The following is a 43717-nucleotide window of genomic DNA, read 5'->3' as shown; positions in this document are numbered from 1 at the left end:
AGCGAGATTATTGATTTTACACTATCTAGGTTTCCAGACTTGAAGCAGGTTGAAACCATGCTTAAGAAAGCTTTTCCAGCCAATCATTATGAGGGAACTATTCTTCGTAGTGACCAAGGCTGGCAATATCAACACCAATCTTATCATCATTTCTTGGCTTCTAAAGGCATTCGCCCTTCGATGTCTCGCAAAGGCAATAGCCTTGACAATGGTATGATGGAATCTTTCTTTGGCATTTTAAAATCTGAGATGTTTTATGGTTTTGAGAAATCCTATCAATCACTGGACGAACTCGAACAAGCCATTACCGAATACATTTTTTATTACAACAAACGAATCAAAACAAAATTAAAAGGACTTAGTCCCGTACCATACAGAACTAAATCCTTTCAATAATTTCTTGTCCAACTTTTGGGGTGCAGTACATAACAAGGGGCTTTTTCTTGGAAGCAATCTTGTGATAGGATACTAATGTTGCAATATTAGTTTGTCATCTCACATTGAAACATTTTATTGTTTGTTGGAAAAAAGTTTTAAACAAAAGAAACTAGTTAAGTGCTACCGTTATCTATTGACTGTCTTAGCTTGCTTAAATATGTGGTAGCTTTTTCTAGAGTCATTGGTTTATCCGCTAGTAAGGTTTTGACCAAAGCAGCAACTTCATGTTCACTGGCACCTGCTAGAAGTGCAAGTGATTTAGCATGTAGTTTCATGTGTCCTGCTTGAATACCTGATGATGTCAAGGCTTTTAGTGCGGCAAAATTTTGTGCTAAACCTACTGCCACAATCACTTGTGCTAAGGTTTTTGCATCAGGAGAGTTGAGAAAGTCACGGGCAATAGCGACTGTGGGATTGAGTCCGATAGAACCGCCTTTACTTGCAATAGGCATGGGTAGGGTCAGTTCACCAAAAAGCAACTGTTGGCTTTGATCAAAGCGCCATTGACTTAAACCTTGATAGGAACCATTTCTTGCAGCGTAAGCATGAGCACCAGCCTCAATAGCACGCCAGTCATTACCAGTAGCCATGACTACGGCATCAATGCCGTTAAAAATTCCTTTGTTATGAGTGGTTGCTCGGTAAGGATCCACCTGAGCTAATTGACTAGCCAGTTCCATTTTTTTGGCTAATTGCTGTGCTTTCTCCTTATCACGGCTTAAAAAGCAACTGTCAATCTGACATTTGGCAGTAACCAGAGATTCCGTTGCATAATTGGAGAGGATAGCCATTAGGCTATGCCCCTTAGATAATGCTTCAAGATCAGGAACTAGAGCTTCCATCATGGTATTAACCATGTTGGCTCCCATCGCTTCTTGGGTATCAACTGTTAAATAGAAGATAAGGAAGTATCCCTTTTGTTCAAGTCTAATCTGTCTTGCGCCGCCACCTCTTTTGACGATGGAAGGATAAGCTTGGTTGGCAGTTGCAAGGAGTTCTTCTGTTTTAGCCAGAATAGTTGTCTTAGCTTTGTCAATCTTATCAATGCCATATAAAGCAATCTGTCCAATCATTTGGCGGTTATGAATGTAGGTTTTAAAGCCTCCAGACCGTCGAATGATTTTAGCGGCAAAAGATGCAGCTGCGACAACAGAAGGTTCTTCAGTTACAAAGGGTACATGATACGTTGAGCCATTAATTAAAAAATCAGGTGCAATGCTAAAAGGTAAGGCAAATCGCCCCAAGACATTTTCCGTCATTTGATTGGCTGTTTGAATCGGCAATAAGTGATCTGCTGTTAAGTGTTTTAGGTTTTCGGGACTAAGCAGCTGAAATCGTTCAATGATTGGCAGTCGCTCGTCAAAGGATCTCTTTGAGAATCCACTCCAGTTGATATTAGTTTTTGTCATTGATCTGATAAAGTCTTTGGTTTTCCTTGATTTCGGTTAGGGCAAATTTACTTGTTAAGTAGTCCTTAAAGTTAGCATTGCCTTTCTTGTCTAATTGAATTTCCTCATAGAATAACTCTTCGTATTCAGTAACAGAAATACGTTTTCGCTGATTGAGCAGGGTCTGTCGATTTAGCATTAGCATTTTTTCATAACCTTTTACCAACTGGCCTGAGAAAATCTCACTAACGGCTCCAGAGCCATAACTGAAAAACCCAATTTTATCGCCAGCTTTTAACGTACTGCTATTTTCAAGCAAGGATAACAATCCTAAATAAAGTGAACCCGTGTAAATATTACCAATCTGTTTACCGTAAATGATTGAAGCTTGAAAGGCTTCTAGTAATATTTCTTTGCGGTTAGTTGATAAAGAGTCATCCATAAGCATGTTGAGTCCTTTTAAGGCTAGTTTTGGAAAAGGAATATGGAAGCAAAAGGCGGCAAAGTCAGCCAAATGAGCAGCTTCTTTTTCCTGATAGGCTTTCCAAGTAGTTTCCAAAGAATCAAGGTATTGCTTGGTTGAGTAGATCCCGTTGACAAAAGGTGTTGAACTGTAATTTGGACGCCAAAAATCCATAATATCACGTGTTTGAGCGATATTGTCATCATTTAATTGAAGAATACGAGGGTTTGTAGTGACTAGCATTGCCATGCTACCAGCTCCTTGAGTGGCTTCACCAGCGGAATCAATACCATATTTGGCAATATCACTAGTAATAACAAGAACTCGTGAGTTTGGTTTTGATGCAACATGTAATTTGGCATAGTCCAAAGCAGCTGTCGCACTATAACAAGCTTCTTTAACTTCAAATGAGCGTGCAAAAGGTTGAATTTCCATCAAATGATGCACATAAATAGCAGCAGCCTTTGATTGGTCGACACTTGACTCGGTTGCTAAAATAACCATGTCAATACGAGCTTTATCCTCAGCTGTCAAGATTTGGTCAGCAGCAGCAGCAGCTAAAGTAATAATATCTTCTGTGATTGGGGTAACACTAAATGATTCAAGCATTAATCCCTGACTAAATTTTGCTGGATCTGTTTTGCGTGCCAGAGCAAGATCCTCTAGTTTCAAGACATATTGACTGGTTGCAAAACCAATCTTATCAATTCCGATGTTCATAGTTATCCTTCTTTTTATTAGAGTCCTATCCATTTTATCATATTTTATCAAAAAATTAGGGCAATAAAACTGATAGTTTTACCTTTCAAATCAAAATTAAAGACAGTCCATTTTTCTAACTAATTTTTCTTCTGGTGTTTTTTAGAAAAATTAGTTAGAATAGATGAAGTTCGGTTACAGAAAGGGATTTGAGATGACAAAAGCAGACCAAATTTTTAAAGCTAATATTCAAAAAATTATGGATGAAGGAGTGTTTAGCGAACAGGCTCGTCCCAAGTATAAAGATGGCAGTACAGCTAATTCTAAATACATCACAGGAGTTTTTACAGAATATAATTTAGCTGAGGGAGAATTTCCCATCACTACCTTACGTCCAATTCCAATCAAGTCGGCTATTAAAGAAGTGTTTTGGATTTACCAGGATCAATCTAACAGCCTTGATGTATTAGAAGATAAGTATCATGTTCATTATTGGAATGAATGGGAAGTCGGTCAGACCCGTACGATTGGTCAACGCTATGGTGCGGTGGTTAGAAAGCACCATATTATCTCAAAAATTCTCAAACAACTCGAGGAAAACCCTTGGAATCGCCGTAATGTAATCTCTTTATGGGACTATGAGGCTTTTGAAGAATCCGAAGGACTTTTACCTTGTGCTTTTCAAACCATGTTTGATGTCAGACGGGTTGATGGTAAACTTTATTTGGATGCCACTTTAATACAACGATCAAATGATATGTTGGTTGCTCATCATATTAATGCCATGCAATATGTTGCTCTACAGATGATGGTTGCCAAACATTTTGGTTGGCAAGTCGGTAAATTCTTTTACTTTGTCAATAACTTGCATATTTATGACAATCAATTTCCGCAGGCACAGGAATTGTTAAAGCGACAACCGACTAATTGTCAGCCCAAACTGGTGCTAAATGTTCCAGATGGTACCGATTTCTTTGCTATCAAGCCAGAGGACTTTGAGTTGCAGGATTATGAACCTGTTGCTCCCCAACTGCGTTTTGATTTAGCTATTTAACAGGATTTTCTAGAGTTTTTTATAAGCATTTTAGGAAGAAATTTGATAAAATAGATAAGGTTTAGTTGAAGGAAAAAAGTAATGACAAAGGAAATAATTGCCATTTGGGCAGAAGATGAACTGGGGCTTATTGGTGTTGCCGGGAAATTGCCATGGCATCTGCCAAAAGAGCTACAACATTTTAAAGAAACAACCTTAAATCAGGCAATTCTGATGGGGCGGGTGACCTTTGATGGCATGAATCATCGGCAGTTACCTAATCGCCAAACCCTTGTCATGACAAGAGATGTGACCTATCAAGTAGATGGGGCTTTGGTGATGTCCAGTGTTAAAGAGGTACTTGATTGGTACCATACCCAAGAAAAAACACTCTATATTATTGGTGGCAGTAAGGTTTTAGAAGCTTTTGATGGCTTCTTTGATCGTGTTATTAAAACAGTTGTTCATCACCAGTTTGAAGGTGATACCTATCGACCGACTTTGGATTTGAGTCGTTTTATCAAAGAAAGTCAAACTTTCTATCCTAGGGATGAGAAAAATCCTTATGATTTTACGGTTACTGTTTTAAAGTGTCAATGATCTGAGGAGATGGTAGGCTATGCAACGTAGTATTTTTGGAGTATTTACGGCTTTTTTGTGTGTGATTTGTATCTTATGTGCTATTCCAGCTTTTAGGAAAAATCGCTATGGTTTGGCAATCCTTTTCTTATTAAATGCCTTTACTAATCTGGTTAATAGCATCCATGCCTTTTACGGCACATTATTTTAAGGCATCTTTATCTAATGTCGAAAAATTGCAAAAGAAAAAGCATGTAATTGGCTTAGGAGTAAGTGATTTAAAAGCTATGGGATTCAAAGTGTATTAGGATTGGATTCCGACTAATAAATTGAATGAATAAGAGAAAGTAAGAGAGAATTAAAGGAAGATGGCAGGAAATCGTAGTAAGGATATTAAGGTTTATTGTTCATTTTGTGGCAAGAGCCAAGATGAAGTCAAAAAAATTATCGCAGGAAATAATGTTTTTATTTGTAATGAGTGTGTTGCCTTATCGCAAGAAATTATCAAAGAAGAATTGGCAGAAGAAGTTCTTGCGGATTTAACAGAAGTGCCAAAACCAAAAGAACTCCTTGATATTTTAAACCAGTATGTGGTTGGTCAGGATCGGGCAAAACGTGCCTTGGCAGTTGCTGTTTACAACCATTACAAGCGTGTTTCTTTTACAGAAAGTCGTGACGAAGAAGATGTGGATTTGCAAAAATCAAACATCCTGATGATTGGTCCAACAGGTTCTGGAAAAACTTTCTTAGCACAAACGCTAGCTAAAAGTTTAAATGTTCCTTTTGCAATTGCAGATGCAACCTCGCTAACAGAGGCAGGTTATGTGGGTGAAGATGTTGAGAACATCTTGCTCAAACTCATCCAAGCAGCTGACTATAATGTTGAGCGTGCAGAGCGTGGCATTATTTACGTGGATGAAATTGATAAAATTGCGAAAAAAGGCGAAAATGTTTCCATTACACGTGATGTTTCAGGTGAAGGAGTCCAACAAGCCCTCTTAAAAATTATTGAGGGAACTGTTGCCAGTGTTCCGCCTCAAGGTGGTCGTAAGCATCCCAATCAAGAAATGATTCAAATTGACACTAAAAATATTTTGTTCATTGTTGGCGGAGCCTTTGATGGTATTGAAGATATTGTGAAGCAACGTCTAGGTGAAAAAATTATTGGTTTTGGTCAAAATAGCCGTAAAATTGATGAGAATGCATCTTATATGCAAGAAATTATTTCAGAGGATATCCAAAAATTTGGTCTTATCCCTGAATTTATTGGGCGTTTGCCAGTTGTTGCAGCTCTTGAACAGCTTAGCACGGATGACTTGGTTCAGATTTTAACAGAGCCAAGAAATGCTCTTATCAAACAATATCAAGCACTTTTATCTTACGATGGTGTTGAGCTAGAATTTGAAAAAGGAGCTCTTGAAGCGATTGCTAGTAAGGCTATTGAGCACAAAACAGGGGCACGTGGACTTCGTTCTATTATTGAAGAAACCATGTTAGATATTATGTTTGAAGTCCCAAGTCAAGAAGACATTACCAAGGTACGTATCACAAAAGCAGCTGTTGAAGGTAAGTCAAAACCTATTCTAGAAACAGCTTAAGGAGGTTTTATGGCTGAAGAACAAGTTCTAAACACACATAATGCCTCAATTTTACTTAGCGCTGCCAATAAATCACACTACCCACAAGATGATTTGCCAGAAGTTGCTTTGGCAGGGCGTTCCAATGTTGGTAAGTCTAGCTTTATTAACACTATTCTTGGTCGAAAAAATTTGGCAAGAACATCAAGCAAGCCAGGAAAAACACAGTTGTTAAATTTTTTCAATATTGATGATAAGCTACGTTTTGTGGACGTTCCTGGTTATGGTTATGCCAAGGTATCCAAAAGTGAGCGAGCTAAATGGGGTAAAATGATTGAAGAATACTTAATAACTAGAGATAATTTACGTGCAGTTGTCAGCTTAGTTGATTTACGCCATGAACCTTCAAAAGAAGATGTTCAGATGTATGAGTTTTTGAAGTATTATGAAATTCCCGTTATTATTGTTGCGACTAAGGCAGATAAAATTCCTCGTGGGAAATGGAATAAGCAGGAGTCAATGCTTAAGAAGCAGTTGAATTTTGATCAAACCGATTCTTTTATTATTTTTTCAGCCGTTGATCGTATTGGGATTGACGAATCATGGGATACTATTTTAGAACATTTGTAAAAGACAGACCAAAACAGCATTCTCGGTGGAGAGTGCTTTTTGAGTATAACGGGGTGATGTAAATTTTCTAGAGCAGTTGCTAACGGATTTGACCATAGTGGTATTCTCAAAATATAAATAATAAGCAGTTGGGAAAGTAACAATAGAATGCTTCTAAGCCTAAGAAAGATGAGAATGCTATTCTTCATTAAGACTTTAGGTGAACCCGCTGTATGCCAAGCAGCTTGGTATTGTGGGAGGAGCTAGAGATTAACTCTTTGATTGGACAGTGACAAGTTAGGGATATTTAGCATAGCAAAAAACTTCTGAAGAAAAAGTCTTCAGAAGTTTTTGAGTGGTGTGACTTATTTAACAGATCCTCCTGTGATGCCTTCCACATAGTATTTTTGCATAAACATGAAGAGTAGAGTAATTGGAATGGCAATTAAAACAGACCCAGCTGTAAAGGACATAAACCAGTTGTTGATGGTATCAGGCTGGAGCATTGAAAAGAGTCCAATAGCAACGGTGTATTTGCTTGTGGCATCTCCTAAAATAACTTGGGCAAAGATAAAGTCAATCCAAGGACCCATGAAAGCTAGGAGAGCAGTATAAACAATAATTGGTTTTGAGAGTGGTAAGGTAATCTTAAAGAAGATGTCCATACGGGTTGCACCATCAATCATGGCAGATTCATCAAGTGAGTAAGGGATCGTATCAAAGAATCCTTTGGCGATGTAGAATCCAAGAGCAGCACCTGCTGAATAAACGAGAACAAGAGCTGTGAGAGTTTGAGTAAGCCCGAGGGCTTTCAAGATATAATAAACCGCAATCATGCTCATGAAACCGGGGAACATGTTTAAGATAAGAGCTAGCTTCAAAAAACGGTTACGGAATTTGAATTTAATACGGCTAAGTGAATAAGCCATTGCTACAGTGATAAAGGTTGAAATGATACAAGTAAAGGTTGCAACCAAAAAAGTATTCATAAACCATTTACCAAATGGGAAAGTATCATTAGTGAAGAGCTTGATGTAGTGTTCAAGGGTGAAGGTTTTAGGGAGGAAATAATTGACATAAGCTGTTCCTTCACCACGGAAACTTGTTAGAATTACCCAAGCAATTGGAAAAAGCCAAATGATTGATAGAATAATAAGGGTGGCATAAACCAAACCAAGCTGAGTTCGACGTTTGTTTTTCATTATTTAGCCGCTCCTTCCTTGTATGATGCAGTTCTAGTGTAAGCAAGTAAGCTAAAGATAGCTGAAACTGTAAAGATTAAGATACCGATAACAGAGGCTAAATTGTAATCAGCAGCGGTTACGGTTAGTTTATAGAGCCATGTTACCAGCAAATCAGTTGTCCCTGCCTGATAGTATTCTGAATTTGTTGGACCACCGCCAGTAAGGAGATAAATGACATTGAAGTTATTGATGTTTCCAATAAATTGCTGAATCAAGGTTGGTGTCATAATTAAGAGAATTTGAGGGAAAGTGATGGATTTGAAAACTTGAAATTTGCTTGCGCCATCAATTTCAGCCGCTTCAATTTGCTCACTTGGTAAATTCATGATAATACCAGTAGCGATTAACATGGTAAAAGGGATACCAATCCACATATTAACAAAAATAATAGAGAATTTTGCCCAAAGAGGGTCAGATAAAAAAGGTAGTGGGTCTTGAATTAACCCAATTTTACTAAGGAGAGCATTGAGCGGACCTTCATCATTAAGCAAATTTCTCATAATCAATAAAGAGATAAATTGAGGGACTGCGATGGTGATTACAAAAATAGTCCGCCACATTTTTTTCAATTTTAAACCTTTAGTATTAATTAACAGGGCTAAGATAATTCCAAAGAAGAAGTTGGTAACAGTTGCGAAAACAGCCCAGATGAGTGTCCATGAGAAAACAGGGAAGAAAGTTCCTGCCATACGTCCACTTAGGATGTTGCTGAAGTTGATAAGTCCCACCCAATCAAAAAGAGATTTTGGGGGAAGGTGATTATGATCAAAATTGGTAAAGGCCAAGCAGATCATATAAGTCAATGGGAGAATGGTAAAAAGCAGAACACCGATAAGTGGAATTGCCATCAAGGCCATATGGAAACGACCATTAGCAAGAGTGGCAAAATCTTCTTTAAAGGTAGGAATTTTCAAAGCATTTTGTTTCAGAAAGTGGAGATTACGGGCACTTTTGAGATTACACCAATAAATATAAGCGAAAACTAAACAGAAAATAAGTGATGCTAACCCAAAAATGAGCATTAACATCGAATTATCACCATTAACAGCAACTTGGATCTTAATGCCATCAACAGTTTTATTTGCCATTCCTTGTGTTTGTGTACCGAGTGTAAAAAGTCCACCGATAGCAGGAATGACTTGAGAGAAAAAAGCAATTAAGAATACAATTTCACTGATTAAAAATAGGGAGCCTTTGATAAATTGCTTGTTGGCAAGATTAGCAAATCCCATGATAATGGCAGAGAGTTTAATATCCCAACTTCCTTTTTTTAAGGCTTCTGTCACAGATACTTGTGGTATCAAGCTTGACTGAGTCATATATATTCTCCTTTATTTTAGGATACAAGAGTCGGTAAATCATGTTACATCTCTTGTTAAAAATCAAGTGGCTAAGTGTTACGTAAACCTTTAAGTAAGGCGTTAAAAATTTAAGTAGCACTAAGCTACTTACTTAACATCAAAAACAAGTAGGAGCGGGACTAAACCCCAACAAATCTTAATGGCGTTCAGTTCCACTCCCAAAAGATGAGCAGACAGGATAGCTTTTAAAAGTTACTCATCTCTACGCTTGTTTTAATATGGTATTCGTGAAATGAGATTATTTGGTTGCAGCAATATCTTTATCAAATTGTTGCAATTTAGCAAGATAGTCGCTTTCTTTGATTTTACCGTTGAAAGCATCGCTAAGAATTGCAGCACTTTCAGTCCAGAATGTACCCATTTGGCTAAGTTTTGGCATTACGACCGTATAGTCTGAAGAAGAGCCCATTGTGATAACTGTTTTTGCAAGTTCGTTTGATTGTACTGTTTCTGATGATTGAACGTCTTTATTTGCCGGAACAATGTTACGAGTTTTGAATTGATTTGCTTGGCTTTCAGCGTTTGTCAAGTATGAAGCAAGTTTGTAGCTAGCTGCGATACGTTTTGTATCACCTTTAGCTGGTGCTTGGTTAACAGCATAAAGTTTAACACCTAAGAATGCTTTTTGTTGAACAGTCTCACCACCGATGGTTACTTTTGGATAGACAGCAACCCCAAGATTTTCTTTACCAATCGCTTTTTGAGCAGCTTCGTAATCCCATGGTCCGGATTCAAATGAAGCAACTGAACCATCACCAAATTTAGACATCACGTTATTAGCATCTAAGCTAACAAACCCTTTGTTTGAAGCTTGGTCTGCAATCCATTTAAGAACAGCAACTCCTTTTTCATTACCCCAGTTTGTGCCTTTAACATCTTCGCCGTTTTTACCAAAGAGTGTGTTACCAACTGACATAAATAATGGACCAGTAGCATAAGCGTTAGCTTGTTTGAAAGTTCCACCAAAAGTTGCTTTTGATGTGATAGTATCATAAGAAGCAACATCTTCAGCAGCTAATTTCGTTTTGTTGTAGAAAAGAACTTGTGACTCAATTCCAAATGGGAATGCATAGGTTTTTCCTTTGTACTGAGCACCTAGAACTGCCTGATCAGTAGCTGTTCCAGCAATTTCTTTAGTGTATTTTTCTGGAACTTCTTGAATAGTACCAGATTCTACAAGTTGACCAAGCTGGTCATGAGGAAGTGAGAAAACATCGGCAGCCGTTGAAGCATCTTTTTTGATTTTCTCTTGTGCTTTTGGATCTTCTGACTCGATGACTTTAACCTTATAGCCAGAATCTTTTTCAAATTTCGCAACGACATCTGCATATGACTTTTTAGCTCCAGTTGGAACCCAAAGTTTAATGGTTTTTGAGTCAGAGCCTGAGGTTGATTCCATTTTATCTTTTGAACCAGATCCACATCCTACCAGTAGAGCACTTGCAAGTGTCAAACTTGCTCCGCCGACAATAACTTTTTGCCATGATTTCATAGCGATTTCCTCCTAAGATATATTTCTTACACTTAATATTATGCAACCGCTTGCAGAAAAAGTCAAGCCTTTTTTTAAAAAAACTTTATTTTTTTTATCAGGAATCTCATCTATTTTTATAAGCAGAAACAAGAAGTTGATTTTTTGGAAGATAATTGTATAATGGAAACAAAATACAAGTGAAAAATTCCAAGGTAGTAATAATCCAAGGAGAATAAAAGGAGAATAAGGTGATGAGGTTAATATGGTAACAATTAAAGATGTGGCCCAAAAAGCCGGTGTGAATCCTTCGACAGTTAGCAGGGTTTTAAAAGATAACCGATCAATTTCCCAAAAGACAAAAGAAAAGGTTAGAAAGGCAATGGCAGATTTGGGATATGTGCCTAATGTTGCTGCACAGATGCTCGCTAGCGGCTTAACACATAATATTGGACTTGTTTTTCCGCCAATTATGACAAATGATAGGCTTAGTGAGCCTTTCTTTATGGAAATTTTATCAACCATTACCAATGAGGCTAAGCACTATCATTTTACGGTTTCAATTGCAACTGGCATGTCTCTTGATGACTTGCTAGAACAAGTTAAATTAATGCATCTTCAAAAGAGGGTCGATGGTTTTATTATTCTTTATTCTGACCAAGAGGATCCTGTCAGAAATTATTTAATGAGCAACGGAATTCCTTTTGTTATTGTGGGGGCACCTGAGGGAGATGCTAATAAGATCACTTATATTGACAATGATAACCAATTAATGGCTAAGACAGCGGTGAGCCATCTCTACCAAAAGGGGCACCGTCAGATTTTATTTATCACAGATGATTTGGTATCAGAAGTTGCTTCAGAACGTTATATCGGCTATTTAAAGGGGTGTTTTAAGTTGGCATTGGAAACACAACCGATGCTGTTATTTGATCGCAAAGATCCTGTCAGTGTTGAGGCATTAATTGACAGGATTCGTGACTTTAAGGCTACCGCTCTTGTTATTATTGGGGATGTTTTATCTGTCCGGATGATTCAGTTATTATCTTTCTATGGTATTAAAGTTCCTGATGATATTTCAATCATTACCTTTAATAATTCGAGTTATTCTAAGTTGATTCATCCTTATTTGACGACTTTTGACATTAATGTTGATCATCTTGGGAAAACGTCCTTTAAGCAGCTTTTAGCCATTATCAATTCGACTGAACAAGGTCTTAGTCAGAAAATTTTTGTCCCTTTTACTTTGAAAAAACGTGAAAGTGTTCGGGACATTACTTAGTATTACGTTAGCAGAAGTAGCATTTCTACAAAGAGAGGCTACTTTTTTTCAGAAATAGTTGACTTGTGCAATCGGTTGCGTTATAATTTCATCATAAAATAGATTTCACAAGGAGAAGAAATGATGGCTAAACGTGCAAGCGGTATTTTAATGCATATTAGTTCCCTTCCCGGAAAATTCGGAATCGGGACATTTGGTAAAGAAGCTTTTGAATTTGTTAATTTTCTAAAGGAAACCAAGCAAACTTATTGGCAAATTTTACCTCTCACAACAACAAGTTATGGTGATTCACCTTATCAATCGTTTTCTGCTGTTGCGGGAAATACGCATTTTATTGATTTTGAATTGCTGACAAAAGATGGATATCTCTCAGAAAATGATTATCGTAATGTGAATTTTGGGGCAGATGTGACTTCAGTTGATTACGCTTTGTTATATAAACAGCGGCGCCCTATTTTAGAAAAAGCGGTGGTAAATTTCCTTCAAAGTCAAGAGGGAGTTGAGCGCCTAGCAGCTTTTGAAGCGACAGCTTCATGGTTGCAAGACTTCGCTGAGTTTATGGCAATGAAAGAACATTTTGGCAATAAAGCCTTACAAGAATGGGATGATCAGGCTGTTATTGAACGTGATGAAAAAACACTAGAGTCTTACCGTTCACAGTTAGTAGATGTCATTAATTATCATAAAGTTACCCAATATTTCTTCTTTAACCAGTGGCTAGCGCTTAAACATTACGCTAATCAAAATGGTATCCAAATCATTGGTGACATGCCAATTTATGTTTCAGCTGATAGTGTCGAAGTTTGGACAATGCCAAGTCTCTTTAAGGTTGATAATGCTAAACGACCTAAGGTTATTGCAGGCTGCCCACCAGACGGCTTTAGTGAAGATGGTCAGCTGTGGGGAAATCCGATCTATAATTGGGATTATCATAAAGCAACTGACTTTGAATGGTGGATTTATCGCATACAAGAAAGTTTTAAAATTTATGACAAACTCCGCATTGACCACTTCAAAGGTTTTTCGGATTATTGGGAGATTCCTAGTGGTGATGCTACTGCTAAAAATGGGCAATGGCAACCAGCACCAGGGTTTGATCTTTTCAGAACGGTTGCTGAAAAATTAGGTTCACTTCCTGTTATTGCAGAAAATCTTGGCTATATTGATGACAAAGCAAGAGCCCTCTTAGCTCAGACGGCTTTTCCGGGAATGAAAATTCTTGAGTTTGGTTTTTATGATATTGAAGGGCGAAGCATTGATAATCCTCATGCATGTACTTACAATGATGTTGCCTACACAGGAACACATGATAACGAAGTTGTTAATGGTTGGTATGAAAACCTGACTGAGGAGCAGCAAGCTTATGTTAATGCCTATACGCACCGTCATGATGGTGAAAAAATGACTCATGCGATGTTAAGAACCTTATTTGCAACGGTTAGCCATATTGCGATCGCATGCATGCAAGATGTTTTAGATAAACCCGCAAATAGTCGCATGAATATGCCTAATACTGTTGGGGGTAACTGGCAATGGCGGATGCGTCCGGATGATATTACTGACGAGCATAAAGCCTACTTAACACGCTTGACAGAACTATATGGTCGTGCCAATCTAACCTAACATAGAGAATGAAAGAAAAGAGGAAGATATGAAACGTTTTACAGACTATGCTGAAACTCGCTTAGGAAAATCTCTCGCAGAAGCAAGTAATGAAGAAATCTATTTGTCATTGCTTAATTTTGTCAAGAAAGCAGCGGAGCAAAAATCAAAAAATACTGCTAAACGTAAAGTTTACTATATTTCAGCTGAGTTTTTGATTGGTAAATTACTCTCAAATAACCTTATTAATTTAGGCATCTATAAAGACATTAAAGAAGAACTGGCTGCTGTCGGAAAATCCATTGCAGAAGTTGAAGATGTCGAATTAGAACCCTCACTTGGTAATGGTGGGCTTGGTCGATTAGCATCATGCTTCATTGATTCTATGTCATCACTTGGCATTAATGGTGAAGGTGTTGGTCTTAATTACCACTGTGGTTTGTTCAAGCAAGTTTTCAAACACAACGAGCAAGAAGCAGAACCAAACTTTTGGATTGGAGCTGAGTCGTGGTTGGTTCCAACAGACATTTCATACGATGTTCCTTTTAAAAACTTTACCTTGAAATCTCGCCTTGATCGTATTGATGTTTTAGGTTACAAACATGATACTAAAAACTACCTTAACTTGTTTGATATTGAGGGGGTTGATTATGGTTTGATTAAAGAGGGCATTTCCTTTGACAAAACGGAAATTGCTAAAAACCTCACCTTGTTCCTTTACCCAGATGATTCTGATAAAAATGGGGAATTGCTTCGTATCTATCAACAATATTTTATGGTTTCAAACGCAGCGCAATTATTGCTTGATGAGGCTATCGAACGTGGATCAAACCTTCATGACCTTGCTGATTATGCTTATGTGCAAATCAATGACACTCATCCATCAATGGTTATTCCTGAATTGATTCGTCTCTTGACTGAAAAACACGGTTTTGACTTTGATGAAGCAGTATCTGTTGTGAAAAATATGGTTGGTTACACAAACCATACCATTCTTGCAGAAGCCCTTGAAAAATGGCCGTTGGGTTACCTTAACGAAGTTGTGCCGCATTTGGTAACCATTATCGAAAAACTTGATGCCCTTGTGCGTGCGGAAGTGTCTAATCCTGCTGTTCAAATCATTGATGAAATAGGTCGCGTCCACATGGCGCATATGGACATTCATTTTGCCACGAGTGTTAATGGGGTAGCTGCTCTTCATACTGATATTTTGAAAAATAGTGAGTTGAAAGCTTTCTATGACCTTTACCCAGAGAAATTCAATAACAAAACAAATGGTATCACTTTCCGTCGTTGGTTAGAATTTGCTAATCAAGATTTAGCTGATTATATCAAGGAATTAATTGGCGATGATTATTTGACAGATGCCACTAAATTAGAAAAATTGATGGCATTTGCGGATGACAAAGCTGTCCATGCTAAATTAGCAGACATCAAATTCCATAATAAATTAACACTCAAACGTTACCTTAAAGACAATAAAGGGATTGAGCTTGATGAGGATTCAATCATTGATACACAAATTAAACGTTTCCACGAGTATAAACGCCAACAAATGAATGCTCTTTATGTGATTCACAAGTATTTGGAAATTAAAAAAGGTAACCTTCCAAAACGTAAAATCACTGTTATCTTTGGTGGTAAAGCTGCACCTGCTTACATCATTGCCCAAGATATTATTCATTTGATTCTTTGTTTGTCGGAATTAATCAACAATGATCCAGAGGTCAGCCCATATCTGAACGTGCATCTTGTGGAAAACTATAATGTAACAGTTGCTGAGCACTTGATTCCAGCAACAGATATTTCTGAGCAAATTTCTCTTGCTTCAAAGGAAGCTTCTGGAACTGGTAATATGAAATTCATGCTTAATGGTGCTTTGACACTTGGCACTATGGACGGCGCTAATGTTGAGATCGCAGAACTTGCTGGTATGGAAAATATTTATACTTTTGGTAAAGATTCAGACACGATTATTGACCTTTATGCTTCAGCATCTTATGTATCAAAAGACTACTATGATAATCATCCAGCCATTAAAGCAGCAGTGAACTTCATTATTAGTTCGGAATTACTAGAACTTGGAAATGAAGAACGCCTTGACCGTCTTTATAAAGAATTGATTTCAAAAGATTGGTTTATGACCTTGATTGACCTTGAAGAATACATCGAGGTTAAAGAGAAAATGTTGGCGGATTATGAAAATCAAGAACTTTGGATGACAAAAGTTGTCCATAATATTGCCAAAGCAGGTTTCTTCTCGTCTGACCGTACGATTGAACAATATAACCAAGATATTTGGCATTCAAATTAAGAACAAATAAAAAAGCGACAGTTGCCGCTTTTTTCTGTGATAATTTTATACGTTGTTTCCAAAATATGACCCACTTCTTCATAAAGTTTTCTAATCTGAGGTCTTTTTCAGGTATATTAAAACCGATGTAATGAAATTGTGACTAAATAGTTGTAAATAGGTAGAAAAGCTGATTCATGATGTTAAGCTTATTGAGTAGTACTTGAATCTCTTCGATAGATTCTGGTGGCTTTGCTTCTTTCCTAGAGTAGCACTTACCAGTGAGAGTAGATAGGTTCTGTATTCTAAACCAAGTCCGTAAGTCATTGTAGTTTGTCAAGCTTTTATTTTGCTTGACATCTTCTTGGCTTAGAAAGAAACTAGTTTTTGCTCAGCCTCTTTGATTAGCCCTGAGCCTAGCAGCGAATCGTAGAAAAATAAGTTATGACATTAGCTAACCAAATGACTCAAATGGTTAAGTTTATTGTGAAAAAACAGACAAGCAAATGGTTTGCTTAGACCTTCTTTTGCCAGTTATAATGGGGAGTAATTGAATGATTGAAGGAGAATACATGTCAGATAAAATCCGAGTTTTACTCTATTATAAATATGTTCCCATTGAAAATGCCAAAACCTATGCGGTTGAACATCTCGCTTTTTGCCAATTAATTGGTCTTAAAGGTCGTATTTTAATTGCGGATGAAGGAATCAATGGGACGGTTTCGGGAGATTATGAAACCACCCAAAAATATATGGACTGGGTGCATAGCGATGAGCGTTTTGCTGATCTTTGGTTCAAAATCGATGAAGAAGATGAACAGGCTTTCAGAAAAATGTTTGTGCGCTACAAAAAAGAAATCGTTCATCTTGGTTTAGAGGATAATAATTTTGATAGTGATATTAATCCATTGGAAACCACCGGCGCTTATTTATCACCCAAAGAATTTAAAGAGGCTTTGCTGGATGAAGATACGGTCGTCTTAGATACACGTAACGATTACGAATACGATTTGGGGCATTTCCGCGGAGCAATTCGCCCAGATATTCGTAACTTTCGTGAGCTCCCACAATGGGTCCGTGACAACAAGGACAAATTTATGGAGAAACGTGTCGTTGTTTACTGTACAGGCGGTGTTCGTTGTGAGAAATTTTCAGGTTGGATGGTTCGCGAAGGGTTTAAAAATGTTGGTCAGCTTCATGGCGGTATTGCCACTTATGGTAAGGATCCAGAGGTCCAGGGCGAACTCTGGGATGGTGCAATGTATGTTTTTGATGAACGTATTTCTGTGCCGATTAACCATGTGAATCCTACGATTATCGGACGTGATCATTTTGATGGTACCCCTTGCGAACACTATGTGAATTGTGCCAATCCATTTTGTAATAAACAGATTTTTATTTCAAAAGCCAATGAAGTGAAGTATGTCCGTGGTTGTTCACCAGAATGTCGTGCCCATGAGCGCAATCGTTATGTTGTGGAAAACGGCTTGAGTCGTCACGAATGGTCAACTCGTCTGGAGGCTATTGGTGAAACCCTTCCCGCATTAGCAGGCACCTAAAAATGTAAAGACAAATCAGGAAACTGGTTTGTTTTTGCTATACCAATAAGGTTAATGACATGAAAGAAGTGAAGAGTGGGAACAGTCGTTGAAACCATTTTAGACTACGTATGAAGAGCAAAAAATTGTAACATTTTGATTAGTTAGTTTCAAAATCTTTTTCAAATTGAGAAAATGGTAATAAAAAAATCGTTAATTCTATAGAAAGCTTCAAATACTGGCATGATTAAAAAGGGAAATCTAGTCAGACGGTTTATGATACTCTTTCTGGGAAGTTGCCCGTAGCATAGAAAAGGCAACCAACAAACAGAGGCTAATACAGATGTACTAGCCTCTTTAACATATTCATATGGTTAATTATTAGCGTGTAACACGACGACGAGCTGCTTTTTTACGATTTTCTTCAACGAAAGCTGCTTTTTCTTCTTCAGGCTCAATGATTGTTTTCTTAACAGCAAAGATAGCACCAGCAACGGTTGCGACAGTTGCAAACACACCAGTCACCAGACCTTTAGCAAATTGATATTTTTTAGTCATGACAATTCTCCATTTCTAGGGACCTTAGTTGTCCTTGAATCTTATGTTATAATATATGGTAACGAAAAATGATATAATTTTCAAGCGAAAGGCGTTTTTTATATGCTTTTCCAAATAGAAAGAAAAAAATGACAAAAATAAAACTAGTTGTAATTGTGGGCCCGACAGCTGTTGGAAAAACGGCACTAGGAATTGATCTAGCACAAGCGTTTAATGGGGAGATTATCTCTGGTGATAGCCAGCAGGTTTATCGTCATTTGGACATCGGAACAGCCAAGGCAAGTATGGCGGAGCAAGCAGCGGCTGTTCATCACTTGATTGATATTCGTGAAGTGACAGAGTCTTATTCGGCATATGATTTTGTTCAAGATGCCAAACTTGCCATTGCAGAGGTAGTTAGTCGAGGGAAGTTACCGATTATTGTTGGAGGGACTGGCTTGTATCTTCAAAGTCTATTAGAGGGGTATCATCTAGGAGGAAAGGTTGATCAAGAAGCTGTTAAAGCTTATCGTCACATTCTGGAACAATTTTCCGATGACCTCCTTTATCAACTGTTGCTGGAAAAAGGGATTGCGATTGAGCAAATAAATCGTAGGCGGGCCATTCGAGCACTTGAATTGGACAGGTTTGCAGGTGATTTAAAAAATGACGAAACCGCTTATGACTCGCTGTTGATTGGCTTGAATGATGACCGCCAGCTTATCTATGACCGTGTAAATCAGCGTGTTGATAAAATGCTTGAATCAGGTTTGTTAGAAGAAGCAAAATGGTTATATGAGCATTATCCGACTGTCCAAGCGAGTCGTGGCATAGGTTACAAAGAATTATTCCCCTATTTTGCAGGAGAGATGAGTTTGGAAGAGGCTAGCCAGCATTTGAAACAAAATACCAGGCGATTTGCGAAGCGCCAATTAACTTGGTTTCGTAACCGGATGATGGTTACTTTTAACACGATAACAGCCCCTAACTACCCTCAAGTGGTACATGATAAGGTCAAAGCTTTTCTTGAGCAGAAGGAGAAGTGTTAGTCACACAAGATGCAGGATGAAAATCCCATGATGTTTCAGAATAAGTGATGATCATCTGAGATAGAGATAGTAGACACTTGAGATGACAAAACCAAAGTTTTCTAATGGCATTTAGTCTGAATGTTAGAATTGATTTAGGAGAAACTATAAATTGGTTTTTGTTCGTTGAATAGCTGCATGTGTTTGCCGTGAATTATTAACTTGAAGTTAGTAGAATCATCTTAGAATGTGTTATAATAAAGATTACGAAATTTGGAGGATTAGCAGCATTTATGATTGATACAAAAACCCAACAAGAGAGGGTTATCTTATTAGGGGTTGCTCTTCAGACAATGGAGCAATTTGACATGTCTATGACCGAACTTGCTAATCTTGCCAAAACAGCCGGGGCAAATGTTGTGGGGAGCTTTACCCAAAAGCGTGAGCGTTATGACAGTAAAACATTTGTTGGATCAGGGAAATTGGATGAAATTAAAGCCATCGTAGACGCTGATGAGATTAATACGGTTATTGTCAATAATCGGCTGACCGCTAGACAAAATGCTAACTTAGAAGTCGCATTAGGGATTAAAGTGATTGATCGCATGCAGTTAATTTTAGATATTTTTGCGATGCGTGCCAGGAGTCATGAAGGGAAATTACAGGTTCACCTAGCCCAACTTAAATATATGTTACCTCGATTAATGGGACAGGGGATCATGCTGAGTCGTCAAGCAGGTGGAATTGGTAGTCGTGGACCTGGTGAAAGCCAATTAGAATTAAACCGGCGTTCTATTCGCAATCAAATTGCAGACATTGAAAGTCAGTTGACTCAAGTGGAGAAAAATCGTCAAATCATTAGAGATCGTCGTGTTAATTCAGATGCTTTCAAGATTGGTCTGATTGGCTACACCAATGCAGGAAAGTCAACCATTATGAATCTGTTGACAGAAGATAGCCATTATGAAGCTAATGAATTGTTTGCAACTTTGGATGCTACGACCAAACAGATTTATCTCCAAAACCGGTTTCAGGCAACCTTAACAGATACTGTAGGCTTTATCCAAGATTTACCAACAGAATTAGTGGCTGCTTTTAAGTCAACTTTGGAAGAAAGTCGACATGTTGATTTGCTTCTGCACGTGATTGATGCCAGTGATCCTAATCATAGTGAGCAAGAAAAGGTTGTTTTGGACCTGCTCAAAGAGTTAGATATGCTTGATATTCCCCGTTTAGCAATCTATAACAAAATGGATATGGCAGAGCATCTAACAGCAACCACTTTTCCAAATGTTAGGATTTCAGCACGTTTAAAAGAGAGTAAAGACCTTTTGAGACGTTTGATTATTGATCAGATTCGTGACCTTTTTGTGCCTTTTACCATTAAAGTTCATCAAAACAAGGCTTATAAACTTTATGAGTTGAATCGTGTTGCCTTTTTAGATCATTACATCTTTGACCAAGAAACAGAAGAGGTTTCGGGTTATATTTCCAAAAAACAGCAATGGAGACTTGATGACTTTTATGAGTGATTATATTGATTTAGCTAAAACCTATGGCGGATTTACAAGTCTAGATACCAACTATTTAAAACAACAATTAGCAGGCTTGACAGACCAACAACAATTAGCTTTTATTACTCCGCCACCCAGTGTAATTAATGCTTATTTTGCTGAAATATATCAGAAACAGTCGCCACAAGCTGCGACAGATTACTATTTTAAGCTCTCTAAAGCCTTGGGTTTTTTTACTGTTCAGCCGTCATTTGAGGAAGTTAAGCCCTTTGTGCGTCTCAATTTATCTGGAAAGGCGTATGGTTTTTCTTATCAAAATGACCAAGAAGTCGCTCTTGTTTTTTCAGAAAAAGAAGAACCTAATGACCCAAAACTCTTTTTTGAATTAACGCAAATTTTTCCACATTACATGGTTTATGAAGAAAGTGGATATACAAAAATGAAAGCTTGTCACTTTGAACAGGAGCAGCTTCAAGACCTAACACCAGAAGAGGTCTTGTTGTCCAAAATCTATCGTCTAAAAAATGATGTGATTTTGCTTAAAGGGTTTAACTGCGACGAATTAGTGATGTTAAGTCAAGCTTTTTCAGGACAAAAGTACTATGATTTTGCACAACGAGAATTTATGATTTACATTACCCAATAGAAAGAATAGACTGTATGGAATTACAATTTTTAGGGACAGGGGCTGGTCAGCCGGCCAAACAACGAAATGTATCAAGTTTAGTGTTAAAACTATTAGACGAAATCAACGAAGTTTGGATGTTTGATTGTGGCGAAGGTACCCAAAGACAAATTTTAGAAACAACCATTAAACCTCGTAAAATAAAAAAGATTTTTATTACCCATTTACACGGTGACCATATTTTTGGCTTGCCTGGCTTTTTGGCTAGTCGGGCATTCCAAGCCAGTGAGGAACAAACAGACCTTGATATTTATGGACCTGTTGGGATTAAATCCTATGTTCTAACCAGCTTAAAAATTTCTGGTTCTCGCCTGCCTTATAAGATTCATTTTCACGAATTTGATGAAAAATCGTTAGGTAAAATCATGGAAACAGACAAATTTTTAGTCTATGCTGAACGCTTGGCACATACCATCTTTTGTATGGGTTACCGAGTGGTTCAAAAAGATCTTGAAGGTACTTTGGATGCTGAAGCCTTGAAAGCAGTAGGGGTTCCTTTTGGTCCACTGTTTGGAAAAATTAAAAATGGGCAAAACATTACGCTTGAGGATGGCACCATTATTTATGCTAAAGATTTTATTTCAGCCCCTAAAAAAGGAAAAATTATTACCATTATTGGTGATACACGAAAAACATCTGCTAGTGTCAAGCTGGCTCAAGATGCGGATGTGTTAATCCATGAATCAACCTATGGTAAAGGTGATGAGCGCATTGCTCGCAACCATGGGCATTCAACCAACATGCAAGCCGCACAAATTGCTCATGATGCTGGCGCAAAGCGTCTTTTACTTAACCATGTTTCTGCACGTTTTTTAGGGCGTGATTGCCGCCAAATGGAAAAAGATGCCGCTACTATTTTTGAAAATGTTAAGGTCGTACGAGACTTAGAGGAAGTGATCATTTAATGGCACAAAGAATAATTGTTATCACAGGAGCTTCGGGGGGTCTTGCACAAGCAATTGTTAAGCAATTACCCAAGGAAGATAACCTGGTTCTATTAGGACGTAACAAAGAGCGTCTAGAACACTGTTACCGTCATATTGACAACAAAGTGTGTTTTGAACTGGATATTACAAATCCAATTGCGATTGAAGAAATGGTCAACCAGATTTATCAGAGTTATGGGCGAATAGATGTTTTGATTAATAACGCTGGCTATGGGGCTTTCAAGACTTTTGATGACTTTTCAGCTACAGAAATAGCGGACATGTTTCAAGTCAATAGCCTAGCTAGCATTCATTTTGCTCGCTTAGTTGGACAAAAAATGGCAGAGCAAGGGCAAGGACACCTCATTACCATTGCCTCGATGGCAGGTTTGATAGCATCTGTTAAATCAAGTGTTTATTCTGCAAGCAAGTTTGCCCTTATCGGTTTTTCTAATGCTCTTCGCTTGGAGTTGGCGGATAAGGGTGTTTATGTCACCACCGTGAATCCAGGTCCCATTGCCACCAAGTTTTTTGAGCAGGCAGATCCGTTTGGAAATTATTTGGCAAGTGTTGCTAAATTTACGCTACAGGCCGATCAGGTTGCCAGACGCATTGCTTCAATCATTGGAAAAAATAAACGAGAACTGAACTTGCCAGTTAGCTTAGCAGCAATCCATAAGTTTTATGTTCTTTTTCCAAAATTATCTGATTATCTCGCAAGAAAGGTATTTAATTATAAATGATTAAATCCAAATATAACTGGAACATAGAGGAAAAAAAAACAAATGATGGCTTCTTTAAGTTAGCAAAAACCAAAGGTCTTACAAAGTTAGCAGCCCAAATTATTTATGACCGTGGGATTGTCACGGAAAAAGCTTTGGACGACTTTTTGACAGCTGATTTATCCCAATTACATGATCCTTATTTGCTCCATGACATGGAAAAAGCTGTGCTAAGGATTCGCGAAGCCATTGAAACCGGAGAACAAATCCTTATTTATGGTGATTATGATGCAGATGGAATGACTTCTGCAGCTATTATCAAAGAAACTCTTGATATGCTGGGAGCAGAGCCTTTGGTTTATCTCCCTAATCGTTTTACTGATGGTTATGGCCCTAACCAGAGTGTTTACAAATACTTTATTGAACAAGAAGCGGTGTCCTTGATTATCACAGTTGATAATGGTGTGTCAGGGCATGAAGCCATTAGTTATGCGCAAGCACAAGGTGTTGATGTTGTGGTGACTGACCACCATAGCCTTCCTAAAGAATTGCCAAAGGCTTATGCGATTATTCACCCAGAGCACCCTGATGCGGATTACCCATTCAAACAGTTAGCAGGGTGCGGTGTTGCTTTTAAATTGGCAACAGCACTTTTGGAAACGATTCCCATGGAATGTTTAGATTTAGTAGCCATTGGAACTATCGCTGATATGGTCAGTTTAACAGATGAAAATCGTGTCTTGGTAAAAAATGGACTCAGGATATTAAAACACACTGAACGTGTTGGCTTGCAAGAATTGATGACTTTATCCAACATTGATACAGAACACTTTAATGAAGAGATGGTTGGTTTTCAAATTGCTCCTCAGTTAAATGCTTTAGGACGTTTAGATGATCCTAATCCTGCTATTGAGTTATTAACAGGTTTTGATGATCAAGAAGCCCAAAGCATTGCTTTAATGATTAAGGAAAAAAATGATGAGCGCAAAGGCTTGGTTCAAGACATCTTTAATCAAGCCATGGTCATGGTTGATCCCAACAAGCCAGTTCAAGTTTTGGCGCAGGCAGGCTGGCATCCGGGTGTTTTAGGTATTGTGGCTGGTCGAATTATGGAAGAAATTGGGCAAACTGTTGTGGTTTTAGCTATTGATAATGGCTTTGCAAAAGGGTCTGCTAGAAGTTTAGAAGCCGTTAATATTTTTGAGGCTTTAAATGGACAACGTGACTTATTTACTGCCTTTGGAGGACATGCTAGTGCAGCAGGAATGACCTTACCAGTTGACAACTTAGAAGCCTTGTCAGATCTGCTCTGTCAGTTTGTATTAGAACGTGGGCTTGATCAGACTGCTAAAAATACGCTTCAGATTGATGAGAAGTTAAATTTTGAGGAGTTAAGTCTTGAAACTTTAAAAAGTTTGGAAAAACTAGCTCCATATGGTATGGACCACCCTAAACCTATTTTTTACTTAGATGACATCAATGTTCGGCAAGCGAGAACAATGGGGCAAGAACAGGAGCACCTCAAATTTAAAGTGAAAAAGGGGATTGCTGAGATTGATGTGCTAGCCTTTGGACGTGGTGCTCAGCTACAAGAATTTCAACAGGCAAGTGGCTTAGAATTAGCAGTAACCTTATCAGTTAATCGTTGGAACGGCAATACTAGTATTCAATTAATGTTAGTAGATGCCCGAGTTGAAGGGGTACAGTTGTTTGATATCCGATCAAAAACAGCCAAACTGCCTATTGGTATTCCAAGCATTGAGGAAGAACCTGAAGCAAATGTTATTCTTGTCAATGAGATTCCTGAAAATTTTAAAGATTGGCAGAGTTTGTTTATTAATAAGGAATTTGAAGCCATTTACTTTAAAAATAACATCAAAAACCCTTACTACCTAACTGGTTTTGGGAGTAGAGAACAATTTGCCAAACTCTACAAAACCATTTATCAGTTTCCTGAATTGGACTTACGTCACAAATTAACTGATCTTAGCCATTACTTAAAGATTGAGAAGATTCTATTGGTTAAATTGATCCAAATTTTTGATGAATTAGGCTTTGTCACCATTCATGATGGGCTAATGACGGTTAATCCAAATGTACAAAAACGAGATATTTCTGAAAGTCAAATTTATCAAGACTTAAAAGCCTTAGTCAAATTCCAAGAAATGATGGCTTTAGCAAATCCTCAGGAAATCTATGCTTATTTAACCAATCAGAAAGAACAATCAGAAACGTAGAAAAGGCTTAGAGTAAAACGAACAGGTCATTGTTTGATGGTTTTATCAAAAGTCCTATTTTACGACAAAACCATTTTGTGATATAATGAAGCGTATTTTATTTTTTGGCAGATTGCCATTAGAAAGAATTGATTATGGATTTAACAAATTACATTGCATCTATTGAAAATTACCCTAAAGACGGTATTATTTTTCGTGATATTTCACCTTTAATGGCTGACGGTAAAGCTTACAGCTATGCCATTCGAGAAATTGCGCAGTACGCTTGCGACAAAGGGATTGATATGATTGTTGGTCCTGAAGCGCGAGGTTTCATCATTGGTTGTCCTGTCGCTGTTGAACTTGGTATTGGTTTTGCCCCAGTTCGCAAACCAGGCAAATTACCAAGAGATGTAGTATCCGCAGATTATGAAAAAGAGTATGGTCTTGATACTTTAACAATGCATGCTGATGCGATCAAACCGGGGCAACGTGTTCTGATTGTTGATGACTTATTAGCAACAGGTGGAACAGTAAAGGCTACTATTGACATGGTTGAAAAACTTGGTGGTATTATTGCAGGTTGTGCCTTCCTCATTGAATTGGATGGTTTAAACGGGCGTAAGGCTATCGGCAACTACGATTGTAAAGTTCTTATGCAATTTCCTAGCTAAGTCATTGGCTGTCAAAAAGTGCTGATAGAAGAATTGAGTACATTCAGCTTGATAGAGGGATTATGAGTTTTTTAGAACATTATAAGTCAGGTAACTTGGTTCTTCCAAGTGCCTTGCTTTTTCATTACAAAGATATTTTTAAGAGCACAGATGATTTTTTAGTCTGGCAATTTTTCTATCTTCAAAATACAACAAAACGAGACGATTTGGCACCAAGTCAAATTGCGAATGCTCTTGGAAAGTCAGTGGCAGATATTAACAAGATCATCTCTTCTTTGACTAGCCAAGATCTCTTGGATATGAAAACCATTGAATTAGCTGGTGAGATTGAGATTATTTTTGATGCTAGTCCGGTCCTAGTCAAATTAGATCATCTACTGGCAAGTCAGGTTCAAGAAGAACTTGATACGGCTACAGAACAAAATGTATTTAAGGGATTAGTTGGCGAATTTGAGCGAGAATTAGGTCGATTTTTGAGTCCATTTGAACTTGAAGATTTAGAGAAAACACTTCGTGAGGATAAGACTGATCCTGAATTGATTCGAGAAGCTTTAAAAGAAGCTGTTTTCAATGGCAAAACGAATTGGAAGTATATCCAGGCTATTTTAAGAAATTGGCGTAAGGAGGGGATTGTCAACCGTCGACAAGTAGAAGAGCATAAGCGAGTAAGAGAAACTAGCAGTTCTTCTAATGTAACAGTATCGGATGATTTTCTGGCTGCGATGGATCTTTGGAGTGACTAATGAGAATAGGAAAAGAACGTTTGCGTCAGGTTCTGGCATTGATTGCTGATATGTTTCCTGAAGCAAAAGGTGAACTGGACTGGCAAACCCCTTTTCAACTCTTAATTGCAGTGATTTTATCTGCTCAAACAACAGATAAGGCTGTCAATAAAGTAACACCTGCTTTGTGGGAAAGATACCCTAAAATTGAGGATTTAGCATCAGCCAATCTAACAGATGTCGAAAATTATTTACGTACTATAGGGCTTTATAAAAATAAGGCTAAGAATATTATCAAAACGGCTCAGGCTATTTTAGTCGATTTTAAAGGTCAAGTTCCTAAAACCCATAAAGAATTAGAGTCCTTATCAGGTGTGGGCCATAAAACCGCTAATGTGGTCTTGGCAGAGGTGTACGGTGTTCCTACGATTGCCGTTGATACCCATGTGACAAGAGTTTCCAAGCGTTTAAATATTTCAGCACCGGATGCTGATGTGACCGAAATTGAGCAAGATTTAATGAAGAAAATCCCTAAAAAAGACTGGATTATTACCCATCATCGTTTCATTTTTTTCGGTCGCTACCATTGTTTGGCTAAGAATCCCAAGTGTGCCATTTGTCCTGTTCAGAGTTATTGCAAATACTATAGAGATACTCAGAAAAAATCGAAAACCTAAATTTGGTTTTCTTTTTTTGTTACAATTTTGTTATAATAAAAGCATTACGATTTAGAAAGACATCATAATGGAAAGTCATTTATCAAACCGCTTAGCTCAAGTTGCTGCTTATGTTCCTAGAGGGGCAAAACTCTTGGATGTGGGAAGTGATCATGCTTATTTACCTATTTTTTTAATAACTCAGAGAATCATTTCAGCAGCCGTTGCTGGAGAAGTGGTTAGAGGTCCGTATGAATCAGCTCTTAAAAATATCAGTCAGTCAGGTTTGTCAAAACACATTGATGTGCGCCTAGCTAACGGTCTTGCAGCCATCGCACCGACAGATCAGATAACAGCAATTACTATTTGTGGTATGGGTGGGCGTTTGATTACCGAGATTTTAGAAGCTGGTAAGGATAGACTGCAGGGTGTGAGACGTTTAATTTTGCAGCCCAATAACCGTGAAGACGACCTACGGGCTTGGCTATCGGCTAATACTTTTCAGATTGTTTCAGAAGCTATTGTAGCAGAAAATGATAAATACTATGAGATTATTGTAGCAGAGCCGGGTTTTCAAGACTTATCAGCTAATGAGTTACGTTTTGGACCATTCTTATCTCAGGAACAATCAGCTATTTTTGTCACTAAGTGGCAACGTGAAATGGATAAATTATGCTATGCCTTGTCTTGTGTACCTGAAGCCAATCAAAAAGATCGCATAGCTATTTCTCAAAAAATTAAGCAAATAAAGGAGGTTATCCCCCATGAAAGTTAAAACCCTAATTGCTGCCTATGAAGCTTTTTGTCCTTCAGAACTATCTATGGATGGGGATGTTTGTGGTCTTCAGGTTGGTAGTCTGGATAAAGAAATTCAAAAAGTTATGGTAACCCTAGATATCCGTGAAAATACAATTGCAGAAGCGGTGGCGGCTGGTGTTGATTTAATTATTACTAAGCATGCGCCTATTTATAAAAAAGGGATCATGGATTTGGTATCATCACCCCAGCGTGATATTCTTCTTAATTTGGTTAAGCATGATATTGCGGTTTATGTTAGTCACACGAATATTGATATTGTTCAAGGAGGTTTAAATGACTGGTTTTGTGATCTTCTTGGTATCAAAGAAACCGAGATTTTATCTGAAACGTGTGATGGCTTTGGGTGTGGTCGTATTGGAATCATTGAGGAGCAGTCCATTGAAGATTTGGCATTAAAAATAAAAGCCATTTTCGGACTAGATGCGGTCCGTTTAGTTCGTTACGGGAACGATAACCCTGTGGTTTCAAAGATCGCTATTTGTGGTGGCAGCGGTACTGACTATTACCAAGCAGCTTTGCAAAAAGGGGCAGAGGTTTATATTACAGGTGATATTTGCTATCATACGGCACAAGAAATGTTGACGGAAGGGTTGTTGGGGATTGATCCAGGTCACCATATTGAAGTGCTTTTTACTGAAAAAATAAGGGAAAAATTACAAGCATGGAAGAAAGAGCAAGGGTGGGATGTCACCATTATAAAGAGTGATGTCTCAACCAATCCTTTTAGCCATTTGTAGGAGATTGAGGGATTAACATGGATTGGCTCTTATCACAGAACCTAGTGTTATTAGCGTTTTTAGCTGGATTATTTACGTGGGGATGTACGATGATTGGTGCGGCTATTGTTTTCTTTTTTAAAACGATTAGCCGTAAGTTATTGGATATTATGATGGGCTTTGCAGCAGGTGTGATGATTGCAGCCTCTTTTTGGTCTCTGTTAGAACCTTCTATTGCTTATGCTAAGGCTAATGGTCGTATTTGGTCATGGTTTCCAGCAGCAGTTGGATTTTTACTTGGTGGTCTCTTTATTAGGGCTATTGATGCCATGGTTCCTCATTTGCATTTGGATAAGGATGTGTCTGATGTGGAAGGATTGCAACCACCCAAAAAATTATCGAAAACAACTCTTTTGTTTTTGGCCATTACCATTCACAATATTCCAGAAGGATTGGCAGTTGGTGTTACTTTTGGTGCCTTAGCTTATGGTAAAGTATCCACTTCGGCACTTCTGGGTGCCTTAGGGCTTGCTATTGGAATCGGTTTACAAAATATTCCAGAAGGTGCTGCGCTATCTATCCCTATTCGAGCAGATGGTAGTTCCCGTTTAAGGGCATTTTGTTGGGGAGCTATGTCTGCTATTGTGGAGCCAGTTGGAGCTGTGCTTGGAGCAGCATTGGTTTTATTGATGCTACCAATATTACCCTATGCCTTATCTTTTGCAGCTGGGGCAATGATTTTTGTGGTGGTGGAAGAATTAATTCCAGAGTCACAGACGAATGGAAACACAGATGTGGCTACTCTAGGCTTGATGTTAGGGTTTGTCATTATGATGATTATGGATGTTGCTCTAGGATAGGACAATAAAAATGAAAATTGCTATTATTGGGGCTGGGATTGTAGGATCAACTGCTGCTTATTATTTACGGAAATACAATCAAGAAGAGGTTATTATTTTTGATTACGGTCAAGGACAAGCCACAAAAGCAGCTGCTGGAATAATTAGTCCTTGGTTTTCAAAACGACGGAACAAGACTTGGTATCGTATGGCACGGCTAGGAGCTGACTTTTATCAGCAATTAGTCAGTGATTTACAAGTAGATGGTTTTACGGCAGATTTTTACCAACAAAATGGTATTTATTTGTTGAAAAAGAATGAAGATAAGCTAGAAAGTCTTTACCAACTTGCGCTAGCAAGAAAAAGTGAGTCGCCTCTAATGGGTCATTTAGAGATAAAAAACATCAAGGAGGTGCAAAGAAACTTTCCGGAACTGGCTGGTTTTGAAACCTGTTTATACGCTTCTGGGGCAGCTCGAGTTGAGGGAGCTTCATTATGTGAGACTTTGCTCAAGGCTAGTGGTTATCAGGTGGTTAGGCAAAAGGTTAGTCTGAAAAAAATGGGAAACGGTTACGAGATTGCTGGGAATTACTTTGATCAAGTGATTCTAGCCGTAGGTGCTTGGTTACCTGAATTATTAAATCCCTTGGGGTATAAGGTTGATGTGCGCCCCCAAAAGGGGCAATTAATTGATTATTACTTTACTGATTGGGATAGTGACACCTATCCTGTGGTTATGCCAGAAGGCGAATTGGATCTTATTCCTTTTAAACAAGGCAGACTCTCTGTCGGTGCCAGCCACGAAAATGATAAAGGATATGACCTTGAGCCAGAACCAACTGTTTTAAATCAGCTAGAACAAGAAGCACTAGCCTATTTCCCAAAATTAAAAGAAGCCAAAGAAAAATCTTACCGTATAGGTATTCGTGCTTATACCAGTGATTTTTCTCCTTTCTATGGGCAGGTTTCAGGTTTAGACAAGCTTTATGTGGCTAGTGGGCTTGGCTCATCAGGATTAACAGTTGGTCCTTTGATTGCTTATGAATTGGTTAGCCTTTTGTTAGGCAGACAAATGAGGCTAGATTCTAGTTATTATTCTACTACCAACTACCTTTTTAGGATTAAAGGTAAAGAGTGACACTGCTTTTAAAAAATGGTAAAATAAGGTGGTATAAATCAGAATAGGAGCTCTACTATGAAAGGTATTATTCTTGCCGGAGGGTCGGGGACACGCTTATACCCACTGACTCGTGCTGCATCAAAACAGTTGATGCCCATTTATGACAAGCCAATGATTTACTATCCTTTATCAACTTTGATGTTAGCAGGAATCAAGGAGATTTTAATTATTTCAACTCCTCAAGATCTTCCAAGATTCGAAGAATTATTAGGAGACGGTTCAGAATTTGGTATTCATTTGTCATACAAAGAGCAACCAAGTCCAGATGGTTTGGCTCAAGCCTTTATCATTGGTGAAGAGTTTATTGGTAATGATCGTGTGGCACTCATTTTGGGGGACAATATTTACCATGGTAATGGCTTGACAAAAATGCTGCAAAAAGCTGCTGCCAAAGAAAAAGGGGCGACGGTTTTTGGTTATCAGGTCAAAGATCCTGAGCGTTTTGGGGTGGTCGAATTTGACGATCAGATGAATGCCATTTCCATCGAAGAAAAACCAGAGGTGCCTAAGTCTCATTTTGCAGTAACAGGGCTTTATTTCTATGACAATGATGTGGTGGAAATTGCCAAAAATATTAAGCCAAGTGCACGTGGAGAACTTGAAATTACTGATGTTAATAAGGTTTACTTGGAACGTGGAGACCTATCTGTCGAATTAATGGGGCGTGGTTTTGCATGGTTGGACACAGGAACACACGAAAGTCTCCTTGAAGCAGCACAGTATATTGAGACTGTTCAGCGTTTGCAAAATGCTCAAGTGGCTAATCTTGAAGAAATTGCCTATCGCATGGGGTATATCACCAAAGAAGATGTTCATCATTTGGCCCAGTCATTGAAGAAAAATGAATACGGTCAATATTTGCTTCGTTTGATTGGAGAGGTTTAATGACAGAACAGTTTTTTGATAAAGAATTAGCATGCCGTGAAATTAAAGAAATTCCGGGTCTTTTAGAATTTGATATTCCAGTACGTGGGGATAACCGTGGCTGGTTTAAGGAGAATTTTCAAAAAGAAAAAATGCTACCAATTGGCTTTCCGGAAAGTTTTTTTGCCAAAGGAAAATTACAAAATAACATATCGTATTCTCGTAAGCATGTACTTCGTGGTCTTCATGCTGAGCCTTGGGACAAATACATTTCCGTTGCTGATGACGGTAAGGTTTTAGGATCATGGGTTGACCTTCGCGAAGGGGAAACCTTTGGAAATGTCTATCAGACGGTTATTGATGCTTCCAAAGGAATTTTTGTTCCTAGAGGGGTTGCTAATGGTTTTCAAGTCCTTTCAGATAAGGTTTCTTACAGTTACCTTGTCAATGATTATTGGGCGCTTGAATTAAAACCGAAGTATGCCTTTGTTAATTATGCCGATCCAAGTCTTGGCATTACGTGGGAAAATGTAAAAGAAGCAGAAGTTTCTGATGCCGATAAAAACCATCCAATGCTTAAAGAGGTAAAACCGTTTAAAGCAGAAGATTTGTAAGGAGAATACAACGAGCAAGTATCTCGTTTTATCATTTCTCACGATCTCAGTCGAATATCAAAAAGAAATAATTTTTCGGAGAAAACAAAAAATGTATAAAAACATTATCGTAACCGGAGGTGCAGGTTTCATTGGTTCAAACTTTGTGCACTACATCTACAACAATCATCCTGATGTCCATGTGACAGTTCTTGACAAACTCACTTATGCTGGTAATAAGGCTAATATTGAGTCCATTCTTGGAGATCGTGTGGAATTGGTTGTTGGTGACATTGCAGATGCTGACTTAGTTAATCATTTAGCTGCCAAGGCAGATGCGATTGTCCACTATGCAGCTGAAAGCCATAATGATAACTCGCTCAATGATCCAAGTCCGTTTGTCCATACGAACTTTGTTGGAACATTTACACTTTTGGAAGCAGCCCGTAAATACGATATTCGTTTTCACCATGTGTCAACTGATGAAGTTTATGGCGATCTTCCTCTTCGTGAAGATTTACCAGGTCATGGAGATGGTCCAGGAGAAAAATTTACTGCCGAAACCAATTATAATCCCAGTTCACCTTATTCATCAACCAAGGCTGCCTCAGACCTTATTGTAAAAGCTTGGGTACGTTCATTTGGTGTGAAAGCAACTATTTCAAATTGTTCAAACAATTATGGACCATACCAACATATTGAGAAGTTTATTCCTCGCCAAATCACTAATATCTTAGTTGGTATCAAACCGAAACTCTATGGTGAAGGGAAAAATGTTCGGGACTGGATCCACACCAATGACCATTCAACAGGTGTATGGGCGATTTTGACAAAAGGACGTATTGGTGAAACTTATCTTATAGGTGCTGACGGTGAAAAAAATAATAAAGAAGTCCTTGAGTTGATCCTTGAAAAAATGGGGCAACCAAAAGATGCCTACGACCATGTTACTGATCGTGCAGGTCATGATCTCCGTTACGCTATTGATTCGTCAAAATTACGTGAAGAACTTGGCTGGGAACCGCAATTCACCAATTTCTCAGAAGGTTTGGAGGATACTATTAAGTGGTATACTGATCATCATGACTGGTGGAAAGCTGAAAAAGAAGCTGTCGAAGCCAACTATGCCAAAACCCAAAAAGTCATTAAATAAAAGCGTAAAAGGCCTATTATATCAAGTATTTGAACTGATATAACAGGCTTTTTCCGTATTATTGGATTTTAGCCAGTTTCCTTATAGAGAAAATTATGACCAGCTGGTTAGATGGTGGTATGATTCATTTGCCTCAACATGCTTTTAAATCATAAAATGATAGCATATTTTCCAGAGATTGGTATAATAGAAGCAAAGATGGGAGGAAAAGTGATACATGACCCAATTAGCAACAATCTGTTATATTGATAATGGCGAAGCCTTATTATTATTGCATCGTAATAAAAAAGAAAATGATGTTCATGCCGGTAAATGGATTTCGGTTGGCGGGAAGTTAGAAGCTGGAGAAACACCGGATGACTGTGCTCGCCGTGAAATTTTAGAAGAGACGCACTTAACGGTTAAGGAAATGACCTTTAGGGGTATGATTACTTTTCCAGAATTTACTCCAGGACATGACTGGTATACCTATGTTTTTAAGGTGACAGCTTTTGAAGGAGAATTGATTTCAGATGAAGAATCCAGAGAAGGCACATTAGAATGGGTACCTTATGCACAAGTTTTAGAAAAACCAACTTGGGAAGGAGACTATGATATTTTTAAATGGATTTTAGAAGATCGCCCATTTTTCTCTGCCAAGTTTATTTACGATACTGATAATTGTCTCGTTGATAAGTCCGTCACCTTTTATTAATCATTTGGTATAGCACTCTCGTAGTCCCTTAAGTAAGAAAGGAAACTTATATTAATGCAACTAACACCCAAGATGCCTAAATCTGACAGTCTATTTTATAAGTGGTTTTTAAATAATCAGGCAGTTATGGCTCTTTTAATCACTCTTTTGGTCTTTTTGACAATTTTTGTTTTTACTAAAATTTCTTTTTTATTTGCCCCTGTGATTTCCTTTTTTGCGGTTATCATGTTACCCCTTGTTATTTCAACTATTCTCTATTACTTGACGAAGCCCTTGGTTGATGCTATTAGTCGTTTGGGATCAAGTCGAACAACAGCAATTATTATCGTTTTTAGTTTAATTACCTTTCTCTTTATTTGGGGCGTTTCAGGATTTATTCCAATGATTCAAACACAACTAACAAGTTTTATTGAAGATCTTCCAAAATATGTCGGTAAGGTCAACAAAGAAGCTAATAAGCTTCTTGAAAACGAATGGTTAATCAACTACAAGCCTCAATTACAGGATATGCTTGCTAGCGCAAGTCAAAAAGCCTTAGACTATGCTCAAAGCTTTTCTAAAAATGCTATCGATTGGGCAGGAAATTTTGCGGGAGCAGTTGCTCGCATTACCATTGCTATTATTATTTCGCCTTTTATTCTTTTTTATTTCTTACGTGATAGTGCTAAAATGAAGAACGGTTTGGTCAATGTTTTGCCAGTTAAATTCCGCTTACCAATGTCTCGTGTACTTGGTGATATTAATAAACAGCTATCTGGTTATGTTCAAGGTCAAGTAACTGTTGCCATTGTTGTCGGTTTTATGTTCTCAATTATGTTTAGTATTGTAGGACTTAACTATTCTATCACTTTTGGAATTATCGCTGGTTTTTTGAATATGATCCCTTATTTAGGAAGTTTTCTGGCAATGATTCCTGTTATTATTATGGGTCTGGTCCAAGGACCACTAATGTTGATTAAGGTGCTTCTTATTTTTATGATTGAACAAACCATTGAAGGACGTTTTGTAGCACCACTTGTTTTAGGAAATAAGCTGAGCATTCATCCAATTACCATCATGTTTTTGCTTTTGACAGCAGGGTCGATGTTCGGTGTTTGGGGAGTCTTTCTTGTTATTCCTATCTATGCCTCCGTTAAGGTTGTTATCAAAGAGTTATTTGACTGGTACAAGGGAGTTAGTGGCTTGTATAAAGAGGATGTTATAGTTCTTGAGGAGATTAAAAAAGATGTTGAATAGTGAAAAAATGATGGTTTCCTTGGATCAACAGGATTTAGTACAGGCCGAAAAACATTTTCAAAAAGCTCTTAAAGAAGATGATACAGATACCTTGATTGCTTTAGGTGACTATTTAGAAAACATAGGGTTTTTACCACATGCTAAGCGCATTTATTTGCAATTATGCGCTGATTATCCAGAGTTAAATATTAATTTGGCACAGATTGCTGCTGAAGATGGTGCTATTGAGGAAGCATTCTTGTATTTGGATAACATTCCAAAAGACAGCACAGACTATTTATCGGCACTTTTGGTTATGGCAGATCTTTACGATATGGAGGGGTTGACGGACGTCGCTCGTGAAAAATTACTGCAAGCAATAGCCATCAGTCAGGAACCTCTGATTATTTTTGGCTTGGCTGAGATTGATATGTCTTTGAATTATTTTAAAGAGGCCATTGACTACTATGCCAAATTAGATAATCGTCAGATTCTTGAAATGACCGGTATTTCAACATATCAACGTATTGGGCGTGCCTATGCTAGTTTAGGAAAATTTGAAGCAGCTATCTCATTTCTAGAAAAAGCAGTTGCGATTGAATACGAGGACGAAGCGGTTTTTGAATTAGCAACTATTTTATACGACCAAAAAGAGTATCAAAGAGCTAACCTTTACTTTAAGCATCTGGAAACCATGAATCCAAACTATCTCGGGTATGACTACCCTTATGCGTTAAGTCTCCATAAAGAGCATAAGATTGAAGAGGCTTTACGTTTGGTTCAACAAGGTCTTCGGAAAAATGCATTTGATAGTCACTTATTGCTTTTGGCATCACAACTTACTTATGAGTTGCATGATGTCAAGAGTTCGGAAAATTACCTTTTGCAAGCTAAAGAAGTGGCTGTTGATGATGACGAAATTCGCATGCGGCTAGCCACTCTTTATTTTGAGGCGGACCGTTTTGAGGAAGTGGTTGCTCTTGATCATGAAGATATTGACAATGTATTGACCAAATGGATGATTGCTAAGGCCTATCAGGCTTTGGAGCAAGAAGAAATTGCCTTATCTTTTTATGACAGTATTGCTAGTGATTTGAAAGAAAATCCAGAATTTTTACAGGATTATGCTTATCTTTTGAGAGAATTTGGTCAGTTTGACAAGGCTGCTCAAATGGTATCCGCATATCTTAAGCAAGTACCAGACGATGTTAACATGCAAGATTTTCTTGATGACATCAAATCGTAGTTACTTAATCAAAAAAAGTCCTCTTGTTAGAAATGTTTCCAATAAGAGAACTTTTTTAGTTTTGCCTTATGTTTAGGGGACTTATGACAGTTTCATAGATTGAATTTTTTCTTCATTTGGAGTAACACGCAGTGTCTTTTGCCCTGTGTAGGTCACAAATCCTGGTTTTGCACCGCTTGGTTTATGTAGTTTTTTGGCTTCAATCATGTCTACTTGAACGAGATTTGAAAATCTGCCTTTAGAATAATAAGCAGCTAATTCTGCGGCATCTGTTTTGACATTATCGCTTGGATTCAGATTATCTTTGATAATCACATGACTGCCCGGAATATCCTTAGCATGAAACCACAGTTCACCTTTCTTGGCGATTTTAAAGGTTAATTCTTCATTTTGGAGATTATTACGCCCAACCATCAGAATGGTTTTACCATCAGAAGCCAAATATTGTTTTGGTTTTTGACGCTTATGACGTTTATCCCGATTCCTATTTTTTAAAAAGCCTGCTTGAAATAACTCGTCACGAATGTCCTCAATATCTTCATGATTAGCCTGTGATAAGTTGTATTCGACGCTTTCAAAATAAGAAATACTTTGCTTAGTGTCAGTGATTAAACCAGATAAGTGCTTGACAGCCTCTTTTAATTTTTGATATTTTTTAAAATAACGCTGGGCATTTTGGTTAGGTGTCAAAGCTTTGTCTAAGGCAATATCAATTTTTTGTCCTGTATAATAATTATCCAAGGTCACCTTGTCTTGATTATTGGGGACAAGACTGAGAAATGTGGTTAATAATTCTCCTTTTTGACGAAAGACTTCTGCATTTTCAGTGGCTAATAACTCGGCTTCTTGTTTAAGGAGTTTGTTGCGATTTTTTTCCAATTCATTTTGAACACGATGAATGAGATCACTTGCTTGTTGGTTAATGCGATCTCGCTCAGCCTTATCTTGGTAAAAAACATCAAGCATTTCAGAAAGTGTGTCAAATTTGCCTTGACTGTTAGAAAAAGCAATAGGAGCAAAAGAAGTTACCGTCAGTGTTGCTTGTGTGGGCTTAGCAAAAAAGGCTCGGAAATGTTTTAACTTGTCAGTTGTGAGACTTTCAGAAAGTTCTTTAGCAGTGTCTCTTCCTAAACCTTGGAAGTGTTTTTGTAGATTTCTGACAGATAATTCTTGGGTTTGAAGCATTTCAAATAATTGCAAGTCTGAGATGTTAAAAGGATTAGCAACTCCTGTTTTAGGCGGTTCAATGTAAGTAGAACCTGGTAAGATCGTTCGGTAAGAATTTTGAGAGAATCCCACATGTTTAATGGATTCAATGATTCTATTTTCAGAACGGTCAACAAGCATAATATTACTGTGTTTGCCCATGATTTCAATAATCAAGGTGGTTTGGATAGTATCACCGATCTCATTTTTATTGGAGATTTTCATTTCGACAATACGATCATTCTCAATTTGTTCAAACTGTTCAATGACAGCTCCTTGAAGATATTTTCGCATAATCATGGTAAAGGTATTTGGCACCTGTGGGTTTTGAAATTCCGCTTGAGTGATTTGAATGCGACTAAAAACAGGATGAGCAGATAGTAGTAATTTATAGTTTTGGCGATTATTCCGAATGGTCAGAACAAGTTCTTGCTCAAAGGGTTGGTTGACTTTTTGAATGCGACCATAGAGTAAAACATCCTTGAGTTCCCTGGTTAAATGATGTAAGAAAAAGCCGTCAAAAGACATGGTTTCTCCTTTCTGGATTCTAATTTCTCCATTATACCATAAATAATGAGTTAAAAATATGCTTAAAAGCCTTTTCAATATCTTCTATTTAGGTTATAATATTGGAAAAAGCAAGAAAGGAAGTCCATAATGGCACAAGCACGATACTTGATAATTTGGCAAAGTTGGCATAGATAAGTTGTGTTTATGGATTGGCATAGATACGACTTTTAGAGTACTTCTAAAAAGGTATCTATGCGCTGACATGGGATTTCACAAAAAGCGCCTAGTAGTTATTACTAAGCGTTTTTTCTTTGAGTTGTGCTCTAGTCATTTTTGAATAATAAAGAAGTGAGAGGAAAGATATGAAAAATAAACGTTTAATGGGTACCCTGATTCTTCTAGCCATTATGGTTATAGGAGCGCTCTTTTCAAGAACCTCAGGACAGTCGGGAGATAAGCTAGCGCCTAAAAAAGAAATTAAGATTGGGATTTTACAATTAGTGACCCACGCGGCCCTTGATCAAATTGAGCAAGGGATTGAAGATCAGCTAGCAAAACGAGCACCTAAGGGACAAAAGATTAGCATTAAGCTAATGAATGCCGAAGGAGATCAAAGTAAGATTCAAACCATGAGTCGGCAATTAATTCGGGCTGGCAGTGATATTGTGGTTGGTATTGCGACACCGGCTGCTCAAGGATTAGCTGCTGCTACCAAGGATACTCCAGTAGTCATGGCGGCGGTTTCTGACCCAGTTGGAGCCAAGTTGGTTAAGCGGTTAAAAAAACCAGAAGGAAATGTAACTGGTTTGTCAAATAAGGTTCCAGTTAAACAAACTGTTGATTTGATTTCTGACTTGACACCAACCGTAAAAAAAATTGGAGTCCTTTATGCCAGTAATGAGGATAATTCCTTATCTCAAGTTAGAGAGTTTAGTCATTTGGCACAAGAAAAAGGATATCAAGTTATTCCTTATGCTGTACCGTCAACAAACGAAGTTCCGACGACCATGTCAATCATGTTAGGTAAGGTAGATGCGGTCTTTATCCCCCAAGATAATACGATTGCCAGTGCTTTCTCATCTGTCATTAGTGCGAGCCGGGCAGCCAAGATTCCTGTCTATTCAAGTGTTGATACTATGGTTGAGGAGGGAAGCCTAGCTTCTATTTCTCAAAGTCAATATCAGCTAGGTGTTGAGACAGCTAATCAGGTCTTGGAGCTTATCAAAGGGAAATCCGTTTCAGAAGTTCCGGTTATGATTGTTGATCACGGGAAACCATTTTTGAATAAGAAAACGGCAGAAGAGTTAGGAATCACCATTCCTAAAAACCTCTTAACGTCAGCAACATTTGTAAGGAAATAAAAGAAAGGACGATTATGATTATTTCATCAGTTACACAGGGTCTCTTTTGGGGGATTTTAGGATTAGGGATTTATTTAACTTTTAGAATTTTAAATTTTCCTGATATGACCACTGAAGGCTCATTTCCTTTAGGCGGAGCTGTTTCAGTTACGACGATTAGTTTGGGGGTGGACCCTCTTGTCTCTACTTTTCTTGGGATGGTAGCAGGTGCTTTAGCAGGCTTAATAACAGGTCTCTTATATACTAAGGGGAAAATTCCAACGATTTTAGCAGGTATTCTGGTTATGACTTCTTGTAATTCCATTATGCTAATGGTGATGGGGAGAGCTAATTTGGGCTTACATGATAATAAACGTGTCCAAGATTATTTGCCTTTTTCTGCTGATCTCAATAGTCTGTTGACGGGCTTCTTAGCGGTTGGGATTGTTATTGGTCTTTTAATTTATTTCTTCTATACCAATATTGGACAAGCCTATATCGCGACTGGGGATAATCGTGATATGGCTAAAAGTTTTGGTATTAAGACGGATCGTATGGAAATGATGGGCTTGGTCGTTTCGAATGCTTTGATTGCTTTGTCAGGTGCCCTAATTAGCCAACAAGATGGTTATGCGGATGTTTCAAAAGGGATTGGGGTCATTGTGATTGGTCTAGCAAGCATTATTGTTGGGGAAGTGCTTTATTCGACAGGTTTGACATTATTGGAACGCTTGATCGCTATTGTGGTCGGTGCAATCCTCTATCAGTTTTTGATTTCGTCTGTTATTGCCTTAGGATTTAATACCAACTATTTGAAATTATTTAGTGCCCTTGTATTGGCTATATGTTTGATGGTGCCGGTACTACAGAAACGATTCTTTAAGGGGGTTAGGTTATCACGATGACAAAAGTTATTGAATTAGTAAATGCAACGGTAGAAGTCACTAATGGTTTTGAGGCTGTCAAAAGAATCCTTGACGATGTGTCTTTAACCATTTACGAACATGATTTTTTAACGATTTTAGGGGGGAATGGTGCTGGGAAATCAACTCTCTTTAATGTGATTGCAGGAACGCTTTTTTTGACGCATGGGCAAGTTAAAATTCTTGGGCAGGATGTAACCAACTGGTCAGCTGAAAAAAGAGCCGTTTACCTATCACGGGTTTTTCAAGACCCTAAAATGGGAACAGCTCCTCGAATGACAGTGGTTGAAAATCTCTTAATTGCGAAGCAAAGAGGTGAGAAGCGCCCGTTTACCCCACGAAAGCTTACAGAGCATTTGGCAGCTTTTGCAGACTTAGTTAAACGGACGGGAAATGGCTTGGAACACCATTTAGAGACACCAACAGGTCTCTTATCTGGTGGGCAACGACAGGCGCTTAGCTTACTAATGGCAACTTTAAAAAAACCAGATCTTTTACTGTTAGATGAACACACAGCTGCTCTTGATCCCAAAACAAGTCAGTCCTTGATGCGGTTAACAGACGAGTTTATTTGGCGGGATCAACTAACAGCCCTCATGATCACTCATCACATGGAAGATGCTTTAACTTATGGGAATCGTCTTATTGTGATGAAAGATGGAAAACTAATTAAAGATTTAAATCAAGCTGAAAAAGCAAGAATGACTATTGCTGATTATTATCAACTTTTTGATTAAAAAGCTAAGAAATCAATCATTAAAAAATTGCCTCTAGACAGTTGATTTCTTAATTTAGTAAAAATAATAAGAATGGATGCGGGCTATTTGGAGAAAAAATTCCTAAAATATGATATACTGTAAAAGATAGTAGCTAAGCTACAAGGCAGTAATTCGACTTACAAAGTAAGGACCGTTTGTTATAAAAAAATCTTAGAGGAGTATCATGAGTGATATAAAAATTGTTGCCTTAGGAGGTGTCCGTGAATACGGCAAAAACTTCTATTTGGTAGAAATTAATGAATCAATGTTCATTTTAGATGCAGGGCTTAAATATCCTGAAAATGAACAATTAGGGGTTGATTTAGTCATTCCGAATTTAGATTATGTCATTGAAAATAAGGACAAGGTTCAAGGGATTTTCGTGAGCCATGGTCATGCGGATGCTATTGGCGCCTTGCCTTATCTTTTAGCAGAAGTATCAGCTCCAGTTTTTGGCTCTGAATTAACCATTGAATTGGCAAAATTGTTTGTGAAAAGTAACAATAGCACTAAGAAATTTAACAATTTCCATGTTGTTGACAATGATACCGAAATTGAATTTCGAGATGGCTTAGTTTCTTTCTTTAAAACAACGCATTCGATTCCTGAAAGTTTGGGAGTGGTAATTGGAACTGATCAAGGAAATATTGTCTACACAGGTGACTTTAAGTTTGACCAAGCTGCCCGTGAAGGGTATCAAACAGACCTGTTGCGTTTAGCTGAAATTGGAAAAGAAGGCGTTCTTGCACTTTTATCGGATTCAGCCAATGCTACTAGCAATGATCAGATTGCTAGTGAATCTGAAGTTGGTGAGGAAATGGACAGTGTTATTGCTGATGCTGAGGGGCGTATTATCATTGCAGCAGTGGCATCTAACCTTGTTCGGATTCAACAGGTTTTTGATTCAGCGGTGACTTACGGACGTCGTGTGGTTTTGACAGGAACTGATGTTGAAAATACTGTGAGAACAGCATTACGTTTGAAAAAATTAATGATTACTGATGAACGTTTATTAATTAAACCAAAAGACATGTCTAAATTTGAGGACCATGAGTTAATCATTCTTGAAGCTGGTCGCATGGGGGAACCAATTAATAGTCTCCAGAAAATGGCAGCAGGGCGTCATCGCTATGTCCAGATTAAAGATGGTGACCTTGTTTATATTGTGACAACACCAAGCACAGCCAAAGAAGCGATGGTAGCACGTGTTGAAAACCTTATCTACAAGGCTGGTGGTTCTGTTAAGCTAATTACTCAAAATCTGCGAGTATCTGGTCATGCTAATGGTCGTGACTTGCAACTGCTGATGAATTTGATAAAGCCACAATACCTTTTTCCTGTTCAAGGTGAGTACCGAGATTTAGCTGCACATGCTAAATTGGCTGAGGAAGTTGGTATTCTCCCAGAAAATATTCACATTATGAAACGTGGCGATATGATGGTGCTTAACAAAGAAGGCTTTCTTCATGAAGGAAGTGTGCCTGCTAGTGATGTCATGATTGATGGCAATGCTATTGGTGATGTGGGCAATATCGTGTTAAGGGACCGCAAAGTCTTGTCAGAAGATGGTATTTTTATTGTTGCGATTACGGTCTCTAAAAAGGAGAAACGGATTATTTCTAAAGCTAAAGTCAATACGCGTGGCTTTGTTTACGTGAAAAAAAGCCGTGATATTTTAAGAGAGAGCGCTGAGTTGGTTAATGCAACCGTTGATAATTATTTGCAAAAAGATAACTTTGACTGGAGCGAATTAAAGGGGAACGTCAGAGATGATTTGTCCAAGTTCTTGTTTGAACAAACAAAACGACGCCCAGCTATTCTACCAGTCGTGATGGAAGTTCGTTAAGTTAAAGAAGAGAGGTAAGCAACATTGCCTACCTTCTTTGATTGATGAGAAATTTGGTTTCTTAATGACTCATTTAGACATGGGTTAAAAAATCTGAGATGAGACTTATCTTTGGGATTTGACGAGAATAATATTTCTTTTCCCTTGCAAAATTCATGTGAATGGATGAAGGAGAGTAAACAATGGCAAGTATCCATATTGAGTACCATTCCCAAGTGTTAGCTATGGAACGTGGGGTAAATGTGATTTATCCAGACCAGTCTGAGATTTCACAGGAAGATCAAGGGGACAAGGATATTCCCGTATTATACCTTTTGCATGGAATGGGGGGCAATGAAAATTCATGGCAAAAGCGGACAGATATTGAACGGTTGCTTCGTCACACGAATCTAATAGTGGTTATGCCATCAACGGATTTGGGATGGTACACTGATACGGCTTATGGACTCAATTATTACCAAGCTTTAGCGGAGGAATTACCTCAGATACTAGCTTCTTTTTTTCCAAATATGAGTCAAAAGCGTGAAAAAACCTTTGTTGCAGGTTTATCAATGGGAG

The 43717-nt window shown here is 38.0% G+C and carries 41 protein-coding genes (1 of these 41 running past the window's edge); 34 read left to right on the top strand and 7 right to left on the bottom strand.

What is annotated here, in order from left to right; genetic code table 11:
• Positions 1–396, top strand: a 396-nt coding sequence (locus tag H346_RS0102370; protein WP_027969675.1) for an IS3 family transposase, incomplete at its 5' end; no start/stop codon positions are given.
• Positions 397–551: 155 nt separating this feature from the next.
• Here H346_RS0102370 and H346_RS0102365 read toward each other — a convergent pair.
• Positions 552–1847 (bottom strand): hydroxymethylglutaryl-CoA reductase, degradative, encoded by a 1296-nt coding sequence (locus H346_RS0102365; RefSeq protein ID WP_027969674.1) that lies wholly within the window; start codon positions 1845–1847, stop codon positions 552–554.
• On the bottom strand, positions 1834–3009 hold the full coding sequence (locus tag H346_RS0102360) for a hydroxymethylglutaryl-CoA synthase (RefSeq protein ID WP_027969673.1): 1176 nt from the start codon (positions 3007–3009) through the stop codon (positions 1834–1836). Before H346_RS0102360 ends, H346_RS0102365 begins: the two co-directional genes overlap by 14 nt.
• Positions 3010–3202: 193 nt before the next feature.
• Between H346_RS0102360 and H346_RS0102355 the strand changes: the two genes are divergently transcribed.
• The 5 genes from H346_RS0102355 (at position 3203) to yihA (ending at position 6807) form a co-directional block, all read left to right on the top strand.
• Positions 3203–4042 (top strand): thymidylate synthase, encoded by an 840-nt coding sequence (locus tag H346_RS0102355; RefSeq protein WP_027969672.1) that lies wholly within the window; start codon positions 3203–3205, stop codon positions 4040–4042.
• A gap of 81 nt (positions 4043–4123) precedes the next feature.
• Positions 4124–4621: a dihydrofolate reductase gene (locus H346_RS0102350; RefSeq protein WP_027969671.1), complete on the top strand. Its 498-nt coding sequence runs from the start codon at positions 4124–4126 to the stop codon at positions 4619–4621.
• Positions 4622–4640: 19 nt separating this feature from the next.
• Entirely contained in the window at positions 4641–4811 is a 171-nt protein-coding gene (locus tag H346_RS10445; RefSeq protein WP_027969670.1) for a hypothetical protein, read from the top strand.
• 157 nt (positions 4812–4968) lie between these two features.
• Complete coding sequence (gene clpX / locus H346_RS0102340; protein ID WP_027969669.1) at positions 4969–6198, top strand: ATP-dependent Clp protease ATP-binding subunit ClpX; 1230 nt, start codon at positions 4969–4971, stop codon at positions 6196–6198.
• 9 nt (positions 6199–6207) lie between these two features.
• The gene (gene yihA, locus H346_RS0102335; RefSeq protein WP_027969668.1) at positions 6208–6807 is read left to right on the top strand and encodes a ribosome biogenesis GTP-binding protein YihA/YsxC; all 600 of its coding nucleotides are present in this window, start codon (positions 6208–6210) and stop codon (positions 6805–6807) included.
• Positions 6808–7151: 344 nt separating this feature from the next.
• On the opposite strand, the gene H346_RS0102330 is transcribed toward yihA, so the two are convergent.
• From H346_RS0102330 to H346_RS0102320, 3 genes are all read right to left on the bottom strand, one after another.
• Positions 7152–7988, bottom strand: a complete 837-nt coding sequence (locus tag H346_RS0102330; protein WP_027969667.1) for a sugar ABC transporter permease — start codon at positions 7986–7988, stop codon at positions 7152–7154.
• The gene (locus tag H346_RS0102325; RefSeq protein ID WP_027969666.1) at positions 7988–9349 is read right to left on the bottom strand and encodes a carbohydrate ABC transporter permease; all 1362 of its coding nucleotides are present in this window, start codon (positions 9347–9349) and stop codon (positions 7988–7990) included. The genes H346_RS0102330 and H346_RS0102325 overlap by 1 nt, the downstream gene beginning before the upstream one ends.
• Before the next feature lie 280 nt (positions 9350–9629).
• A complete protein-coding gene (locus H346_RS0102320; protein WP_027969665.1) occupies positions 9630–10883 on the bottom strand; it encodes an extracellular solute-binding protein in 1254 nt (417 codons plus the stop codon).
• 244 nt (positions 10884–11127) lie between these two features.
• Between H346_RS0102320 and H346_RS0102315 the strand changes: the two genes are divergently transcribed.
• From H346_RS0102315 to trhO, 4 genes are all read left to right on the top strand, one after another.
• On the top strand, positions 11128–12144 hold the full coding sequence (locus H346_RS0102315) for a LacI family DNA-binding transcriptional regulator (RefSeq protein ID WP_027969664.1): 1017 nt from the start codon (positions 11128–11130) through the stop codon (positions 12142–12144).
• A 123-nt stretch (positions 12145–12267) separates the two neighbouring features.
• The gene (gene malQ / locus H346_RS0102310) at positions 12268–13767 is read left to right on the top strand and encodes a 4-alpha-glucanotransferase (RefSeq protein ID WP_027969663.1); all 1500 of its coding nucleotides are present in this window, start codon (positions 12268–12270) and stop codon (positions 13765–13767) included.
• A gap of 28 nt (positions 13768–13795) precedes the next feature.
• Positions 13796–16060: a glycogen/starch/alpha-glucan family phosphorylase gene (gene glgP, locus H346_RS0102305; protein ID WP_027969662.1), complete on the top strand. Its 2265-nt coding sequence runs from the start codon at positions 13796–13798 to the stop codon at positions 16058–16060.
• A gap of 551 nt (positions 16061–16611) precedes the next feature.
• Positions 16612–17598: an oxygen-dependent tRNA uridine(34) hydroxylase TrhO gene (gene trhO, locus H346_RS0102300; protein WP_027969661.1), complete on the top strand. Its 987-nt coding sequence runs from the start codon at positions 16612–16614 to the stop codon at positions 17596–17598.
• A 360-nt stretch (positions 17599–17958) separates the two neighbouring features.
• Here the strand turns inward: trhO and H346_RS10160 are convergent, their stop codons facing one another.
• Positions 17959–18135 (bottom strand): DUF3042 family protein, encoded by a 177-nt coding sequence (locus tag H346_RS10160; RefSeq protein WP_083940715.1) that lies wholly within the window; start codon positions 18133–18135, stop codon positions 17959–17961.
• Between the two features lie 128 nt (positions 18136–18263).
• Between H346_RS10160 and miaA the strand changes: the two genes are divergently transcribed.
• The 19 genes from miaA (at position 18264) to H346_RS0102200 (ending at position 36576) form a co-directional block, all read left to right on the top strand.
• Positions 18264–19163: a tRNA (adenosine(37)-N6)-dimethylallyltransferase MiaA gene (miaA, locus tag H346_RS0102290; RefSeq protein WP_027969660.1), complete on the top strand. Its 900-nt coding sequence runs from the start codon at positions 18264–18266 to the stop codon at positions 19161–19163.
• 272 nt (positions 19164–19435) lie between these two features.
• Positions 19436–20674: a GTPase HflX gene (hflX, locus tag H346_RS0102285; protein WP_027969659.1), complete on the top strand. Its 1239-nt coding sequence runs from the start codon at positions 19436–19438 to the stop codon at positions 20672–20674.
• Positions 20667–21302 (top strand): cystathionine beta-lyase, encoded by a 636-nt coding sequence (locus tag H346_RS0102280; RefSeq protein WP_027969658.1) that lies wholly within the window; start codon positions 20667–20669, stop codon positions 21300–21302. Before hflX ends, H346_RS0102280 begins: the two co-directional genes overlap by 8 nt.
• Positions 21303–21316: 14 nt before the next feature.
• Entirely contained in the window at positions 21317–22246 is a 930-nt protein-coding gene (gene rnz, locus H346_RS0102275; protein WP_027969657.1) for a ribonuclease Z, read from the top strand.
• Complete coding sequence (locus H346_RS0102270) at positions 22246–23010, top strand: SDR family NAD(P)-dependent oxidoreductase (protein WP_027969656.1); 765 nt, start codon at positions 22246–22248, stop codon at positions 23008–23010. The genes rnz and H346_RS0102270 overlap by 1 nt, the downstream gene beginning before the upstream one ends.
• Positions 23007–25226, top strand: a complete 2220-nt coding sequence (gene recJ, locus H346_RS0102265) for a single-stranded-DNA-specific exonuclease RecJ (protein WP_027969655.1) — start codon at positions 23007–23009, stop codon at positions 25224–25226. Before H346_RS0102270 ends, recJ begins: the two co-directional genes overlap by 4 nt.
• 134 nt (positions 25227–25360) lie before the next feature.
• Positions 25361–25879 (top strand): adenine phosphoribosyltransferase, encoded by a 519-nt coding sequence (locus H346_RS0102260; protein ID WP_027969654.1) that lies wholly within the window; start codon positions 25361–25363, stop codon positions 25877–25879.
• Positions 25880–25941: 62 nt separating this feature from the next.
• On the top strand, positions 25942–26622 hold the full coding sequence (locus H346_RS0102255; protein ID WP_027969653.1) for a DnaD domain-containing protein: 681 nt from the start codon (positions 25942–25944) through the stop codon (positions 26620–26622).
• Positions 26622–27278, top strand: a complete 657-nt coding sequence (gene nth, locus H346_RS0102250; RefSeq protein ID WP_027969652.1) for an endonuclease III — start codon at positions 26622–26624, stop codon at positions 27276–27278. The genes H346_RS0102255 and nth overlap by 1 nt, the downstream gene beginning before the upstream one ends.
• Before the next feature lie 67 nt (positions 27279–27345).
• A complete protein-coding gene (locus H346_RS0102245; protein ID WP_027969651.1) occupies positions 27346–28032 on the top strand; it encodes a tRNA (adenine(22)-N(1))-methyltransferase in 687 nt (228 codons plus the stop codon).
• Positions 28022–28813 (top strand): Nif3-like dinuclear metal center hexameric protein, encoded by a 792-nt coding sequence (locus H346_RS0102240; protein ID WP_027969650.1) that lies wholly within the window; start codon positions 28022–28024, stop codon positions 28811–28813. Before H346_RS0102245 ends, H346_RS0102240 begins: the two co-directional genes overlap by 11 nt.
• A gap of 17 nt (positions 28814–28830) precedes the next feature.
• Positions 28831–29652, top strand: coding sequence for a ZIP family metal transporter (locus H346_RS0102235; protein ID WP_027969649.1), 822 nt, complete (start codon positions 28831–28833; stop codon positions 29650–29652).
• Between the two features lie 10 nt (positions 29653–29662).
• Positions 29663–30769: an NAD(P)/FAD-dependent oxidoreductase gene (locus H346_RS0102230; RefSeq protein WP_027969648.1), complete on the top strand. Its 1107-nt coding sequence runs from the start codon at positions 29663–29665 to the stop codon at positions 30767–30769.
• Positions 30770–30826: 57 nt separating this feature from the next.
• Positions 30827–31696, top strand: coding sequence for a glucose-1-phosphate thymidylyltransferase RfbA (gene rfbA / locus H346_RS0102225; protein ID WP_027969647.1), 870 nt, complete (start codon positions 30827–30829; stop codon positions 31694–31696).
• A complete protein-coding gene (locus H346_RS0102220; protein WP_027969646.1) occupies positions 31696–32289 on the top strand; it encodes a dTDP-4-dehydrorhamnose 3,5-epimerase family protein in 594 nt (197 codons plus the stop codon). The genes rfbA and H346_RS0102220 overlap by 1 nt, the downstream gene beginning before the upstream one ends.
• Before the next feature lie 91 nt (positions 32290–32380).
• Entirely contained in the window at positions 32381–33421 is a 1041-nt protein-coding gene (gene rfbB, locus H346_RS0102215) for a dTDP-glucose 4,6-dehydratase (protein ID WP_027969645.1), read from the top strand.
• A 217-nt stretch (positions 33422–33638) separates the two neighbouring features.
• Positions 33639–34115 carry an NUDIX hydrolase gene (locus H346_RS0102210; RefSeq protein WP_027969644.1) on the top strand — a complete coding sequence of 159 codons (477 nt, stop codon included), beginning with the start codon at positions 33639–33641 and terminating at the stop codon, positions 34113–34115.
• Positions 34116–34169: 54 nt separating this feature from the next.
• Positions 34170–35351, top strand: coding sequence for an AI-2E family transporter (locus H346_RS0102205; RefSeq protein WP_027969643.1), 1182 nt, complete (start codon positions 34170–34172; stop codon positions 35349–35351).
• The gene (locus tag H346_RS0102200) at positions 35341–36576 is read left to right on the top strand and encodes a tetratricopeptide repeat protein (RefSeq protein ID WP_027969642.1); all 1236 of its coding nucleotides are present in this window, start codon (positions 35341–35343) and stop codon (positions 36574–36576) included. The genes H346_RS0102205 and H346_RS0102200 overlap by 11 nt, the downstream gene beginning before the upstream one ends.
• An 81-nt stretch (positions 36577–36657) precedes the next feature.
• Here H346_RS0102200 and H346_RS0102195 read toward each other — a convergent pair whose 3' ends face one another.
• Positions 36658–38310: an Rqc2 family fibronectin-binding protein gene (locus H346_RS0102195; protein ID WP_027969641.1), complete on the bottom strand. Its 1653-nt coding sequence runs from the start codon at positions 38308–38310 to the stop codon at positions 36658–36660.
• Between the two features lie 344 nt (positions 38311–38654).
• Here H346_RS0102195 and trpX point away from each other — a divergent pair, with 344 nt between their 5' ends.
• From trpX to H346_RS0102170, 5 genes are all read left to right on the top strand, one after another.
• Complete coding sequence (trpX, locus tag H346_RS0102190; protein WP_027969640.1) at positions 38655–39653, top strand: tryptophan ABC transporter substrate-binding protein; 999 nt, start codon at positions 38655–38657, stop codon at positions 39651–39653.
• 14 nt (positions 39654–39667) lie between these two features.
• Entirely contained in the window at positions 39668–40537 is an 870-nt protein-coding gene (locus H346_RS0102185; RefSeq protein WP_027969639.1) for an ABC transporter permease, read from the top strand.
• A complete protein-coding gene (locus tag H346_RS0102180; RefSeq protein WP_027969638.1) occupies positions 40534–41292 on the top strand; it encodes an ABC transporter ATP-binding protein in 759 nt (252 codons plus the stop codon). Before H346_RS0102185 ends, H346_RS0102180 begins: the two co-directional genes overlap by 4 nt.
• A gap of 205 nt (positions 41293–41497) precedes the next feature.
• Positions 41498–43159: a ribonuclease J gene (locus H346_RS0102175; protein ID WP_027969637.1), complete on the top strand. Its 1662-nt coding sequence runs from the start codon at positions 41498–41500 to the stop codon at positions 43157–43159.
• 182 nt (positions 43160–43341) lie between these two features.
• Positions 43342–43717, top strand: partial view of an alpha/beta hydrolase gene (locus H346_RS0102170; RefSeq protein WP_027969636.1) — the start only. The gene runs 410 nt beyond the window's last position; only the first 376 of its 786 coding nucleotides appear in the window; its start codon is at positions 43342–43344; the stop codon falls past the right edge of the window.

It is taken from the genome of Streptococcus castoreus DSM 17536 (assembly GCF_000425025.1).
Classification (GTDB): Bacteria; Bacillota; Bacilli; order Lactobacillales; family Streptococcaceae; genus Streptococcus; species Streptococcus castoreus.
Note: the sequence above shows the minus strand (reverse complement) of the source record. Positions and strands in the feature narration are given on the sequence as shown.

Bases quoted from the DNA above. Each gene is read 5' to 3' on its own strand.
- H346_RS0102365 (WP_027969674.1), bottom strand. From the start codon at position 1,847: ATGACAAAAACTAATATCAACTGGAGTGGATTCTCAAAGAGATCCTTT.
- H346_RS0102360 (WP_027969673.1), bottom strand. From the start codon at position 3,009: ATGAACATCGGAATTGATAAGATTGGTTTTGCAACCAGTCAATATGTC.
- H346_RS0102355 (WP_027969672.1), top strand. From the start codon at position 3,203: ATGACAAAAGCAGACCAAATTTTTAAAGCTAATATTCAAAAAATTATG.
- H346_RS0102350 (WP_027969671.1), top strand. From the start codon at position 4,124: ATGACAAAGGAAATAATTGCCATTTGGGCAGAAGATGAACTGGGGCTT.
- H346_RS10445 (WP_027969670.1), top strand. From the start codon at position 4,641: ATGCAACGTAGTATTTTTGGAGTATTTACGGCTTTTTTGTGTGTGATT.
- clpX (WP_027969669.1), top strand. From the start codon at position 4,969: ATGGCAGGAAATCGTAGTAAGGATATTAAGGTTTATTGTTCATTTTGT.
- yihA (WP_027969668.1), top strand. From the start codon at position 6,208: ATGGCTGAAGAACAAGTTCTAAACACACATAATGCCTCAATTTTACTT.
- H346_RS0102330 (WP_027969667.1), bottom strand. From the start codon at position 7,988: ATGAAAAACAAACGTCGAACTCAGCTTGGTTTGGTTTATGCCACCCTT.
- H346_RS0102325 (WP_027969666.1), bottom strand. From the start codon at position 9,349: ATGACTCAGTCAAGCTTGATACCACAAGTATCTGTGACAGAAGCCTTA.
- H346_RS0102320 (WP_027969665.1), bottom strand. From the start codon at position 10,883: ATGAAATCATGGCAAAAAGTTATTGTCGGCGGAGCAAGTTTGACACTT.
- H346_RS0102315 (WP_027969664.1), top strand. From the start codon at position 11,128: ATGGTAACAATTAAAGATGTGGCCCAAAAAGCCGGTGTGAATCCTTCG.
- malQ (WP_027969663.1), top strand. From the start codon at position 12,268: ATGGCTAAACGTGCAAGCGGTATTTTAATGCATATTAGTTCCCTTCCC.
- glgP (WP_027969662.1), top strand. From the start codon at position 13,796: ATGAAACGTTTTACAGACTATGCTGAAACTCGCTTAGGAAAATCTCTC.
- trhO (WP_027969661.1), top strand. From the start codon at position 16,612: ATGTCAGATAAAATCCGAGTTTTACTCTATTATAAATATGTTCCCATT.
- H346_RS10160 (WP_083940715.1), bottom strand. From the start codon at position 18,135: ATGACTAAAAAATATCAATTTGCTAAAGGTCTGGTGACTGGTGTGTTT.
- miaA (WP_027969660.1), top strand. From the start codon at position 18,264: ATGACAAAAATAAAACTAGTTGTAATTGTGGGCCCGACAGCTGTTGGA.
- hflX (WP_027969659.1), top strand. From the start codon at position 19,436: ATGATTGATACAAAAACCCAACAAGAGAGGGTTATCTTATTAGGGGTT.
- H346_RS0102280 (WP_027969658.1), top strand. From the start codon at position 20,667: ATGAGTGATTATATTGATTTAGCTAAAACCTATGGCGGATTTACAAGT.
- rnz (WP_027969657.1), top strand. From the start codon at position 21,317: ATGGAATTACAATTTTTAGGGACAGGGGCTGGTCAGCCGGCCAAACAA.
- H346_RS0102270 (WP_027969656.1), top strand. From the start codon at position 22,246: ATGGCACAAAGAATAATTGTTATCACAGGAGCTTCGGGGGGTCTTGCA.
- recJ (WP_027969655.1), top strand. From the start codon at position 23,007: ATGATTAAATCCAAATATAACTGGAACATAGAGGAAAAAAAAACAAAT.
- H346_RS0102260 (WP_027969654.1), top strand. From the start codon at position 25,361: ATGGATTTAACAAATTACATTGCATCTATTGAAAATTACCCTAAAGAC.
- H346_RS0102255 (WP_027969653.1), top strand. From the start codon at position 25,942: ATGAGTTTTTTAGAACATTATAAGTCAGGTAACTTGGTTCTTCCAAGT.
- nth (WP_027969652.1), top strand. From the start codon at position 26,622: ATGAGAATAGGAAAAGAACGTTTGCGTCAGGTTCTGGCATTGATTGCT.
- H346_RS0102245 (WP_027969651.1), top strand. From the start codon at position 27,346: ATGGAAAGTCATTTATCAAACCGCTTAGCTCAAGTTGCTGCTTATGTT.
- H346_RS0102240 (WP_027969650.1), top strand. From the start codon at position 28,022: ATGAAAGTTAAAACCCTAATTGCTGCCTATGAAGCTTTTTGTCCTTCA.
- H346_RS0102235 (WP_027969649.1), top strand. From the start codon at position 28,831: ATGGATTGGCTCTTATCACAGAACCTAGTGTTATTAGCGTTTTTAGCT.
- H346_RS0102230 (WP_027969648.1), top strand. From the start codon at position 29,663: ATGAAAATTGCTATTATTGGGGCTGGGATTGTAGGATCAACTGCTGCT.
- rfbA (WP_027969647.1), top strand. From the start codon at position 30,827: ATGAAAGGTATTATTCTTGCCGGAGGGTCGGGGACACGCTTATACCCA.
- H346_RS0102220 (WP_027969646.1), top strand. From the start codon at position 31,696: ATGACAGAACAGTTTTTTGATAAAGAATTAGCATGCCGTGAAATTAAA.
- rfbB (WP_027969645.1), top strand. From the start codon at position 32,381: ATGTATAAAAACATTATCGTAACCGGAGGTGCAGGTTTCATTGGTTCA.
- H346_RS0102210 (WP_027969644.1), top strand. From the start codon at position 33,639: ATGACCCAATTAGCAACAATCTGTTATATTGATAATGGCGAAGCCTTA.
- H346_RS0102205 (WP_027969643.1), top strand. From the start codon at position 34,170: ATGCAACTAACACCCAAGATGCCTAAATCTGACAGTCTATTTTATAAG.
- H346_RS0102200 (WP_027969642.1), top strand. From the start codon at position 35,341: ATGTTGAATAGTGAAAAAATGATGGTTTCCTTGGATCAACAGGATTTA.
- H346_RS0102195 (WP_027969641.1), bottom strand. From the start codon at position 38,310: ATGTCTTTTGACGGCTTTTTCTTACATCATTTAACCAGGGAACTCAAG.
- trpX (WP_027969640.1), top strand. From the start codon at position 38,655: ATGAAAAATAAACGTTTAATGGGTACCCTGATTCTTCTAGCCATTATG.
- H346_RS0102185 (WP_027969639.1), top strand. From the start codon at position 39,668: ATGATTATTTCATCAGTTACACAGGGTCTCTTTTGGGGGATTTTAGGA.
- H346_RS0102180 (WP_027969638.1), top strand. From the start codon at position 40,534: ATGACAAAAGTTATTGAATTAGTAAATGCAACGGTAGAAGTCACTAAT.
- H346_RS0102175 (WP_027969637.1), top strand. From the start codon at position 41,498: ATGAGTGATATAAAAATTGTTGCCTTAGGAGGTGTCCGTGAATACGGC.